Source organism: Microbulbifer variabilis (assembly GCF_020524905.1).
GTDB classification, from domain to species: Bacteria; Pseudomonadota; Gammaproteobacteria; order Pseudomonadales; family Cellvibrionaceae; genus Microbulbifer; species Microbulbifer variabilis_A.
In genome coordinates, this window is sequence record NZ_JAIVKI010000022.1 from 1 (window position 1) to 57671 (window position 57671).

At 52.7% G+C, this 57671-nt stretch carries 57 protein-coding genes (1 of these 57 running past the window's edge); 32 read left to right on the forward strand and 25 right to left on the reverse strand.

Annotation, left to right across the window (positions count from 1 at the left end; genetic code table 11):
- Positions 1-268: 268 nt before the first annotated feature.
- Genes LC073_RS18745 through LC073_RS18760 form a run of 4 tightly spaced genes read right to left on the reverse strand, consistent with a single transcriptional unit; the run spans position 269 to position 4669 of the window.
- Complete coding sequence (locus tag LC073_RS18745) at positions 269-2146, reverse strand: hypothetical protein (RefSeq protein WP_226648833.1); 1878 nt, start codon at positions 2144-2146, stop codon at positions 269-271.
- 58 nt (positions 2147-2204) lie between these two features.
- A complete protein-coding gene (locus tag LC073_RS18750; protein WP_226648834.1) occupies positions 2205-2957 on the reverse strand; it encodes an SDR family NAD(P)-dependent oxidoreductase in 753 nt (250 codons plus the stop codon).
- Entirely contained in the window at positions 2958-4259 is a 1302-nt protein-coding gene (locus tag LC073_RS18755) for an FAD-binding oxidoreductase (protein WP_226648835.1), read from the reverse strand.
- Positions 4256-4669: a GtrA family protein gene (locus LC073_RS18760; RefSeq protein ID WP_226648836.1), complete on the reverse strand. Its 414-nt coding sequence runs from the start codon at positions 4667-4669 to the stop codon at positions 4256-4258. Before LC073_RS18760 ends, LC073_RS18755 begins: the two co-directional genes overlap by 4 nt.
- Before the next feature lie 27 nt (positions 4670-4696).
- Between LC073_RS18760 and LC073_RS18765 the strand changes: the two genes are divergently transcribed.
- From LC073_RS18765 to LC073_RS18780, 4 genes are read left to right on the forward strand one after another with little or no spacing between them, the layout of a single operon-like run.
- On the forward strand, positions 4697-5581 hold the full coding sequence (locus LC073_RS18765) for a decaprenyl-phosphate phosphoribosyltransferase (protein WP_226648837.1): 885 nt from the start codon (positions 4697-4699) through the stop codon (positions 5579-5581).
- Between the two features lie 2 nt (positions 5582-5583).
- On the forward strand, positions 5584-6000 hold the full coding sequence (locus LC073_RS18770) for a divergent PAP2 family protein (RefSeq protein ID WP_226648838.1): 417 nt from the start codon (positions 5584-5586) through the stop codon (positions 5998-6000).
- Positions 6000-6977, forward strand: coding sequence for a lysylphosphatidylglycerol synthase transmembrane domain-containing protein (locus LC073_RS18775; RefSeq protein WP_226648839.1), 978 nt, complete (start codon positions 6000-6002; stop codon positions 6975-6977). The genes LC073_RS18770 and LC073_RS18775 overlap by 1 nt, the downstream gene beginning before the upstream one ends.
- Before the next feature lie 25 nt (positions 6978-7002).
- Positions 7003-7290 carry a hypothetical protein gene (locus LC073_RS18780; protein WP_226648840.1) on the forward strand — a complete coding sequence of 96 codons (288 nt, stop codon included), beginning with the start codon at positions 7003-7005 and terminating at the stop codon, positions 7288-7290.
- A 423-nt stretch (positions 7291-7713) separates the two neighbouring features.
- On the opposite strand, the gene LC073_RS18785 is transcribed toward LC073_RS18780, so the two are convergent.
- A complete protein-coding gene (locus LC073_RS18785) occupies positions 7714-10107 on the reverse strand; it encodes a zinc-dependent metalloprotease (RefSeq protein ID WP_226648842.1) in 2394 nt (797 codons plus the stop codon).
- A 195-nt stretch (positions 10108-10302) separates the two neighbouring features.
- On the opposite strand from LC073_RS18785, the gene LC073_RS18790 reads away from it, so the two are divergent.
- Entirely contained in the window at positions 10303-11073 is a 771-nt protein-coding gene (locus LC073_RS18790; protein WP_226648843.1) for a DUF2884 family protein, read from the forward strand.
- 59 nt (positions 11074-11132) lie between these two features.
- On the opposite strand, the gene LC073_RS18795 is transcribed toward LC073_RS18790, so the two are convergent.
- From LC073_RS18795 to LC073_RS18815, 5 genes are all read right to left on the reverse strand, one after another.
- Complete coding sequence (locus LC073_RS18795) at positions 11133-11987, reverse strand: alpha/beta fold hydrolase (RefSeq protein WP_226648845.1); 855 nt, start codon at positions 11985-11987, stop codon at positions 11133-11135.
- A 155-nt stretch (positions 11988-12142) separates the two neighbouring features.
- Positions 12143-12484 carry a hypothetical protein gene (locus tag LC073_RS18800; RefSeq protein WP_226648846.1) on the reverse strand — a complete coding sequence of 114 codons (342 nt, stop codon included), beginning with the start codon at positions 12482-12484 and terminating at the stop codon, positions 12143-12145.
- Between the two features lie 195 nt (positions 12485-12679).
- The gene (locus LC073_RS18805; protein WP_226648848.1) at positions 12680-13942 is read right to left on the reverse strand and encodes a pyridoxal phosphate-dependent decarboxylase family protein; all 1263 of its coding nucleotides are present in this window, start codon (positions 13940-13942) and stop codon (positions 12680-12682) included.
- Positions 13943-14214: 272 nt separating this feature from the next.
- Positions 14215-14838, reverse strand: coding sequence for a GDSL-type esterase/lipase family protein (locus tag LC073_RS18810; RefSeq protein ID WP_226648850.1), 624 nt, complete (start codon positions 14836-14838; stop codon positions 14215-14217).
- A gap of 173 nt (positions 14839-15011) precedes the next feature.
- Complete coding sequence (locus LC073_RS18815; protein ID WP_226648852.1) at positions 15012-15698, reverse strand: ArsR/SmtB family transcription factor; 687 nt, start codon at positions 15696-15698, stop codon at positions 15012-15014.
- 86 nt (positions 15699-15784) lie between these two features.
- On the opposite strand from LC073_RS18815, the gene LC073_RS18820 reads away from it, so the two are divergent.
- On the forward strand, positions 15785-16117 hold the full coding sequence (locus tag LC073_RS18820) for an NIPSNAP family protein (RefSeq protein WP_226648854.1): 333 nt from the start codon (positions 15785-15787) through the stop codon (positions 16115-16117).
- Positions 16118-16128: 11 nt separating this feature from the next.
- A complete protein-coding gene (locus tag LC073_RS18825; RefSeq protein ID WP_226648855.1) occupies positions 16129-16446 on the forward strand; it encodes an antibiotic biosynthesis monooxygenase family protein in 318 nt (105 codons plus the stop codon).
- 211 nt (positions 16447-16657) lie between these two features.
- On the opposite strand, the gene LC073_RS18830 is transcribed toward LC073_RS18825, so the two are convergent.
- Positions 16658-17035 carry a DUF2237 family protein gene (locus LC073_RS18830; protein ID WP_226648856.1) on the reverse strand — a complete coding sequence of 126 codons (378 nt, stop codon included), beginning with the start codon at positions 17033-17035 and terminating at the stop codon, positions 16658-16660.
- Between the two features lie 2 nt (positions 17036-17037).
- Positions 17038-17655, reverse strand: coding sequence for a DUF2939 domain-containing protein (locus LC073_RS18835; RefSeq protein ID WP_226648857.1), 618 nt, complete (start codon positions 17653-17655; stop codon positions 17038-17040).
- A 169-nt stretch (positions 17656-17824) separates the two neighbouring features.
- Here LC073_RS18835 and LC073_RS18840 point away from each other — a divergent pair, with 169 nt between their 5' ends.
- The 10 genes from LC073_RS18840 to LC073_RS18885 all read left to right on the forward strand — a co-directional run bounded on the left by LC073_RS18840 (position 17825) and on the right by LC073_RS18885 (position 29308).
- On the forward strand, positions 17825-18583 hold the full coding sequence (locus LC073_RS18840; protein ID WP_226648858.1) for a hypothetical protein: 759 nt from the start codon (positions 17825-17827) through the stop codon (positions 18581-18583).
- A gap of 35 nt (positions 18584-18618) precedes the next feature.
- Positions 18619-19302 carry an RDD family protein gene (locus tag LC073_RS18845; RefSeq protein ID WP_226648860.1) on the forward strand — a complete coding sequence of 228 codons (684 nt, stop codon included), beginning with the start codon at positions 18619-18621 and terminating at the stop codon, positions 19300-19302.
- Positions 19303-19308: 6 nt separating this feature from the next.
- Positions 19309-20280 (forward strand): stage II sporulation protein M, encoded by a 972-nt coding sequence (locus LC073_RS18850; protein ID WP_226648861.1) that lies wholly within the window; start codon positions 19309-19311, stop codon positions 20278-20280.
- Entirely contained in the window at positions 20270-21868 is a 1599-nt protein-coding gene (locus tag LC073_RS18855; RefSeq protein ID WP_226648862.1) for a DUF4129 domain-containing protein, read from the forward strand. The genes LC073_RS18850 and LC073_RS18855 overlap by 11 nt, the downstream gene beginning before the upstream one ends.
- On the forward strand, positions 21858-23171 hold the full coding sequence (locus LC073_RS18860) for a DUF4350 domain-containing protein (RefSeq protein WP_226648864.1): 1314 nt from the start codon (positions 21858-21860) through the stop codon (positions 23169-23171). Before LC073_RS18855 ends, LC073_RS18860 begins: the two co-directional genes overlap by 11 nt.
- A complete protein-coding gene (locus LC073_RS18865) occupies positions 23168-24172 on the forward strand; it encodes an AAA family ATPase (protein WP_226648865.1) in 1005 nt (334 codons plus the stop codon). Before LC073_RS18860 ends, LC073_RS18865 begins: the two co-directional genes overlap by 4 nt.
- Positions 24169-25566 carry a DUF58 domain-containing protein gene (locus tag LC073_RS21850; protein WP_226648866.1) on the forward strand — a complete coding sequence of 466 codons (1398 nt, stop codon included), beginning with the start codon at positions 24169-24171 and terminating at the stop codon, positions 25564-25566. The genes LC073_RS18865 and LC073_RS21850 overlap by 4 nt, the downstream gene beginning before the upstream one ends.
- 113 nt (positions 25567-25679) lie before the next feature.
- Positions 25680-26297: a 2OG-Fe(II) oxygenase gene (locus LC073_RS18875; RefSeq protein WP_226648867.1), complete on the forward strand. Its 618-nt coding sequence runs from the start codon at positions 25680-25682 to the stop codon at positions 26295-26297.
- Positions 26298-26480: 183 nt separating this feature from the next.
- Positions 26481-26918 (forward strand): hypothetical protein, encoded by a 438-nt coding sequence (locus LC073_RS18880; RefSeq protein WP_226648868.1) that lies wholly within the window; start codon positions 26481-26483, stop codon positions 26916-26918.
- A gap of 233 nt (positions 26919-27151) precedes the next feature.
- Positions 27152-29308 (forward strand): TonB-dependent copper receptor, encoded by a 2157-nt coding sequence (locus tag LC073_RS18885; RefSeq protein WP_226648869.1) that lies wholly within the window; start codon positions 27152-27154, stop codon positions 29306-29308.
- 148 nt (positions 29309-29456) lie between these two features.
- On the opposite strand, the gene LC073_RS18890 is transcribed toward LC073_RS18885, so the two are convergent.
- From LC073_RS18890 to cysK, 5 genes are all read right to left on the reverse strand, one after another.
- Positions 29457-30095 carry an outer membrane beta-barrel protein gene (locus tag LC073_RS18890; RefSeq protein ID WP_226648870.1) on the reverse strand — a complete coding sequence of 213 codons (639 nt, stop codon included), beginning with the start codon at positions 30093-30095 and terminating at the stop codon, positions 29457-29459.
- 125 nt (positions 30096-30220) lie between these two features.
- Positions 30221-30478, reverse strand: a complete 258-nt coding sequence (locus LC073_RS18895; protein WP_226648871.1) for a type II toxin-antitoxin system HicB family antitoxin — start codon at positions 30476-30478, stop codon at positions 30221-30223.
- A gap of 299 nt (positions 30479-30777) precedes the next feature.
- Complete coding sequence (locus LC073_RS18900) at positions 30778-30969, reverse strand: hypothetical protein (RefSeq protein ID WP_226648872.1); 192 nt, start codon at positions 30967-30969, stop codon at positions 30778-30780.
- A gap of 102 nt (positions 30970-31071) precedes the next feature.
- Positions 31072-31911: a 3'(2'),5'-bisphosphate nucleotidase CysQ gene (gene cysQ, locus LC073_RS18905; RefSeq protein WP_226648873.1), complete on the reverse strand. Its 840-nt coding sequence runs from the start codon at positions 31909-31911 to the stop codon at positions 31072-31074.
- 37 nt (positions 31912-31948) lie between these two features.
- On the reverse strand, positions 31949-32866 hold the full coding sequence (gene cysK, locus LC073_RS18910; RefSeq protein WP_226648874.1) for a cysteine synthase A: 918 nt from the start codon (positions 32864-32866) through the stop codon (positions 31949-31951).
- Between the two features lie 302 nt (positions 32867-33168).
- Between cysK and LC073_RS18915 the strand changes: the two genes are divergently transcribed.
- The 11 genes from LC073_RS18915 to LC073_RS18965 all read left to right on the forward strand — a co-directional run bounded on the left by LC073_RS18915 (position 33169) and on the right by LC073_RS18965 (position 43456).
- Complete coding sequence (locus LC073_RS18915; protein WP_226648875.1) at positions 33169-33843, forward strand: lysoplasmalogenase; 675 nt, start codon at positions 33169-33171, stop codon at positions 33841-33843.
- An 80-nt stretch (positions 33844-33923) separates the two neighbouring features.
- Positions 33924-34592, forward strand: coding sequence for a GMP/IMP nucleotidase (yrfG, locus tag LC073_RS18920; protein ID WP_226648877.1), 669 nt, complete (start codon positions 33924-33926; stop codon positions 34590-34592).
- A 43-nt stretch (positions 34593-34635) separates the two neighbouring features.
- Positions 34636-35013: an RNA-binding S4 domain-containing protein gene (locus LC073_RS18925; protein ID WP_226648879.1), complete on the forward strand. Its 378-nt coding sequence runs from the start codon at positions 34636-34638 to the stop codon at positions 35011-35013.
- 88 nt (positions 35014-35101) lie between these two features.
- Positions 35102-36592, forward strand: a complete 1491-nt coding sequence (locus tag LC073_RS18930; RefSeq protein ID WP_226648880.1) for a S1C family serine protease — start codon at positions 35102-35104, stop codon at positions 36590-36592.
- A 28-nt stretch (positions 36593-36620) separates the two neighbouring features.
- Positions 36621-37058 (forward strand): DUF4124 domain-containing protein, encoded by a 438-nt coding sequence (locus tag LC073_RS18935; protein WP_226648881.1) that lies wholly within the window; start codon positions 36621-36623, stop codon positions 37056-37058.
- 115 nt (positions 37059-37173) lie between these two features.
- Positions 37174-38052, forward strand: coding sequence for an Hsp33 family molecular chaperone HslO (gene hslO / locus LC073_RS18940; protein WP_226648882.1), 879 nt, complete (start codon positions 37174-37176; stop codon positions 38050-38052).
- Between the two features lie 279 nt (positions 38053-38331).
- Entirely contained in the window at positions 38332-39879 is a 1548-nt protein-coding gene (locus LC073_RS18945) for a phosphoenolpyruvate carboxykinase (RefSeq protein ID WP_226648919.1), read from the forward strand.
- A 208-nt stretch (positions 39880-40087) separates the two neighbouring features.
- On the forward strand, positions 40088-40780 hold the full coding sequence (locus LC073_RS18950; RefSeq protein WP_226648884.1) for a hypothetical protein: 693 nt from the start codon (positions 40088-40090) through the stop codon (positions 40778-40780).
- 3 nt (positions 40781-40783) lie between these two features.
- Entirely contained in the window at positions 40784-41494 is a 711-nt protein-coding gene (locus LC073_RS18955) for a D-Ala-D-Ala carboxypeptidase family metallohydrolase (RefSeq protein WP_226648885.1), read from the forward strand.
- A gap of 80 nt (positions 41495-41574) precedes the next feature.
- A complete protein-coding gene (locus tag LC073_RS18960; RefSeq protein WP_226648886.1) occupies positions 41575-42687 on the forward strand; it encodes an AI-2E family transporter in 1113 nt (370 codons plus the stop codon).
- 229 nt (positions 42688-42916) lie between these two features.
- The gene (locus LC073_RS18965; protein WP_226648887.1) at positions 42917-43456 is read left to right on the forward strand and encodes a peroxiredoxin family protein; all 540 of its coding nucleotides are present in this window, start codon (positions 42917-42919) and stop codon (positions 43454-43456) included.
- 9 nt (positions 43457-43465) lie between these two features.
- On the opposite strand, the gene LC073_RS18970 is transcribed toward LC073_RS18965, so the two are convergent.
- The 3 genes from LC073_RS18970 to glnL all read right to left on the reverse strand — a co-directional run bounded on the left by LC073_RS18970 (position 43466) and on the right by glnL (position 46415).
- Entirely contained in the window at positions 43466-43798 is a 333-nt protein-coding gene (locus LC073_RS18970; protein ID WP_226648889.1) for a PAS domain-containing protein, read from the reverse strand.
- Positions 43799-43922: 124 nt separating this feature from the next.
- The gene (gene ntrC / locus LC073_RS18975) at positions 43923-45329 is read right to left on the reverse strand and encodes a nitrogen regulation protein NR(I) (RefSeq protein WP_226648891.1); all 1407 of its coding nucleotides are present in this window, start codon (positions 45327-45329) and stop codon (positions 43923-43925) included.
- Between the two features lie 3 nt (positions 45330-45332).
- A complete protein-coding gene (glnL, locus tag LC073_RS18980; protein WP_226648892.1) occupies positions 45333-46415 on the reverse strand; it encodes a nitrogen regulation protein NR(II) in 1083 nt (360 codons plus the stop codon).
- 94 nt (positions 46416-46509) lie between these two features.
- On the opposite strand from glnL, the gene LC073_RS18985 reads away from it, so the two are divergent.
- A complete protein-coding gene (locus LC073_RS18985; protein WP_226648893.1) occupies positions 46510-46671 on the forward strand; it encodes a hypothetical protein in 162 nt (53 codons plus the stop codon).
- A gap of 97 nt (positions 46672-46768) precedes the next feature.
- Here the strand turns inward: LC073_RS18985 and LC073_RS18990 are convergent, their stop codons facing one another.
- Both LC073_RS18990 and glnA read right to left on the reverse strand, forming a co-directional pair.
- Positions 46769-47419, reverse strand: coding sequence for a DUF4124 domain-containing protein (locus LC073_RS18990; RefSeq protein WP_226648894.1), 651 nt, complete (start codon positions 47417-47419; stop codon positions 46769-46771).
- Positions 47420-47638: 219 nt separating this feature from the next.
- The gene (glnA, locus tag LC073_RS18995) at positions 47639-49045 is read right to left on the reverse strand and encodes a glutamate--ammonia ligase (RefSeq protein ID WP_226648895.1); all 1407 of its coding nucleotides are present in this window, start codon (positions 49043-49045) and stop codon (positions 47639-47641) included.
- Between the two features lie 319 nt (positions 49046-49364).
- Between glnA and thiI the strand changes: the two genes are divergently transcribed.
- From thiI to LC073_RS19010, 3 genes are all read left to right on the forward strand, one after another.
- Positions 49365-50849, forward strand: coding sequence for a tRNA uracil 4-sulfurtransferase ThiI (gene thiI / locus LC073_RS19000; protein ID WP_226648896.1), 1485 nt, complete (start codon positions 49365-49367; stop codon positions 50847-50849).
- A gap of 213 nt (positions 50850-51062) precedes the next feature.
- Positions 51063-52871 carry a translational GTPase TypA gene (gene typA / locus LC073_RS19005; RefSeq protein ID WP_226648897.1) on the forward strand — a complete coding sequence of 603 codons (1809 nt, stop codon included), beginning with the start codon at positions 51063-51065 and terminating at the stop codon, positions 52869-52871.
- Between the two features lie 512 nt (positions 52872-53383).
- Positions 53384-55354: a glycosyl hydrolase family 18 protein gene (locus tag LC073_RS19010; RefSeq protein ID WP_226648898.1), complete on the forward strand. Its 1971-nt coding sequence runs from the start codon at positions 53384-53386 to the stop codon at positions 55352-55354.
- Positions 55355-55729: 375 nt separating this feature from the next.
- On the opposite strand, the gene LC073_RS19015 is transcribed toward LC073_RS19010, so the two are convergent.
- From LC073_RS19015 to LC073_RS19025, 3 genes are all read right to left on the reverse strand, one after another.
- Positions 55730-56122 (reverse strand): DUF1801 domain-containing protein, encoded by a 393-nt coding sequence (locus tag LC073_RS19015; protein ID WP_226648900.1) that lies wholly within the window; start codon positions 56120-56122, stop codon positions 55730-55732.
- A gap of 430 nt (positions 56123-56552) precedes the next feature.
- Positions 56553-57173: a class I SAM-dependent methyltransferase gene (locus tag LC073_RS19020; RefSeq protein WP_226648902.1), complete on the reverse strand. Its 621-nt coding sequence runs from the start codon at positions 57171-57173 to the stop codon at positions 56553-56555.
- 133 nt (positions 57174-57306) lie between these two features.
- On the reverse strand, positions 57307-57671 hold the 3' portion of the coding sequence (locus tag LC073_RS19025; RefSeq protein ID WP_226648904.1) for a macro domain-containing protein. Its footprint extends 154 nt past the window's final position; the window shows 365 of its 519 coding nt (coding positions 155-519); its start codon lies off the right edge, out of view — the gene reads right to left on this strand; the stop codon is at positions 57307-57309.

Below are 57671 nucleotides of genomic sequence, written 5' to 3' on the forward strand. Positions count from 1 at the left end.
ATCCAGCTTTCCAGGGTCGCTGCATCATGAGCGGTAATTGTGAAAACGTCAGGAGTATCCATGGGGCAAGTATACGCGAACTCAAATTACGTAACCTTATTTTCCGCATGGACCACTAGGGCATCTTTTCTATATTCCTCAGAGTATTGTTTACGAGTGTTTTTGGTTGGTTTACTTGGTCTTGTCATAGGGCACCTCTACTGCATAGTTTATCGCTTAAGAGAGTGCCCGTCGTTGGTGGGTAGATTCAGAACGCGGAGAGGTTCACTTAGCGCACCCACTTAACTCGAATGTAGGTTACTTTTAAGTCTACATTTGGTCGCGCCAATGTTCTTATTTCAACCTTCTCCATATTTTGCCCCGAATCCAACGTAAACTGACCAGTAATCATTCCCCTTCTCCCATCTGTGCCGGCAATTAGCCCATTTTTCAAAACCTTTGCCTCTTTAGGGAGAGCGAGTACTACATCCCAATCCCCTACAGACTCTCCTTCTCTAATGGTGCTAGAATATGCAATTTCGAAGGTGTATTGACCGGTTTGCAATCGCTCATAAGGACCAAATGTCACATAACCCGATTGAGCATTATCCTTCTTTTGCATTTCACATTCGGCTACTGTTTCTCCAATTTTTGTGGGTAGTTCGCATGCTTTCCATGTGTAAGTGTTACCTGGGCTGACAAATTTCCTGACACGCATTTTATCTTTTCCATATATAAAGACTAATTTGCTTCCGCAGGTTTTTACTAATTGAGGAGCGCCATTTAAACGTGTTAACGCCTCAGAAGATATCTTGTATGGAGGACTGGCATCCTCTGAAATAATCGCAAAATCATAGGTTTGCTTGAAGTATTTTCTCGACGTAATCCAGTGCATTTCGCTCAAATTATCGAAGTACTGAGCCACACTTAGATCCAATCTACTGAAAGTTTGGAGATACTTAGCATCCCAGTATTGCGATATTCCGTTATAAAGATCCTCTTTTTCGAGAGCGTTGTCTATGCAGGATATCTCTTCAGGATAGTATTCTCCTTTAAACCCGTTCTGCTTAATGAGCTGGTGTGAAGTCCAAGTCATGTACAATATTGCCAACAAGGAAGTTACAACTGCGATGGATACAAAGTTATCCTGCAAGCGGATTTTTAAGAAAATAAATACAACAATAACTGGCCAGGAAAGCACTGGGATAAAATATCTACTTGTAACCGGGAGGTTGGTAATCAGTAAGACTGCGACGAGCGTTGCACAGAGGGATAGGAAAGAAAATATGGCAAGCCAAGATAGCTTGAAATTTTCTACTTCTCCTCTTATGAGTGTAATGAAGGAATGCAGTACAACACCAATATATAGAAAAAAAATAAAACCATATACTGGATTATCCATTATTGTCGACTGGAATAATTCAAAAATATCTTTTAAATTTGAAGATAGCTTGTCGATCCCTATATTTGTGGGGTAGCGGGTTTGGTTTTCCACCACCCACTTGTAGGATATTGAGCCAAGGAAACTGCAAATTGCTACAAGCATTAGTGGAATTTTATTTTTTAATGAAAAATCTCGCTCCGCTATTGACATTAAAACTTGCGTCGCAATAAGTGGAGCAACGAAATGAACCAGGAGCAGATTATCCGACAGCGCCGTAGCATACGTAATAACCGCTATCAATAAAAAAAATAAAACCTTTTTTCTACTTTTATCCTCATCCGTAAATTTAATCCATAAGGCCGATAGTAATATGACCGAAAGAAAGGCCCCATAATGGTAAGCACTGTGAAGGAGAAGAGCAAAAGGTTCTCCAGCGCTTAATGCTAACCATATTAAAATAACCAGAATAGTTGATACCGTAAGGATTGAATTAACGCCGGCGAATATCCTTACAACAAGCCAAACAGCCAAAAATGTCAAAAATATCTGAAGCAATGCAAATACAATTATTTGGCTATAAGGTGTTGGCCCGACCAAATAAGCGAGCAGAAACATCGGATAATCGGGAAAAAAGTATGGTGCCGGAGTAAGGAACCAATCCTTGGTACTCCCGCCATTCGCAAAAATATCTGAAAATAGCGTGGGGAGATATAGCGCATCTGAATTAAAGAGATAGCCTTGAATATGAGAGCTAGACAAATACTGAAAGATTATATTTGCCATGCTTAGTACCAGTAAAACCAAGGCGAATATATTCTTATTTCTCTGAATGTTAGTCATCTTAAATATTTACTTTGTTGAAAACAATCGCTGGTAGATGCCTAATTATCATCATAATCAGCCACCACTTCCCCGGAGCGTAGATGACCGGCTTGCCCGCTTTCACTCCCTCAAAAACCTGTTTTGCCACGTCTTCAACAGGCGCTAACTTGGCACCCTTGCCTTTCAGGTGAGCGGTCATGGGAGTGTCAGTCGGACCAGGCTTTATCAGTACCACTTTGACTCCGGTGCCCGCAAAGCGGTGCTGTAGGCCTTGGGCATAGCGCGTAACTAGCCCTTTGGCTGCGCCGTAGACATAGTTGGATTTTCGTCCCCTATCGCCTGCCACGGAACCGATTAAAGCGATGGTGCCGTAATTGGCTTTTGCCATCAGCTTGGCAAAAGCCTCGGCATAGATCACCGGCGAAATTCCATTGACATCCAGCGCTTTACGACATGTTTCCAGGTCATCTTGACAATCGGCTTGCTCTGGTAGAAAGCCATGCGCGATCAGCACAACATCCACACGGCCTGACTTAACGATGCTCTCTACCGTGGCATTAATAGCTTGCGGATCCAAAAAAACTGCCTGGACGATCCGGATGTCCGATTCGGAGCTACGTACCTTGAGGTCTGAGGCCACACGTTCGATGCGCTGAGCATCGCGTCCCACCAAAGTCAGATCAATCGGCTGTTTCTCAATCCAGAGTCTGGCGTAGTGCTCTGCGATCGCCGAGGTGGCTCCAACAATGACAATTTTCTTCTTGTTGCTCATTCAACTTCCCATCAAGCGGCGTGAAAGACCAGAGCTGATGCCTGGGTCTCGATATTTCATAAATTCGTTTAGGCGTAGATAGCCAGCTTCGAAGAGATCCCTAGGCATTCGCGCATCTTTAGCTGGATAGAGGCGGCCCTTTGCTTCACGCACAATGGCATCCAGGCGTTCGAATAGCTTGTGCGTGCGCTCCCCGTGATTTGGGAAGTCCAGCGCCAAGGTGACACCAGGCTGGGGAAAGCTCAGCATCCCCACAGGCTGGCGGTTACCAAAGGTTTTCAATACGGCGAGGAAGGAACCGTCGCCAGAGCGGGCTATTTCTTTCAGCATGGCCCGAACCGCATCTTGCCCGACTTCACGCGGCACCACACTCTGGTACTGGAAGAAGCCTTTTGGCCCGTACATCCGGTTCCACTCGAGCAGGTTGTCCAAGGGATAGAAAAACGGTTGGTAATGCATGATAGCCGGCCCTGCCTGCCACCTCTTGAGATGGTAATAGGCCATGTTGAAGGGACGAAGGGAGAGTCTATTGACCAGAGATACCGGTGGTACGACGGGGATTGAGAGCTTACGCCCCTCGGGTTCCGGGCGAAACTCGACATTGGTAGAGTTACCGCGCATAAATATACCACGTCCACCGTCTCCAGTGATGCAATCGATCCAGGACACCGTATGCTCCCAATCAGCCTCGGAATCATCCGCAAGCTCGAAAAACTCGCCCAAATTGGCATAGGGAACGGTCTCGGTGTCCAGCCACGGGCTGGCCACGCGCCGCAACTGGATCTCGGCTTGTGTGATCACCCCGGTTAGCCCCATCCCACCCACTGTAGCGGCGAACAAATCGTTACGCTCATTCAGTCCACAATGGATTAACTCGCCATCAGTACGGATGAGTGTGAGACTTTGGACGTGATCGCCAAAAGACCCAAGCACGTGATGGTTCTTGCCATGAACATCGTTAGCAATGGCCCCTCCAACGGTCACCAATTGGGTACCCGGTGTCACAGGCAAAATCCAACCACGGGGAATGGCCAACCGCTGGATATCCCTCAGCAGCACGCCAGCCTCACACACCAATCGGCCAGTGCTTTCGTCGAAATTAATGAAATGGTCGAGCCCAGTCGTGATCCAGAGTGTGCCTTCCGAGTTAAGGCAGACATCACCGTAACTGCGCCCCATACCATGAGCTACGCCGGGTTGAGGCCCGCGACAAACGAGATTCTCAACTTTAGATGGATCGTTTAGAGGGACGACATAATGCGGATCGGCGCTGAGGCGCCCCCACGAGGAAACTGGTTTCATACAACACCGATGCGGAAAACGTAACGCTTATCAAGCTGATACTTAGTCAGGTAACCGATGGCCAGGCCAATAATGCCGCCGAGGTAACGCATTTCCTTGGTCTCAAAGATGTACTGGAAGCTAATTTCGAAGCCCCAGAACACTACAGTCGTAGCCAAGCCCATGACTGTATAGAGGGCGAAGGTCTGAGTGTTGTGGACAATGCTTTGAGTCTGGTAGCGGAAGATGTAGCGTTTGTCGAGGATGTACTTGGTGACAAGCCCAACCCCAGTACCCACCACAACAGAGGCCAGAATGTCGAAGGCGCCGCTATAAGTACGGATGACAAGATCTTGAGCGCCGATGTTTGCTGCCGTTGCGATTAGTGCGAAAATGGCGTAGTTAATCACCAGCTTAGTTGAGTCAAACATTCAAAGACATCACGAGGTACAAAAAAAATGCATGATACCGTAATGGCCCCCTCGCCTCTAGCGCAACTGCTGGGGTTAATCAAGCTGATGCGGCCAAAGCAATGGGTTAAAAACGGCTTTGTTCTGGCGCCACTTGTTTTTTCTGGAGCATTTCTGGACCCTGATGCCGTCAGCCATTCCCTATTGGCTGCAATGCTGTTCTGTGTCGCTTCCTCAGCGACTTATATTATCAACGACACACACGACATCGAGCGTGATCGTCTCCACCCCAAAAAGTCCAAGACTCGTCCTCTGGCAGCTGGGATTGTCTCGATACCTGCAGCCTTGATTTTGCTCGCCAGTCTCTATGCAGTGCTGGTATGGGGCTGGCTCACTGCTCCAAAAGTGGTGACGGTCATAGTGGTCTATTTGGTGCTGAACTTAGCCTACACTTTCGTACTCAAGCACCAACCCGTTGTCGATATCTTCACAATCGCTATTGGTTTTGTTCTGCGTGTCTATGCAGGTGCAATGGCCCTCAATGTGCCCGTGTCCTCATGGATGTTCATCACGACCCTCTGTCTGGCGCTGTATTTGGCCGCTGTCAAGCGGCGCCAAGAGCTCAATCAAAGTGGTACCGAGGGTCGCAAAGTGCTTGAAAGGTATTCTGTCTCCCTGGTGGATCGCTACGCGGAGATGTCTGCTACAGGAGCACTGCTGTTCTACAGCATGTTCGTGATGTCAGCCAAGCCTGAATTAGCCATTACGGTGCCCTTAGTTTTGTTCGGCCTGTTCCGATATTGGTTCGTGGTGGAAGCCCTTGATGGAGGAGAGTCTCCCACGGATGCACTACTCGCTGACTGGCAACTGTTACTTACCGTGGTCCTGTGGGTAGCTACCTGTAGTTGGGCACTTTGGCCGGTACAGGGGTGACCATGGATTTCTCTTACGCCCTGACCCCTTTTCTGACCTGGCTTGTTGCTGGAATTTCGAAATTCATCATCAATAGTATCAAGGCCAGGCAACTCGCCTTCGGCCTGATCGGCTACGGTGGGCTGCCCAGTAACCACAGCGCCATAGTCAGTAGTATGGCTGCGCTTATCGCCTTTAAAGAGGGCATCGGGCATCCCGCCTTCGGTGTCGCCATCACACTGGCATTTATCGTGATGCTGGATGCCAATAGCCTACGTCGGCAGGTAGGTAAACATGCAGTAGTAATCAACAAATTGGCAAATGGGGCCCCTGACCATCAATCACTTCGCGAACGCATGGGCCACACCCGAGTGGAAATTGCCTCCGGTATCGTCGTAGGTATCGCAGTCGCCTCCGTAGTGAATGTGATTTTGGCTTAATGAATGAATCGAGGTCGGCAGATAATCTGACGGTTAAGCAGACTCCTTTGAGGCGCATTCCCGTTCAGTCAATCTCACTAGCCATTGTAGTAACAGTACTACTGTATGCGGGGATGGTGACCCTAGCGGATTGGGGAGTATTCGGTACTGCGGTATCGACACTCCCCAGTGTGCTTTGGGTGCAAATGGTGGCACTCTCCCTTCTGAGCTATCTGCTCCGGTTTGCACGCTGGCATCACTTTACCCTTGCTCTAGGGCACGAGGTTCCGGTTCTCCGTAATCTCGAAATCTATCTGGCGGCGTTTGCACTTACACTCACACCTGGCAAGGCTGGTGAAGCAATACGATCCGTTTATCTCCGCCCCTATGGTGTCAGCTATTCACACAGCATTGGCGTCTTTATTTCGGAACGGCTTCTAGATTTAGTTGCAGTGGGGGCGCTGGCATCGTTGGCAACTTCGATATTCCCAGAGCAGCAGCCTTGGATGCTCACAGCGATCGCCTTCATAATCATCATCGTTCTTTTATTGCGCTCCCGACTGCTTGCCTTGATTGGAAAACGATTGGCGAAAAGCTCTACCGCTGGTCATGCCACAAAGGTGATCGCAACCATTCATTTTCTGCTATCTGAACGCCGTCTCGCCATGGCCACCCCCTTGAGTTTCATGGCTTGGATGGCACAGGGAGTCTCACTTTATTTGCTTGTTCATACACTGGGCTACGAATTACCGGCCAACACGATTATCGCTATCTATTGCCTGAGTATTCTAGCCGGTGCTGTATCGTTTATCCCTGGCGGGCTAGGAGCAACAGAAGCAGCTATCGTGTTGCTTCTGTCAGCGGCAGGAGTTGGCCAAACAGATGCCATAATGGCATCTCTCATCAGCCGGAGTCTTACCCTGTGGCTCGCGGTAGGTATTGGCAGTGTGTCGATGGCCAAAACTGCTTTTGCTAATCAATCCGCTCGTTCGCCGTAAGGGCTAGAAGAGACCTTATTTGGTAATGAATCGCCCACCCTTGATTTTCCACCTTTTCGACATCAAACCTACACCTATCGCTGCGGGTACGATTTGTGATGGGGAGGAGGGTCGCGGGTATTCTCGCGGAGCATCTTGGGACGCAGCAAAGCAGCCTTCAAGTAAGTATCCGATCCTAGGTGTTGGCTGTAGCGCACAAGCAAATCAATATCAGATTTTAATCAAAAAGGTAACACAGGATTTGAATGTAAAAGACTTATTTATGGCTCTTTGGATGCTTTTCATCTCAAAAACTCATCCAACCCAAGACTAGCCATCGCTCAGAGAAGCGAATGATATTGATACTACTAAGGTCAACAGAACACTAGTCGTTTTAAAAAGTGAAAAGCTCTTACTATCCATCAAGTAAAGACTAGGGAAGTCCAAAAAAAATAAACTTATACTCCTAGAGCACACTTCACACAGCAAAGAAATGACTTTTTTCATAAAGATTTTTAAACTCTGGAATAACCAAGTTGTCTTCACTTATATGTTGGCTTATATGAAATTCCAATTCAATCGCAACTTCTTTTGGGCAAAACGTAGTTCCGCATCTATAAGAAAATATCGTGGTACTCACTGGATAAAAAAATCCCAGTTTATTCGCAGTTGATCCTATCTGGGGATTCACCCGGTAATATTCCCGGGTGAATTAATTAAACCCCTAGCCCAAGATTTATCATTGACTAAGCAAGATTTAAATTGGTGAGCCCGGCGGCATCGCTTTGATATCTTCAGCTTTTACTTCCAGTTCACCGCTCATAAATGACTCTATGCGCTTAGCCTGGAAATAATAATGCGCGCTATATCCCTGTGTATCTTCACCAAATAACTTTTTCTGCCCAAGTGCCACTTGGAATTTGGCCAGCTGCAATTGCGCCTTGGCCCTTACAGATTCTGCAGCGGTGCGATCACTGGCAAGCAGCATCAAGTACTGGATATATACATGATTGGCTCGCTGGTGAATCGCCGCCTGCAAGCCGGAATATTGCGTGGCATCTAGAGCTAGGGCTGTGAGCCGCTCTAATACGCTGTCGAATGCAGGAATTTCACTACTGCGCGCGTTCTGCTGATCCATACGCGCTGCACGCTGCGGGTCCAGTAAAATAGACAGGGTATGACCTGCCGCTGCTTCAGCCAGAGCCACCGCATCAAAGGCAACGCCGGTATTGGAGGGGAAGCTCTCCTCGGTGCGTTCATAGCCATAAGACTTAGGGGGAATCAGCTGTAGTACCTGTTCTGGCAAGGCCAGAAATTCTGGTGAAAAGGTCCCCACTAGCGCATTGATGGCTTGCTGTTGACGCTCGGCCGGCACGAGTGTGTAGCTATTCTGCTCAACATCGTTATATAGGTAATCGTAATCCAGCCCGCCGATCAACTTACCCACAGCTTCCGCCTGGTAGCGATGCCCGTAATAAACTGGTACCAGCGTCTCCTCCAGATCGGAAAGGGGTGCAGATTTAGGATTTGCCGCAGAGGAAAATTTCTCCAGAGCGTGGCGACGCAACTCTATCAGACGGCTGAATTCCTCCAGGGGGTCTCCACCGTTATCCCATAAGTGTGAGGTCGCATGAGCATTGTTGATCGCGCGGGAATCCGGGTCAGAGATAAAACGTAGTTTTTGCTCCCCTGCTTCGGCAATGATCCTATCCAGGTAAGACTGTTCCTCCCCGCCATTTCCGTAACCATAGCGGATTGCCAGCTTATCCCAAGCGCCAATACCAGTGGCATATGCCTTGGAATAATCCAGCTCCGTACCCAATAAAGAAACCAGTGGCGCCGGATAATCCATCACCGAAGCGCGCTCTGCTGCACTCGCGGCAAAATTATGGGCAAGGCCCAGTGTATGGCCCACTTCGTGGGCAGCCAGTTGGCGAATACGTGCCAGTGCCATAGTTTGCAGGGCCGCAGTATCAGCGGATTCGTCAGAATAAGGTTGCAGCAATCCCTGAGCGATCAGAATATCCTGACGTACACGCAGGGAACCTAAGGTCACATTACCTTTGAGAATTTCGCCAGTACGGGGATCAAACACAGAGTAGCCATAGGACCAGCCGCGCGTGGAGCGATGCACCCAATTGATTACGTTGTAGCGCACATCAAGGGGATCCACACCTTCCGGCAGAATTTCCACACGGAAGGCATTCTTATAACCGGCAGCGGTAAAAGCCTGGTTCCACCAGCTGGCCCCCTCTACCAGAGCACTGCGTATCGGTTCTGGCACACCTGAATCCACGTAGTAAACAATTGGCTCAACCACTTCATCACTACCCGGTTTTTTCTCTAGGCGGTGCCGGTAGATAAAACGCTGGTCCAGTGGCTGGTCGATTGCCGTGGCGTAATCGCGGAAAGTGAAAGGAAAATAACCGCTGCGGCTGTGGAACACCCGAGGCTGGTACTCTCGATCGGGAAGTTCGATTAAGGAGATATGCTGGCGCAGGGAAACCAAGGTCGGGGTTGGCACCACTTCGCGCAAATATTTACCGGGCTTGCTGCCAGAAAAGGTCAGCTGAGTCTCAAACTCGCTGTTTCTGGGGAAATTCTTAGTGCGTGGCAAAAAGATCGCAGACTTGGACTTATCCACGGAATAACTGCCCTGTTCCGCCTGCTTCAGGCGATCCCCAATGCCATGCTGATCGCTAAGCAAGAAGGGGGTGAAGTCCACCAATGTAGCACCATCATTCTGTGCTAAAACTTCAAATCCCCAAAGTACTGAAGAGGCAAAAGCCTCTTCTACCGCACGGCGCTCTGCTAGGTTTTCAGACTCAGCACGATAGTAAGCGTTTACCTGGTGCAACAGTACCTTGTTACCCACACGCTGGAACTTCACCAAACGGCTCTCACCCACCTGGTTGCGGTCTAAGCCCACGGGGTTAGATCCCAGCCCCTGAGCCAAGCCGGTGAGAAGCAGCAGCTCACGCTCAAACGCATCGATCTGTAACAGTACTCGACCGCTGTCCTCGTCCCAGTAGAAATTGTGATACCCGCTGTATTTACGCATATCCGCCGTGTACTCGGCGATATTCTCGGCCCGAGCCATTGTGCTTAACAGCACCAGGCACAGAGCCATCAAATGTCTGTTGAATGACATTTGCCGTCCCCCATTTTAATTATTAAAAGCAATACCCTGCGGTGCCCTGACCACATCTGGATTGCTGCAAAGGGTAGCACTTAGAGCAATGCCAATCTGTACAAAAAATAGGCTGAAATTTTTTTCTTATTCACTGCATCCATTTGTACCTTCAGTCTCGTCTGAAAGGAAAAGGCACAAAACAGAGATTCAACTATGTGGAAACCACTGGCGATTTCAGCACTGATTGGTTTGGGTGGGGCAGGCCAGGCAGTGGCACACGAGTCCATTCATATCGATACCGACAACTGTGAGTCAACACTCGACTACACGGTGAAAGTGGGGCCCGACTTCTTCGAGGTGCACGAGGATGGGGATAAGCAACAATTGGTGTACTTCCACTCACCGGCACAGCTGCTGGTAAATGAAAGCCCCGTAACTCTGGATGCCCAACAACAACAACTGTTACAGGAATATCGCCAAAAACTGCACACCGCCGGGCGAGACACCCTTTTGGTTACACTGGAAGCCGTAGATATCGCTATGGACGGATTGTCTATCGCTATTAGCGCCCTCGCGGGCCCAGATCACCCGGAGAACCAGGAGCTCAAGCAGTTCTCTGCAGATTTAATTCGGCGTACCGAGGATCGTCTCAATCGCGAGGGGGAAATCTACTATCTCGGCGATACTGAGATTGGCAATTTTATTGACGAGACAATCTCCAAAGAATTTGAGCCTCGTATCGAACGCCTGGCCAAGAATGCCGCGGGTACTATTGCCTGGCACGCTCTCAAGGCCGCGTTCACTGGAGGCCAAAGTATTGAGGAGCGCGCTACCGAACAAGCGGAACAGTTACTGGAGCAGCGCTCAGAGCAGATTGAACAAACCGCCGAGCAACTTTGTGCCTCTCTGCATTCCATCGACCAACTGGAAACCCAAGTCCACCAAGCCGTGCCCGAACTGGGTGACTACGACCTGGTTAAATAATATTAGTGTCAACCAGACCTAACTTAATCCCCCCAAACCTGGCCGCTTTGCGGCCTTTTTTACTGCAGTTGCAGATTTTTAAGGAATTTCTTTGCATCGCGAACACTACCCTTCGCATGCTCCACATGGGTCATATGTCCGATTTTTTCGTAGGCAATCAATTTACTATTCGGTATTTGATGACAAAAATATTCGCCTACCTCTAGGGGAATGATTTGATCCTCTGCTCCCCAGAGAAATAAAATAGGAGTTTGGATATTTTCAAGCCCTAAAAGCGGCTGGAAATTAACTGTGGCATTAGCGACAAGATTAATAGCCGTGCCACGATTTTTCTTATAGCGCGAGAGTAAGTAAATACGCTCCACCATTTTTTCCGGCAGTGCATTTGGATTGTAGAAAAAACGGGCCCTTAACATTTTTCTCAGCAGCCCACGGCTACCCAGGTGAGAAACAAAGCGTCGTCCCCAGTAACTGACTACGAAACGCGCCATTACGGGAGGCATTTTCAACCCCTTGTCACATTGATAACCGCCCGGTGCAATCAGGATTGCGGCCTCAGCAGCATCCGGATGTTCAATCAAGTAGCGCAGTACCGCATTGCCACCAAAAGAGTGGCCTACAAGAACAAACTTCTGCAACTCCATTGTCTCAATAAACCGCGCGATGAAATCTGCCAGATGTTTTGGAGTATAGGTTCCCCCCGGCAAGGGATCTGTCAGTCCGTGGCCAGGGAGATCCACCAATATTAAGTGGTAATCCCTAGCCAAAACTTTTGCCCACTCCCCCCAGCCCCCCAAGGAGTCACCACCACCGTGAAAACACAAAAGTAGTGGACGCCCCTCTCTGCCTACTTCCCGGTAGTTCACCGAGAAACCATCGGCAAAAGCCAGTTGGTTATAAGAAAAACGGGACAATTCATTACGGTTCAGATTTGGGCTAAAAAAAGCAATCCCAGAAAGCCAGATAAAAAGCAGAAGAAGTATGAAAACAAGACAGGATGCCATAATCACAGCAGGGACTCCCTGGCCCATGCTGGTTGCTTGGGCTGACAGTGTGGTCTAACAAACCGCTAACTTCCCGGGGTAAAAGCCAAGCCCTTAAGACTGGTCGAGGCGACAGCAACATAAAAGTGCATCAGCAAAATGATAAAAAGACCACCGACCAGGCTAAGCCAAATCCAGCTGTACCCCAGGCGTCGCATGGACAGAAACCAGGCTCCCATGTTGAATACCTGCAATACCACAGATAAACCCGCCAACAATGCCGCTTCGATGTAAGCCAACCAGGTAAGATTAAACGCAAGAGAGGGAGCTTGAATAATGACAGCTGCCGCCCCCAATAAGGCTGCAGCCAGACCGACATTGCGCACTGAATCAAACGTGATTTCCAGGGCCCGTGGATAATCGCTCATTTGCTCCCTGCGTCCATTTACCCGAATCTGCCCAATATAAAATCCATGAGCCAACCAGAAGAATAGACCGCATTCGGTGATGGAGTTCTTAATCCACTAGATGATAGCCATCATCGAGGAATAGTGAGTCTTGTCACCCCGCAATGTGACAGTGTCAGGGCTTGTTCGCACGAACTATCAGGCTATAGGCCAAATTTATTCCCTGGCTTCAAGCACCTGTTCCATTGCCCTACGGATAGAATCTAGTGACAAAGTAATATCCTCCGCCGTAGTCGCCCAAGATGAGACACTGAGACGTAACGCCACTCTCCCCTGCCACACAGTGGTACCGAACCAGCACACGCCCTCCTCCTGTACAATACGTACAATCTGCTGCAAAGCGGATTCGTCTTCAATGCTGGCTACCACTTGATTCAGCACCACTTCATTGAGGATCTCAAAGCCTAAATTGGCTAACCCCTCGGCAAACTGACCGGCAAAATCGCAGCAGCGCTCCACCAGATTAGCCACGCCTTCACTGCCCATTTCCTGAATCGCCGCCCAAACCTCAACGCCCCGGGCGCGGCGGGAAAATTCAGGAACCATATCCTTCGGTGGCACCTGGACTCCATCCTGTAGATATGGCGCCTGTGTTGTCATAACACAGTGTACTGCCTGGGCCTCGCGACAGATAGCAACACCACAGTCGTAGGGTGTATTCAACCATTTATGCCCATCCACCGCCCAGGAATCTGCCAGCGCCACTCCCTTTGTCAGGTATCGCAGCCTAGGTGAAGCCGCCGCCCACAAGCCAAAAGCGCCATCCACATGTACCCAGGCTCCAGCCGCCTTCGCCCTTGGAATGATTTCTTCAAAAGGGTCAAAATGACCGGAATTCACATTGCCTGCCTGCAAACACACGATGGTGGTTTCATCCAATTCGGGGAAAGAATCCACAAGCACTCGGCCCTGATTGTCGCAGGGAGCTTTCACCAATTGGTCTGTACCAATTCCGAGAATCGACAAGGCTTTATGCACTGTGACATGGGATTCTTCAGATACCACAATTCTCAGTGGCGGCGCACCGGCGAGGCCCTTTTTCGCCAGATCAATATCCAGTTTCTCATATTGACGATTGCGCGCTGCAGCCAAACAAACCATGTTCGCCATAGAGGAACCTGTAGTAAATCCAACACTACTTTTTTCCGGCAATTCCAGCAATTCAAGTAACCACTGAGCGGCAATGCGCTCCAGGTAAATGGCCGAAGGTGCCGATGATTCGAGTACTGCCACCTGGTCCCAGGCCGCATTTAAAATAGAGGCCCCCATTGCCGCCGGAGTAGAACCTCCGACCACCAAACCGAAAAAGCGACCACCGGTACTCGCCACAGTGGCGGGAGATGCGTAATGATGGAGGTCTGCAATCACCTGTTGCGCATCCTGCCCTTTGTGGGGCAAGGAAGAGTTTATTCTTGCCAACTCAGCCAACTCCAAGGATGATGGACTGATTCTTCGTTCGCGTATTTTGGATATATACTCCTCAGCACATCGACTTGCCTCAGATAGAGCCTTCAAAGATTCCAAATTACTGGTGCTATTATTGTTTCCCATCTTTCCGCCTCACACTTCCCTTTATCAAAATTCCTCAACATTCTTAGGCGGTAGTGAAAATTTCGCAACAAAAACTAAAATACCGATCAAATATGAACGATTAATAAGGTCATAAATTATATCCATTCAAAGCAGATAGCCTAAAAATAATTTTCCGAAATATAATCCCAGGTCTGCTCACAAAGTAATTGATGCCCAACAGGGTTTGCATGGAGCCCATCTTCAGAAAGCAGTGGAATAATCTCCAGTGGGCCCCATAAACTTTCAAAATCCAGAACGGGGGTACCCTCACTCAAGGCGACCTCTCTCACCACTTGGCTATAAAGCTGTGCATCTTTTTGAAAAAAATAGCTATCACTATCACGATAGGGCGTTGTTCGCCGCTCATCAAAGGGGATACCCGTCATTACAAAGCTGGGGGCAATCTTACGGGATGCTTGCAGTAGCTCTAATATCGATTGGCGAAAAAAATCCAAAGCTACCGTATTCTCTGACTCTTCCCCACCAATGCGACAAATATCATTAAAACCAGGGTAGAGTCCTATTAAATGCGGCCTTCTCACAGAGAGTTCAGATGATACCCGCTGAGTAAGCGATACAACATTTTCACCAAATATGCCCAGTGCGTAGACAAGATTTTTAGGATTCAGAGGCTCGAAGCGGAAGCGAAATCTTTGAACAAAGCCACCCAACTCTGTATCACCTCGGCCATAGATGGAGCTGGAACCTATAAAGGCTATCTTCTTGGGAGTTCTTCTAGTCATAGGAATAACCTACACGTCAATTTGCATTACCTATTCGCTACAAGTCACCATCAACAAAAAATAAATTTTCAAAAAAATATGAAATACAAACTAAAAGAGCAATTGTTCAAACAGTATAAAATTCTTATTTGAATAGGCGGGCAATATACCCATTCACCATCCGCCAGAAAATTTTAAATTTTAAATGATACCCGATAGGTATGCAGGAATTTCTTAAGCCCAGAGTTTGAGAAGTCGATCACGCGAGAATCCAATCTTTTCCGCGCCCATTTTTTTCTAAACGCATCCTCTAATATCCATTGACCAAGAATGCCAGCAAGATGATTGCGTCTCTCACTCCAGTCTAGACAAGACTTGCACAATGGACGCCGACTATTTCTCAATCCCTCAATATCAACACCTAGATTAGAGAAAAATTCCTTCCCTTTATCGGTCAATTCCGCACTCTGAAACTCTTCGATGATGGCACCTTCTGCCATTAGAGAATCATATAGAGCAACTCCGAGACTCCCAGCCAGATGATCGTAACAAATTCGAGCTTTTCTCAGATCAGGATTTGAAGGGCCAGTATCAATACTTCTTTGTGTCTGCGCACTGCCAATATTGAGCAGTTTCTCCAGTATTTCCGCCACTTCATGATCGCGCAACTGAAAATACTTATGGCGCCCCTGTTTGCGCACCACCAGTAAACCGCCCTCGGTGAGTTTGGATAAATGCGTGCTCGCTGTCTGAGCACTGATATCAGACTCACAGGCCAACTCGGTTGCCGTCAGGGCTTTGCCACCCATCAGTGCCATGAGCATTTTCGAGCGAGTCTTATCACCAATCAGGCCCGCCACCAGGGAGATATCAGGGTCCATAAACACACCAGATAGTTCGTTGTAGATCGAAGCATAAAAACCGTCGAGCCATAGAATGCAACTTATTCCAAACAGAGGCAAAACCTATGACGATCACCTGCTTTATCGAGTATCGTATAAACCCCCATCAATTGGATGAATTCAGAGAGTATGCGGAGAATTGGGGGAAAATTATCCCTGAATGCGGAGGTGAACTCTTAGGCTATTTTCTACCCCATGAAGGCACGAATAACCGTGCCTTTGGCCTGATCAGTTTCGAAAGCCTGGCCAGTTACGAGCAATATAGAACTCATCTTAAAGCCTCCGAACTGGGGGCAGCTAATTTCCGCTTTGCCTTGGCCAAGAAATTTATCAACGAGGAGAAACGTTCATTCCTTCAGCCTGTGCCATGCACTTATCTAGCTGTAAACAAAGAATAAGGAATCTATCGATGATTGCCGTTATTTTTGAAGTAACACCTAGAGAGACAGGCAGAGAATCCTATTTCTCCAGGGCGCAGGAGCTAAAGCGCTGGCTTCAGCAAATTGATGGATTTATTTCCGTGGAAAGATTTCAAAGTCTATCCAGACCCAACACGTTTCTCTCTCTGTCGTTCTGGAGAGATGAGCAAGCAGTGCAGACCTGGAAAAATCAGGTACAACATCGAGAGGCTCAACAGTTGGGCAGAGACAGCTTATTTGAGTATTACCGCATTCGCGTGGCTCAAGTAGTGCGTGATTACAATATCCACCGCGAGAAGAATACTTGATGGGCTAATAACGATGAGACATTTGATCCCTAGAAGCCAAGTAGATTCTTTAATCTCTACTGGTGAAGAGGTAATTTCAATCAACTATTTTGTATTTGCCATAGCGACCAAATAATAGCTTTATTATTCAGGAAAAACCGGTAGCAGAAACTAGCGCCTAAAAATCCACAAAGAGCGCAGTAGCTGAAACCGGTTTTTCTTGCTAGTAAGACTAGTTGAGATCGGTAGCGTATTGACGTAAGAGTTGTAAAGGTACGATTTCCAATGCTTTCACGTGGGTACGCTGTAAAAAAACTCGCGGAGCCCTATCCTGCTGCTGGGCCTCCAACCAGCGAGCGGCGCAAAGACACCAGCGGTCTCCCGGAGCCAGCCCCGGAAAACCGTACTCCTCAATCGGCGTACTCAAGTCGTTACCACGGTTGCGGGAAAAAATTAGAAACTCTTCAGTCACCTCCACACAAACTGTGTGTGAGCCCTGATCCTCCTTGCAGGTATTACAACAGCCATCGCGGAAAAAACCAGTCATTGGCTCCAGGCTGCAGGGAATAAGAGGATCACCAAATACATTTACTGAGTTATCCATTTCCATGTTCAGCCCTCTGCCTCGGTGCCATTGAGCAACTCGATATCCACCAACTGCCAGTGCAAGCCGTTGCGCTGCATAATCAGTCGCAGCTCCGCTCGGTCAGCCTCACCATAGTCCGCGCTCAGATGGTTAATATCGGTAAAGCGCCACTTGAGACGTCTCCAACTGCTCTCAGGCTTTTTTTCAGATTCCTGCTGGGCTTGTGGATAGGGATCTGCATTAGGGGCGGTATACTGACCAAACAGTCTTCGCTCCATCCCCTGCAGATCCTCGCCACCCCGCAGCAAGGCTGCTATCCCTTCCGGGGTGACAAATTGTTGCATCAACGGCCCCATAACAAAATTCGCACCAGCGGTCAGCAGTTCATCGAATTCCTGAGGGATCGAATTACCAATTGAGGAGCGCAGCTCTTCCTGTAGTCGCACTCTTAAATTGTCACGTAATACCGGAAAATCCACATAGCGTTCCAGAGTATCGATACTTTCACGCCTTTGTTCTGGCTCCTGGGCACCCGCCATTTGTGCGGCCCGCTGCAACTGCTCCATCGCATAAAAAGGCAAAGCCACATATCCAGCAACGATTAACGCCAGTACCACAATCCCCGCCCAAAGGGTTTTCTTCATTATTACCTCTCCTTATTACGTCTAGAGGGAATTTTATGCTGAGAAAGATCCATCACCTAATTTGACCCTGTACTGGCGTGGCATTGTTCCTAAATCGTGCCTGTGAGATATTCGCCCTCAAGACTCTGCACATCCAACCAGTTAACTTTTAATAAGGACATCAGACAGGATGAGTGATATTTATCAGGCTCCCCAGGCACAGCTCGCCAAAGGAGAAGAGGGTAGTGACTTTGGCTCCATAGAAAAAGGCATTGCCGGGGATTATTCCTTTGCGATCGGGGATATCATCAGTGAGGCCTGGAAACGCACCAGTGGAAACAAAGGCACTGTGTTGGTCGGTGCATTGCTTTATATGGTGGGTTCAATCGGCATTAGTATTGTGGCAGCCCTCCTTACAGGTGCCGGCGGTCTTGCATCATTTGGGACAGGCAGTGCAGACCAGGCATCTCATTCCATTTTTGCCACGCTGATTTACCAATTGATTACCATTATCGCCGCAGCTCCTTTGGCAGCCGGTATGACAATGATTGGAATCAAAATAGCTCGTGGAGAACAAACTTCTGGCACCGAGGTATTTTCCTACTTCGACAAAATCGTGCCATTAGCCGTTGCTACGATTTTGATGTACCTGCTGGTATTCCTCGGTTCACTACTCTTGGTCATTCCCGGTATTTACCTCTTAATCGCTTACTTGTTGGCAATGCCCCTGATCGCTGACCGTAATCTAGGCCCATGGCAGGCGCTGGAAACATCGCGCAAGGCAATCTCCAAAAACTGGTTCTCTTTCTTTGGGCTGATGATTGTGCTGCTGCTGATCTATATGGCCGGAGGTTTGGCATTACTGATTGGTTTGATTTGGGCGCTACCTCTGTGCAGCATTGCTTACGGAGTTGCCTATCGCAAAATCTTCGGCAGCCCTAATCAATAAGGCTTGTTTTTTATCAATCCAACAGGAGCGGTGGCTTGCTGGATACCACCTATAACGTCGAAACCCCCGAGGGTATCGATCTGCGTGCACGGGTTGCTGGGCCTGTGCCGCGCATCCTCGCCTTTGCCGTGGATGTGTTTTATCGCACACTGATACTGGCCGCTCTCGGTATAGGCTTGGCCTTCGCCAAAACTGCCGGTATGGGGATCTGGCTAGTCTGCTCCTTCCTGCTCGAGTGGTTTTACCCGGTGTTTTTTGAGGTGCTGCGCGGCGGCCAGACACCGGGTAAAAAAGCTTTTGGCCTGATGGTGGTGAACGATAACCTCACCCCCATCTCCTGGGGCGCCTCTATCGTGCGCAACCTTTTGCGCTTCGCCGATTTCCTACCTTTCGCTTACGCCACCGGCATAATTGCCATGACACTGGGGCGCAACTTCCAGCGCTTGGGCGACTTGGCCGCGGGCACTCTTGTAGTCTATCGCGATACGGAAAAGGTGCCCATGGCTCTGCCGGATGCAGCACCGCTTCCACCGCCGCGCGACTTCAAACAGCAAGACCAGCTTGCGCTGATCAGCCTGCTGGAACGCCACGAGGATTTGAGCGAGGCGCGCCAACAGGAGCTCGCCAACTTGCTCGAACCTATCACCGCCAAGAGAGACAGTGCCGCGCTGGAGTACCTGCGCTCAGTGGGCAGTTGGTTGCTGGGTGGCAGGGGCTAGGAATTCATGAGACAGAGAGATTTCGAAAATCGCCACCGCGACAGCTGGGCGCAGCTGGAAGCCTGGTTGAAAAACGACCACCACAGCGCCGAAGTGGCCGCATTGGACTTGCCCGCCGCCTACCGGGAACTGTGTCAGCAATTGGCGGTGGCTAAAGAACGCCAGTACACCAACCGTTTGATCGACCATCTCAACCAGCTGGTTACTGCTGCCCACCACCGGGTTTACCGCCAGCAGACCTTGCGTCGCAAGGGGTGGCTGCACTATCTACTGGCCGGATTCCCCCAGGCCGTGCGCGCCAATGGCCGGGTTGTGGCCCTGGCTACTGCACTGTTTTTATTGCCCGCCCTGGTGATGGGCATTGGCACCTATAACAACGACGCCCTGATTTACGCGATGATGTCGCCGGGAGACGTGCTCTCGCTGGAATCCATGTACGACCCTGGCAACCGGGTATTGGGACGCGAGCGCGGCTCGGACACCGATCTGGCCATGTTCGGCTTCTACATCAAGAACAATATCGGTATCGCCTTCCGCACTTTTGCCGGCGGCATACTGTTTGGCCTCGGCTCTATTTTTTTTCTGCTTTTCAATGGCCTCTACCTGGGTGCGGTGTTTGGACATATCACTCGGGTGGGGTTTGTCTCCACGTTTTACCCCTTTGTCATCGGCCACGGCGCTTTTGAACTGACGGCCATCGTACTGGCCGGTGCCGCCGGGCTACTTCTGGGCCGCTCCCTTGTCGATCCGGGACAGCACCGGCGCTCGGTGGCTTTGCGCCTGGCCAGTGTCGAGGCCATGAAAATTATGTACGGCACTTTCCTGATGCTGGTGATCGCCGCCTTCCTCGAAGCCTTCTGGTCCTCCAGCGCTGCCACGCCCATAGCAATCAAACTCGGCTTCGGCGCTCTTCTATGGCTGCTGGTATTCGCCTATTTCGCCCTGGCTGGGCGCGGGGAGTCCCGCCATGCAAATTAAAAACCTGGCGGTGCGCGCGCGCCTGCGCTCGCCCTGGGAATCCATCGACCTGGGTATCGCTCTTGCACGCAAGCACTGGCTGCCGATGTTTCTGGTTTGGCTGCTTCCGGCGGCACTGCTGCTGGGCGCCCTTGCCTGGGTTTTCCCCGGCCACCCCGGATGGTCGATGTTCGCAATCTGGTGGTTAAAACCCGTGTTCGATCGCCTGCCGCTGTTTATGATCAGCCGCGCCCTATTCGGCACACCGGTATCCGCACTGGCGGCACTGAAGGAATTTTTCAAACACAACCGCACCGACTGGCTCGCCTGGATTACCATTCGCCGTCTAAGCGCCACCCGCTCCTTCGATATGCCCGTGACCGTACTGGAGCAATCGAAAGGCAGTGCCCGCAGTGCGCGACTCAGCGTGCTGCACCGCAAACACTCCGGGGCCGCCACTTGGCTGACCCTAACCGGTATCCACCTGGAGAGCTTCCTCCTGATTGCCGCCTTTATCCTGATTTATCTGTTTATTCCCGAGCAGGTTGCGGCAAATATCGATTGGGCTCCGCTGCTTCGCGGTGAAACTCTGGCACTGGAGTGGGTTTCCAACGTTCTCTGCGTACTGATCATGGCCGCAGTGGCGCCGTTTTATATCGTCAGTGGCTTCTGCCTGTATATCGGCCGGCGTATTGAATTGGAGGGCTGGGATATCGAAATCCAGTTCCGCGACTTGGCCGAGCGCCACCAACGCAGCCTGCAGGCAAGCAAATCCGCTGCCGGCCGATCTTCCCCCCTGGCCTCGGTATTACTGTTGTGCGCGCTCGCCTGCACGACTCTGGCACCGGCACCTCAGGCCCAAGCGGAATCCCTGGAAAACCCCCAGCAGGCGCAACAGCGTATCGACGAAGTGCTCGCCGGCGAGGACTTCCACAATATTGAGCAGGTAAGCGGCTGGCGCCTTAAAGACCTCGGCGAGGAAGAGCAGGAAAAAATACCCGAGTGGCTTATCGAGCTGTTCGAGTGGCTGTTCAAGTGGTTCACGGGAGACCCTCCTGAAAACGAAGACTCCTCAGAGATCAATTGGGGGGCGCTGATCGCCAAACCCATCGAACTATTACTGTGGATTGCTGTAATCGCGGGCTTGATTTACCTGGGCTGGCGCCACCGTGAAGCCATTCTCAGCAGCCTGCGCTGGCAGCACACTCCCAAGAAGAAAGTGGAGGTGCCAGAGACCCTGTTTGGCCTCGATGTACGTCAGTCGAGTCTGCCCGACGACGTGTGCGCAGAGGTGCTGCGCCTGTGGCAGGCCGGCGAACAACGCACCGGCCTCGGCCTTTTGTACCGCGCCACCCTGTCTCACCTGATTGAGGACTTCCATTTCCACTTTGGCGATCATCTCACCGAGAGTGAATGCGCCCAATTGGTAAGCCGGCGTCATAGGACCGCAGACGATACACTGCGCCCGGTAAGCGCCCCGCTCAGCCAGTTTGTACAACAACTCACTGGCAGCTGGCAGCAACTGGCCTATGCCCACCGCCCCCCCGCAGACCCACAGGTAAGCGAGTTGTGCCAGCAGTGGCAGGAGGTATTTGGTAATGACCACTAAACGCCTGTTGATCGGGATCGCCTTACTGCTGTGTGCCGGCTTGGTATGGCTGTTCCTCACATTTTTTGAACGCTATACAGAAGAAAAGGATCGCGGCTGGGGGGCGGAGGCGAGGCGCAATCCATTCCTAGCGGCCGAGCGCTACCTGGCTCAGATGGGGCTGGAACCACGCCAGGCTGAAAATATCTCTGTGCTGAATGGGCTGTCTCCGGACGCTACCTTGTTTATCGCCAACTCCAGCCAGGCCTATAACCCCCAGCGGGTCGAAGAGCTGCTGCAATGGGTAGAAAGTGGAGGACACGCCATAGTAGTGGCACGTACAGAAGGGTTCGATTTCGAGAAGGGGCGCAGTGACGAGCGCGACTGGCTACTGGAAAGCCTGGGCGTATCAATAGTGGAAGGCCACGAGGAGTATCGCTTTGAAAACCCCCTGCAGCCACTGTTGGGGGAGGACGCCGAACTGAGCCCGGAGCAAAGCCCCGGTGAGGCCTTGCGCGAATACAATCGCAAAATCGACGAGGCAAAGGCCGAAGGACAGACCGAGACTAAAAAGGAAAAGCCCCGCAATCCGGACGTTGAACCGGAAGACTTGATCACTCTGCCCACCTCTGGTGGCGCCGAACTCCAATTACATTTCAACGCCCGCCATCTGCTCTATCACGAGGGCATCGATAACAGCAGCGCAGAGGGTGCGCCGGAATTCTTCGCCAAAGTATGGCGCGAAGATGAAGCGGTGCCTTTCATGCAATTTGAGCGAGGCCGAGGGGTGATAACGCTGTTGACCGACAGCACTCTTTGGCAATCCAACCGCATCGGTCACTTCGATCACGCCTATTTCCTGCAATTATTGGCCGGTAGCGGAGATTTCGTCTTCCTCACCCGACCACGCTTCGACTCGCTGGGATTTCTCGCCCGCAAATACACTGCCGAATTTTTTATCTCCGGTCTGTTCGCCCTGCTGGGCTGGTTGATATTGCGTGCGCGCCGCTTCGGCCCATTACAGCCATCGCCGGAGATAGCGCGGCGCTCCCTGTTAGAGCATATCTCCGCCTGCGGCCACTACTACTGGCGAGACGATCAGTGCCAGCGTCTACTCCGCGGGCAGCGCGAGGAGCTGTTGCGCCGCCTGGGAGCGACGGACGCCAGCTCGTCTGCGCGTCAGACTTTGAGCAAGAGACTCAGCGCCACAACCAATCTCAGCGAACACAGCATCATCGCCAGCCTGTGGGGCAAACCGGCGACCAGCGAAGAATCCTTTACCGAACAAATGCGCACCCTGCAGCGAATTGAGGCAGTCCTATGAGCGATACTACCCTGAATCCAGAACCCCAAACCCACTGCGAAGCACCGGACTGGCAGGCCGCGGCCGCTCAGCTGCAGCTACTGCGCAACAATATCAACCGCCTGTTGATCGGTCAGGAGCAGGTCGTCGAGCAGGTGCTGGTGGCTCTGCTGGCCTCCGGCCATGTGCTGCTGGAAGGCGTACCCGGCCTCGGCAAGACCCTGCTGGTGCGCACCCTAGCCAGCTGTTTTGGCGGCCACTTTCGCCGCATCCAATTCACCCCGGACCTGATGCCGGCGGATGTTACCGGCCACGCCATGTACAACATGGGCGAGAGCCGCTTCGAAGTGCGACGTGGACCGGTATTCACCAATTTATTGTTGGCGGATGAAATTAACCGTGCCCCGGCCAAGACCCAAGCGGCCCTGCTTGAGGTGATGCAGGAGAAGCAGGTCACTATCGATGGCAAGGCCTTTGCCGTACCCAGCCCCTTTATGGTGCTGGCCACCCAGAACCCTATCGAGCAAGAGGGCACTTACCCGCTGCCGGAGGCGGAACTGGACCGTTTCCTACTCAAAGTTCTGATCGACTACCCCAGCCTAGAAGCCGAACTGCAATTGGCGGCCGCTGCCAGCAGCGGCCGTATAGAGAAACACCTGGGGGAGAAAACTGCCAGTGAGATTACCGTGGAGCAGTTGCAGCAACTGCAGGCGCTGGTACCCCAGGTAGCTCTGGACCAGCAAGTATTGGACTACGCCGTGCGCCTGGTGCGCGCCACCCGTGAAGCCAATCAGTTGCGCAGTCCTGCAGGACCCCGCGCCAGTATCGGCCTGTTGCAGGCAGCACGTGCCAGCGCCCTGCTTCAGGGCCGTGAATTTGTGCTGCCCGACGATATCAAGGCAATGGCCATCCCGGTCATGCGCCACCGCGTGAGCCTATCCCCGGATATGGAAATCGATGGTGAGACCACCGACAGTGCACTAGCAATGATCATCGACAGTGTCGAGGCGCCGCGACTGTGACAGAGAGTGCCGCCGCGATAGAGGTTCGGTACGCAAAACCTCAGCTTGGAGAGCCCGGCCCCAGCGGCCGCCTGGTTAAACTGCTCGGCTATTGGTGCCTAACCGCGCTGGCAGTGAGTGCGGCACGTATCTGGCTGCCCCAATCTGCGGACCTGCTGCAGTCCCTCTGGTGGACAGGCGGAGGACTACTGCTCGGCGCAGCCCTGCTGGATTTCCTCACCGGGCGCAGGGTCCTGGGCCTGGAAGGCGAACGCAAACTGCCCGGTAATTTAGCCCTGGGCGTGCGCAACAGTGCGCAATTGATGTTGTGCAACCAAGGCCAGCGCACCCTCAAACTATTGGTGTGTGACAGCGTACCGCAACAACTGGGTAATAGCGGGTTACCGCGCCAGGCGCTACTGGAGCCAGATCAGGAAGTTACCATTGAGTACACCCTGGTGCCGCACCGCCGTGGCAGTGCCGAATTCGGGCTCATCGAAGTGCTCGCCGACTCCCCTTGGGGCCTTTGGCAAACCCGGGTATGGCTCGGTCGCGAACAGTCGGTAAAGGTCTATCCCAATTTTCTCGGTATCTCCTCGCTGCAGGCGCTCTCTACCGAGCAGACCCTGCGCCATCTCGGCCTGCACCAACAGCAGCGCCGCGGCGAGGGCATGGACTTCCGCCAGCTGCGCGAATACCGCCAAGGCGACAGCCAGCGTCAGGTGGATTGGCGCGCCAGTTCCCGTCTGCGCAAACTCATCAGCCGCGAATACCAGGACGAGCGCGACCAGGAAATTATTTATATGCTCGACTGCGGCCGTCGCATGCGCGCCAAAGATGGCGAGTTGAGCCACTTTGATCACGCCCTTAACGGCCTGCTGCTATCCGCCTATGTGGCGATCAAGCAGGGCGATGCTGTGGGCCTGCAGGCCTTTGCCGCCGCACAGGACAGCTCCGGCGGGCAGCTGCCGCCGGTGAAAGGGGAGAGTGCGATCAACCTGTTGCTGAACAATGTCTACGACCTGCACTCGGGCACCGGCAGCGCAGACTACAGCGGCGCCGCCCAGCAACTACTGGCAACCCATAAGCGCCGCGCACTGGTGATCCTAATTACCAACCTGCGCGACGAGGACAGCAGCGAACTGCTCACCGCCGTGCGACTACTCACCCGCAATCATCTGGTGATGGTGGCGAGTCTGCGCGAGACCGCCGTGGACCGCGTGGCACAAAAGCCTATTGGAGATTTTTCCGAGGCAGTCGAGAGCGCTGCCGCGCGGGATTTTTTGCGCCGACGTGCGCGCCTATTGCAACAATTGCAGGCCTGTAATGTACTAGTGGTGGATTCCCGTCCAGGGCTTTTGCACCAGGCACTGGTGCAAGCTTATTGGCAGCTCAAGCGCAGCGGCAAAATCTGACCGGCTGTAAGACCGGGGGAATTCAAATAAGTGGATGTAAGAAGTAAAAAAAGAGTGATGTTAACGATGTTCTAATAAAAATAATCCCACTTTATAGGGAGCTAAAATTGACCATGTCCCAAGTCACTATCGAGCGGCTCAACAGTGCCGAAGTAAAGCCTTCCCCCTTCCCCCATTTCTACTTAGAGCACTCCCTGGCCTCCGACGAGGCCAGCGCCCTGATCGCAGACTTCCCCCCTCTACATAAAGGCGGCAGCTTCAATATCAAGGATGTTAAAACCTCGGAGCGCCTGCGCAGTTTTGTCGAGCAATTTGGCAGTGCAGAAGTACGGCGCATTCTCGGTGAAAAATTTGCTGTAGACCTGTCAGATAAACCGATGATGGCCACTTTGCGCGGATACTCCCGAGCCAAGGATGGGCGAATCCACACGGACTCCAAAACCAAACTCATTACTGTACTGATCTATCTGAACAACGACTGGTCGGCGCCCACTGGACGCCTGCGTATCTTGCGCAGTGGCGACAACATGGACGACTACAGTGATGAACTACTCCCCGGCCCCAGTTCTCTGGTTGCCTTTAAGGTGACCGATAATTGCTGGCATGGTTACCCCAGCTTTGTCGGTAAACGACAAGCGATCCAAATCAATTTTCTAAGCGGCGACAAAGCCAAGAAAAAACACCAATTTTTTCATGGTATCAGCGCGCGATTAAAATCTCTCTTGCGATAAAAATATCGGTTAATATTTTTATTCGATAGCAATTGCATAAAATAATTGCACTGTAAATAGTAAAAAGCAGTTTCTAAAAATTCGTTATTGGCAGTGGCACTTTTTACAGCCAACGGGTAATCTGTTGCCACTTGCCTTCGGGGATTTATAAAGTCCACCCCGGTAACTTCAAGAACGCTATATATGAGTCGCGTGCGCACCCGTAAAAACCGCCCACACCTGCCCCAGTGGCTGGCACTGCTGCTTTTATTGGTTTTTCTCAGTACCCGCGGCTTGGTTCCCGCAGGGTTTATGCCCACCGCTTTTTTTGCGGGTAGTCCCTACGGTCTTTGTCACGGCGACAGCCGCAGCGCCCTGTTATTAAATGCCCTGGCCAACCAAGCCCAGGATCATCACAACCATGATGATAATCACGATGCACACAACCACGATGCACTGACCGCGCATTCCTTTGCCGACAATCACTGTAATTTTTCCGCCGCTGCCAGTCTTGCCCATACACCAACATTAGATCTGTATTTCACCATCGAGGGAAATATTCTCCCCCCTCGCAGCAGCGGCATTGACCCCGCTCTTCCTTTACACTACAGCCGCCCCCTTATCCGCGCTCCCCCCGTTTAAAACCACGGTTTTCCTTATTTTTCACAGCTAAATATTCGAGGCCAGTTTCTGTGCTTCGCTGTACTACCTTTGCCCGCATTCTTGCCGCTTAGGGCGCTGCAGCAGCCATAGAACCACCTCTCGATAACTGGAATTCCCGCTACCCAGTCAGCGGGGACAAACCCGTGCGCGCTTTTTTTACCGCGCTCTCCATGGCCGTGCCCGACCTTCGGCCCAGAAACGGATAAGTCAGAATGCGAAAAGTTAAATCCCAAAAGAAAAAGCCATTGCACACCCCACTGAGCCTGGCAATTATTGCCGGCTGCACCTTTCCCGCAGCCTTAATGGCCAGCGAGGTCAATGAAAAAAAAGAGAGTGAAATGGAGCAGATGGTGGTCACCGGAGTAAAAACCGAGCTGCCACTGAACCTGCTGACAGACCCGAAAATGCCTCGTCAGCCTCTGCCTGCCAACGACGGAGCCGACTACCTAAAAACCATTCCCGGATTTTCCGTGGTACGAAAAGGCGGCACCAGTGGCGATCCTCTGTTGCGGGGCATGGGTGGTTCACGCCTGGGCATGATGCTGGATGGGGAATCCATTATGGGTGGCTGTCCGAGTCGCATGGACCCACCCACCGCTTATATTTTCCCGGAAAGCCTCGATGAAATTGAGGTAATTAAAGGCCCCCAGAGCGTTGTATATGGACCCGGTAATTCCGCCGGGGTTGTACTTTTCAACCAGCTGCAGGAACGCCCCAGTGAACCCGAGTGGGACATGCATGCGAGCCTGCTTGGCGGCAGTGCCCATCGAAAAGACGGATTCTTTGACCTGGCTTATAAAACCCCGGAACTTTCCCTGCGCGGTTCGGCGACCTCTGCCTCCGCAGACGATTATGAAGATGGTGACGGCAATCGGGTGCACTCCAACTACGAACGCTGGAGTGGAAAGGTAAATCTAGCCTGGACCCCTGACGATGACAACCGCCTGGAATTCGAAACTGCTTTTAGCGATGCCGAAGCAGCCTATGCCGACCGCGGCGTGGATGGCAGTAAATTTGCGCGTGAGAGCTACAAAGCCAAATACCGGCGCAGTAATATCGGCGATCTGTTAAATGCCATCGAAGTACAGGTGTATTACAACACGATCGACCACGTTATGGATAATTACAGCCTGCGTGAACCCACGGAGATGACAGCTAACCCCAGCGCGATGAACTTGGACAGTGAAACACTGGGAGGCAAAGTAAGCCTGCAACTTACCCCTGCAGAGAATATCGAACTGACCACGGGCCTGGATACGCGGGAAAACCGCCATCGGGGTCGCATGAGCATGAACCAGTCGATGACAGATTATCGCTCACTGAGGTTGGACGCAGATGCGGAATTTTCCCAGCTGGGTATTTTCTCCGAGGCCAGCTGGCAGTTTGTCCCCAACCAACGATGGATCGCCGGCGCCAGGCTGGACGATTGGGAAGTGAAAGATCTGCGCGAGACCATCTCGGTCTCCATGATGGCCAAAGTAGATAACCCGACCGCCGGTGAAAGCCGCTCCGAGCGGCTACCCAGCGGTTTTATGCGCTACGAGTTAGCCCTACCGAGCGCTCCCAATAATTCCGCCACCCTTTATGCCGGACTCGGATACAGCGAGCGCTTCCCCGATTACTGGGAGCTATTCTCCCGCGAAGCGGCGGACTCCTACAGCGCGCTCAATATAGAGTCGGAAAAAACCAGTCAACTAGATATTGGCACTATCTATCGCACCGAAAAGTTGTCCGCCAGTATTTCCGCTTTTGCCAGTGATATCCGCGACTATCTATTAGTGCAGAATGATTACCAGAAGGCGGCGTTGATATCAGGTATGGACACCATGTCATCCATGGATAGTGTAATGGATATGGGTGGATCCGCTGATAGCCGTACTGTTGCGGTAATACGCAATATCCAGGCACGCACCTGGGGATTGGAGTTGGATGCCAGCTATCAACTAAGCGAAAACTGGCGTACAGAATTCACCGTCACTTCAGTGCGCGGAGCCAACGACACAGACCATACCACCCTGGCCCAGCTGCCTCCGCTAGAGACACGCCTGGGGCTGCATTATGAGCAGGCTCAGTGGTCGGCGGGCATTCTGTGGCGGGCCATTGCCAGCCAGGATCGCGTCGATGTCGGCAAGGGTAATATTATCGGACAGGACTTCGGCCCCACGAATTCTGCCGATGTACTGTCGATTAATGCCGGCTGGCGCCCAAACCAACGGTTGTTGTTAACCGCTGGTATCGACAACCTGTTAGATGAGACCTATGCCGAACATATCAGCCGTGCGGGGGCAGAAATCCCCAACTTTCCGCAGCTGGATAGGGTCAATGAACCCGGTAGGACCTTTTGGCTGAAAACCATTTACCGCATTTAGATTGCACTGATTCTCTTCCTACCTTGAGAAACAGACCGGGAAATATTAAGCGGGAAATGTCATTGCATTTGCCGCTTAATATAAAAATATATTTTTCTCTGGTAATGCCGCCAACAGGTAACAAGACGCGAACAGATTACCAACTGCATTAAAAGCGATAGGAAAAGTTAAGACTCAAAGTGCGTAGGTGCCCCAGGTTCACCCGATAAACAGAGTTAATATCGTTGTAGTTGTATTCGATAGAGGTATCAAAGTCCTGGTTCCACATGAACCGATAACCTAGCCCTAAGTTCCAGAAAGAATCGCTGCCACTGGCATCTATCACATGGTAATAATGGCCATCGTAATACCAGTCTTTTCCCTTCTCATAAATATCATACTGATGCCACTTGTCTTTATGGTGATACCAATAGCCATATTTACGCACATCATTCAGATCAACATCGGCATAATTCCATCCCGCCATCCAGTAGAGGCATTGAACATAGCAATTTAAGGTAAAATCCACCTTAAAATTCAGCCCCACCTGGTTGATTCGTACATGGTTATCATTGAAGCGGGAAAATTGTAAATTTACCTGCCAAACACCACCCGCGGGTGTCACTCCCACACTGACATAGCCAAAAAAATCCCGTTGGTCGTTGAGCTGCAGCTCTCCAGAACCCAATCCCAACGTAGTAATAAGCCGATATTCACCCGACTCAATACCATCGAAAGGATTATTCCACTCTACTGCAGCGACTGTTGACGACAATAGCAGAGTCAGGATACATAGCACTGTCTTCATTACATCCATCCTTGTTGCTCAACACCTATTAATTCACCAAACCTATCTAACTTAACAGCGCTATCAGGGTTATTTGGTAGAGAAAATAGGTCGTGCACAATTCCAATTTGTGCAGTAAGACAACTCTATACGCTCTCGACATCAATAATGGCCCAGATGCCACCGGCAAAAGCTGGGTTATCACGCAAATCATCCACTTCCTGAGGTTGGGGTATTGGCTTTCCGGCTATACGTAAATCCTCCAGGCGCTGAAATATAGTCTCCGCCATTTTTTGCAGAGCGCCATCCAGGGTTTCGGCATAGCAATGACAATGCGGCAGGTCCGGTGCTATGGCACCAAAGCCGGCGTATTCAATGTTGTGAAGCACAACCGGATAGCGCATTGGAAAATTCTCTTATACATTAGCTTTCCAAAGCGTAGACGGGTTTCAATATTGCGAAGGAAATATGGCAAGGAAAATCAATTATTTCCTCGATGGAATTAATCCTGCGCAAAGATTCTTACCAGCCAGATAAGTGTTTAAAGTGAAAACAATTAATACTTGGATTAATTGTTAGGATTTAAATCGCAATACATTTCGGGGTATTGCAGGTTTGCCTGAAATATGTGCGGAAAGAAATGGATAAAATACGACTGCTTTTGAAATATATAAAACTCTTTCTTGTGAGATTGACAGGAAAATTAGCGTGGCATTCTTCCGAGTAGTGCCCGGCGGGAAAAGATCATGCCATTGAGAGTACGCAGTAAGAACTGTTGATTTTCCGAATCGGCATCTGCCAGGGCATCCTTTTGCCGCTGTAACCAGGTAATTTCCTGCTCCAACTCTCTACGCAGACAGCGGATTTCATTGGGATCGAGTGCTTTGCTGCTCACCTGGAGAGGCATGGTCCGGCCTTTTATGCTGGTAATAAAGTGGTGCTGGTGATCAAAGGCGAGAATAGTTTGCGCCCCCACCAAAGCGGGGGCGAGGCAAGCTTAGTTCACTGGAGACTCTGCAATGAGCAAATCCTGCCAGTCATAAGATGCATCACCGATCACATAGAAAAATGGATTCAGTAATGAGTCTTTACGGTTGTAGCGCAAGAGCTTGAATGAATCGTCGACCACAGTGCCACCGGCAGCCTCAACCACCGCCTGGGCCGCCGCTGTATCCCATTCACAAGTGGGCGCGAGCCGTGGGTAGAGGTCAGCGGCCCCTTCAGCCACCAGACACAACTTGAGAGAGCTACCCATATTTTTACAGGCCACCGCACCAAGCCTGGATTCGATACGCTCTACCAATTGATCTACGGCACCGGCTCCATGACTGCGGCTGGCAACCAGTTCCACCGCTTCGCCTGCCTCCAAACGCGGCTTCAGTGGGCGCACACGAATTTCTGTGTCACCGGACGCGGTGCGTTTAAAGGCGCCATCGCTCTTGCCGCCGGCATAGGTGATATCCAGTACTGGCACATGCACCACCCCCAGCACAGGCTCACCATTCTCAATAAGGGCCACATTTACAGTGAACTCGCCGGTGCGGCGGATAAATTCCTTGGTGCCATCCAGCGGATCCACAATCCAGTAGCGCTGCCATTGGCTGCGCTCGGCAAATGACGGCATTTCCTGTTCTTCAGATAATACCGGCACCCCCTCAATCAACCGTGCCAGAGCCGGAGCCAAAATTTTGTGGGCCGCCAGGTCAGCAGCGGTCACTGGCGAGTCGTCCGCTTTAGTATCCACCTCCAGCTCAGCGCTGCTATGGTAAACCTCCAGGATTGCTTCGCCGGCGTTTTTGCAGATAGCAATCACCTGCTCCAATAATGCCTTATTCATTAAAACTCCCTTATTTTAAGCTGATGAGTATAAGACCTCAGGATGGGAAAAGGTCTTTCACAGACAGATAGCGCTCACCGCTGTCATAGCTGAAAATCAGCACGCGGCTGCCTGGGGCGAACTCACCCTCACGTTTTTTTAGCGCAGCCAAACTGGCACCTGAGGAGATCCCCACGAAAATTCCCTCCCGTTGGGCACATTGGCGCGTCATATCGAAGCTATCCTCTCCGCTCACCAAAATAGTGCCGTCGAGCATCTTGGTATTGAGTACTTCCGGAATAAATCCGGCGCCAATTCCCTGCAAGCGGTGCAGCCCTTTATCACCACCACTGATCACTGGAGATTTTTCCGGTTCAACGGCAAAAACCTGCAGGTTGGGGAAGGACTCTTTTAACACCTCACCACAGCCGGTGATATGGCCTCCAGTGCCGACACCGGTAATCAAATAATCGAGTCCCTCAGGAAAATCTGCGAGGATTTCTTTGGCGGTGGTCTCGCGATGCACCTGGACATTGGCGCGGTTGCAGAACTGTTGTGGCATCCAGCTATTTTCATGCTGCTTCAGCAGCTCCTCAGCCTTGGCGATTGCCCCGCCCATGCCTTGCTCTTTGGGTGTAAGCACTAACTCGGCACCCATGGCTTTCATCACTTGGCGGCGCTCCATCGACATGGATTCCGGCATAGTGAGAATCAGGCGATAGCCCTTCACCACCGCTACCATGGCCAGACCAATGCCGGTGTTACCAGAGGTCGGCTCGATAATGACACCACCAGGCTGCAAAGCGCCGCGGCGCTCCGCATCTTCGATCATCGATAGGGCAATACGGTCTTTGATACTGCTGCCGGGATTAAAGCGCTCCACCTTCATCCACACCTCGATATCGGGGCGGAACAGGTGATTGATTCGCACATGGGGGGTATTGCCGATGGTTTCCAGAATATTGGCTGCCTTCATCGATGAAGCTCTCCGTTATTGATTCTCCCGGCAGACAGCAGCCTGCCGAAAAATTAATTTCCTGTGCGCAGATAGTAACCCAGATGTGCGCCCCCCAAGAGATCAGGGTAAAAATCCCAACGCAGTAAAGCTGGTGAGCTGCCTGGGAAACAACAACCAGGCTTCTTTTTCGTCATTCGAAAAATATGCGCCCAGAATAGTGAATCCACTGAAATTCGGTTGGTGGCAGCATGTCTTTGTGCCACATTGACCGACTGGCCTCTCTTTCGGCTAACCACAAAATCAATAATAAAGGCGCTGTTATGAATCCCAATATGAACACCAATGCTCCCAATGCAGCTCACACAAGCCAATTCCTACCTGGTGCATTTTTTCTCTTTTCGGCTCTTTTTATGCTACTCGACGGTTTGGCTATTCAAGGGCTGTGGATGGCCTCGCTGAAAGCACTGCCAATCGCCATACTCGCCCTGATGGCGATGCGCCATCTAGAGGGGCTCAGCCGCAACCTGACATTGGCGGCCCTGGCTTTTTCTGCACTCGGCGATGTGCTGCTGGAAATGACATTTGCCCAGCAGTTTATTTTCGGCCTGGGCGCCTTTCTATTGGCACAACTCCTTTACGCGGCTAATTTCCTACGCTGTGCCGACTTCCGCAGCCGCCGCAGTTTATTACGTATCCTACCGGTGATTCTGGCTGCGGTGGGCCTGGCCCGCTGGATTCTTCCCGCAGCGGGTGAGCTGGCGCCAGCGGTGCTTTTATATCTGCTGGCCATTGTCGCCATGGCACTTGGCGCCGGGGCTCACCGAGGCAATTCCGGACTGCTATTCGCCGGTGCCCTCACTTTCATGCTGTCCGACACGTTGATTGCTGTTAACAAGTTTATTGCGCCGTTACCCTTGGCTGATACAGCGATTATGTGCACCTATTACGGCGCTCAGATTATCATCCTGTACGGCATACGCCGCGCCCAGGCATAATGCCAACCTTCATACTGGGGATATGTTGGGAGAACTACACTTTGGCTTCCCTCCCCAACACTGAGAGGTAGACAGGCCCCATGCTCGACTGGCGAAGTATCGACACCGTACTGCTGGATATGGACGGCACCCTGCTGGATTTGCACTACGACAACCACTTCTGGCTCGACCACCTGCCCAAACGCTACGCCGAAGTGCACGGCCTCGATCCCGAGCTGGCCCAGGTCGAACTGCAACGTGAAATCGATGCGCGCCGCGGCACCCTGGAGTGGTACTGCCTGGATTTTTGGGCGGAAACCCTGAGGCTGGACATCCTCGCGATACTGCGCGAGATTGAGGAACGCATCGCCCTGCGCCCCCATACTGAGGCCTTCCTGCAAGGGCTGCGGCAACTGCGCAAGCCAACTTACCTGGTCACTAATGCGCACCGCCACGGGCTCGATCACAAGCTGCAAATCACCGGTCTTGAGCACTGGTTTGACGACATCATCTCTTCCCATGATTATGGACACGCCAAAGAGAGTGAGTGCTTTTGGCATGCCCTGCGCGAGGAGGTAGCTTTTGACCCCCAGCGCACCCTGTTTGTGGACGACAACCAGAGTGTACTGGCCGCAGCACAGAACTACGGCATCGCCCACCTGCTATGTATCCGTCAGCCGGATAGCCGTGGGCCCAAGCGGGAGATCAGCGATTTCCCGGCGATTCACCACTTCGATGAAATTATGTCGCTGCAACGCGACAAGGATTAGCCCGAAAACCCGGGCCCTATCCCGTATAGATCAACAGGATTCGATGGATAAAGTACGTATCGACAAGTGGCTCTGGGCCGCACGCTTCTTCAAGACCCGCAGCATAGCCAAACAGGCCATCGAAGGTGGCAAGGTGCATGCCGATGGACATAGGGTCAAAGCCAGTAAGGATCTCACCGTTGGCGCGCTCTTAAGTATTCGCCAGGGCTGGGACCTGATTGAAGTGGAGATTATCGCCCTCTCTGACCAGCGCCGCGGCGCCGATGTTGCCCGTACCCTCTACCGCGAGACCGAGGACAGCATTGCCCGGCGAGAAAAGGAGCGCAATGAGCGCCAGGCGGCCAATGCCGGGATTCAGCGTGAGCGTCCCAATAAGAAACAGCGCCGCCAGATTCACCGCTTCCTGCGGGAACAGGAGTAGCGGCAAATGACAAAAGTGGTGAAATTTCCGCCATTTTTATCTACAGCTGCTAAACTGCCCCCACTTAACCCGATAGAAAACAGCCACGATGAAACGACTGATCGCCATCTCCCTGCTGCTTCTGCTCGGAGTGCAGACGGCCCTCGCCGATAGCCGTGAACACGAGCAGCTCAAGCGTTCAATTATCAAGATTTACACAACCGCCGCCGCCCCTGACTACTTCAACCCCTGGGCATTGCTGAACCCCCAGCAATTGTCCGGCTCCGGTGCGGTAATCAGCAATAAACAGATTCTCACCAATGCCCATGTGGTGGCCAATGGCAGCTTTATTCAGGTACAACGCCATGGCGATGCCAAGAAATTCCGCGCCCGCGTCAAGTTTATCTCTCACGACGCGGATCTGGCCCTGCTCACAGTGGATGACGATAGCTTCTTCAATGACACCCGCCCCCTAACACTGGGCAAACTGCCAGACCTACAGGAAGAGGTCACCGTGTACGGTTACCCCATCGGCGGCAAGTCCCTGTCAATTACCCGCGGCGTACTTTCCAGGGTGGAACATCAGTACTATGCCCACGCCGAGAGCTTCCTGATGGCCGGCCAAATCGACGCGGCCATCAACCCCGGCAATAGCGGCGGCCCGGTGATTTCCGGCGGACGCATCGTCGGTGTGGCCATGCAGACCAACCAGAGTGCCGAAAACCTCGGTTATTTCGTTCCTCCCAGCGTAATTTCCCATGTGCTCGAGGACTCTGAAGACGGGGAGCACCAGGGATTCCCCGAGCTGGGCGTGGTCACCCAGAGCCTGGAGAGCCCTTCCATGAAGAAGGCGGCCGGTCTCGAAGAAGACCAGGACGGCGCCATGATCGTCAAGGTCTTCAGCGACTCCCCCGCCGCTGAGATTTTCCAGCCCGGCGACGTACTGCTCGAAGTGGATGGCTTTGAGGTTGCCGCCGATCGCACCGTAGAGTGGCGTGAAAATCAGCGCACCAATTACCACTACGCTGTAGACCGCCACCATGTCGGCGACAAGCTGCCGGTCCGTTTCTCCCGCAAAGGCGAAGAGCAGACTGCGCAAGTGGCCTTAGCGGCCGCACCGCCCTCCCGAGCCCTGGTGGTGGGCGAACAGTTCGACCGACAGCCGCGCTATTACATCTACGGTGGCGTAGTCTTCGTGCCCCTGAACATGAATCTGATCAAGCGCTGGGGCAACAACTGGCACTCCAAAGCGCCCATTGATTATCTCTATGCCCGCAACCAATGGGGCGAAGAGACTCGTCGCGAACTGGTGGTCGCCCTCAAGGTGCTGCCCGCCAACGTTAATCTGGGTTACCACGACTGGAAAAACTGGATTATCGATTCAGTGAATGGCCACAGCGTTGCAGACTTCGATGAGTTTGCCCAACTGATGGAAACCAACCAAGAACACTTTGTGGAGCTGCGCGACCGTTCCGGTTACCGCATGGTACTGGATCACGCCGAAGCCCAGGAGCAGGAGCCGCTGATTCTGCAGACCTACCATATACCCCAGCGCCACTCACAGGGGCTGTTCAGCAGACTGGCTAATAAAGAGGAGTAAGGCCCGCAGTATGGGCTAGGGAGAAGCCGTGAAACAATTGAGAGGAATCTTATTCGGCAGCCTGATGGTGGCTGCCAATGCCGGTGCCGGTGAGCTCTACCGCTGGGTCGACGCCGACGGTCGTGTGCACTTCAGCGATCGCCCACCTGCAGAGGCCAAGGCCCAGGATATCTCCGGGCAATTGGGCCCGATCAATTCCGCCGAGGCCACGAGGAAACGGCCAAGCCTGATCACCTCCGAGGCCAACACCGCCGAGCGGGAGTATCAGCAGCGCCAGCAACAACAAGAGCAGGCCCGACAGCAGAAGCAACAGCGTATTTGTACCAAGGCGCGCCAGCGCCTGCGCTCGATTAACGGCCGCGTGGCCTTTATCGACAAGAGTGGCAGAGAGGTTCGCTATTCCGAGCGCGAACGCCAGCAGATGGCTGAACAGCTCAAACGGGAAATCTCCAGCCACTGCGGATAACTCTCCTCCCCAACCTTCAAATCGGTTGCCGGCGTTACAATTACCCGTGCCGGCTACCATTTAGACATATCCACCTCTAAAATCCCGCGGTTTCTAATACCGAGGCACTCGATCTATGTCCGATCAGCTGGAACGCTTTATCTTTTCCCAACACGATGTTCGCGGGCAGATGGTGACCCTCACCGACGCCTATCACGAAGTGCTGAAGCACAATCCACTGCCTGCTCCGGTAGCGCGCCTGCTGGGAGAGTTTCTCGCTGCTGCCTGCCTGCTTTCCACCACCCTGAAATTCGAGGGCATATTGAGCCTGCAGGCCCGCGGTGAGGGCGATGTGCCAATGATTATGGCCGAGTGTACCCACCACAGCGACCTGCGCGGCATAGCCCGTATCGCCGAAGGCGCACAGATCAGCGATGACGCCAGTCTGATGGAAATGATCGGCGCCCGCGGTGTTATCGCCATCACCCTGGAACCTAAGCGCGGGGAGCGCTACCAAGGTGTGGTGCCTCTGGAGAAGGACAACCTGGCCGGGTGCCTGGAGGATTACTTTGCCCAGTCGGAACAACTGGAGACACGCTTCTGGCTGGAGTGTGATGGCAGCAACGTGGGCGGCATTATGCTTCAGGTATTACCCGGCAATAATGCCGCCAGTGCCGAGGAGAACCGCGATGCCTGGGAAACCGCCCTGCACTTGGCAAACACCGTAACTGCCCAAGAGCTGTTCGATGTACCCCACGATGAGCTGATTCACCGTCTTTTCCACCAGCTGAAACCGGCCACCCTGGGCACCGACAGTATCCGCTTCAAGTGCAGTTGCTCGCGGGAGCGCAGCGCGCGCGCCCTGGTTTCCCTCGGCGCCGAGGACGTATACCGTTTGTTGGAAGAGCAGAATGGTGAAATTGTCACCGATTGCCAATTTTGCAATGCTCAATACCGCTTTGATCGGGAGCAGGTCGAATCCCTGCTCAATGCCCCACCCCACACCCTGCACTAGGGAAATTGTCGCCGGTGGGGAGTTATTTCCACCACTGGCAGACTCCACTTTTCTGCACAAAAATTCACAAAATCTATAGGGTAAAAATACTACATAGATTTCAAGAATTAAAAATACTCTAATTTGGGCTGACAGCGCTGTCAAAGTGCAAAAAGTGACCGTATTTGCTACCCGCTTATTTTGAATTTTGCCATAATGCGCCCCCCTAATTTTGCCTGGCTGTCTAATACTTGGGCGGCCCTATTTTTTTACTATCCAACATTCACGGGTAATCGACGAATGGCACAGATCGACGACACCGCGCTGGTTTATAAGAACCTTTCACCAGCACAATTGGTAGAGCAGGCTCTTACGCGCGGCGAGGGCAAACTTTCCGACACCGGCGCGCTGGTCACTGAAACTGGTGCCCGCACCGGCCGCTCCCCGGCGGACCGCTTCGTTGTGGAAGAACCCTCCACCGCCGACAGCATCGCCTGGGGCAATGTGAATCGCCCCTTCCCGCAGGACAAGTTCGACGCTCTGTGGGACCGAGTAGAGGCGTTTGTCGCCGGCGCCGACAGCTTTGTACAGCAGCTGCACGTTGGCCAGGACGAAGATCACTACCTGCCGGTTGTTGTAACCACCCAGACCGCTTGGCACAACCTGTTCGGCCGCAACATGTTTATCCGCGCCGAGAAGTACAACCCCAAAGGCAAGGAAGAGTGGCGCATCCTGCACGCACCCAACTTTGTCTGCGAGCCTGAGCGCGACGGCACCAACTCCGATGGCTGCGTTATCATCAACTTCGGTCAGCGCCGTGTGCTTCTGGCAGGTATGCGCTACGCCGGTGAGATGAAAAAGGCAATGTTCTCCGTGCAGAACTTCCTGTTGCCGGAAAAAGACGTTATGCCCATGCACTGTGCCGCCAACGTTGGCGAAGACGGCGATACCTGCCTGTTCTTCGGCCTGTCCGGCACCGGTAAGACCACCCTGTCCGCAGACCCTGAGCGCTACCTGATCGGTGACGACGAGCACGGCTGGACCAAGGGTGCGGTATTCAATATGGAAGGTGGCTGCTACGCCAAGACCATCGACCTGAGCCAAAAGAATGAACCGGTAATCTGGGACGCTATCCGTTTCGGCGCTATCGTCGAGAACGTAGTGACCAACGAAAACGGCACCGCCGACTACTGTGACACAAGCCTCACCGAGAACGGCCGCTGCTCCTACCCCCTGGAGCACGTAGAAATGCGCCAGCTGGAGAATCGCGCCGGCGAGCCGAAGAACGTCATCTTCCTCACCTGCGATGTGTCCGGTGTACTGCCCCCCGTATCCATCCTCTCCAAAGAGGCTGCGGCTTACCACTTCCTGTCCGGTTACACCGCCCGTGTCGGCTCTACCGAGCTGGGTGCAGAGGCCGGAATTCACCCGACCTTCTCCACCTGTTTCGGCGCTCCGTTCATGCCGCGCGCCCCGCGCGAGTACGCGGATCTGCTGATGAAGCGTATTCAGGACTTCGGCTCCAAGGTATACCTGGTAAACACCGGCTGGACCGGCGGCTCTGGCGACAACGGCAAGCGCTTCCCGATCCCGGTTACCCGCGCCGTGGTAGCCGCTATCCAGAGCGGTGCTCTGGAAGGCACAGCCACCGAGCACCTGGAAACCCTGAACCTGGATATTCCCCTTGAAGTACCGGGCGTTGACAAGGCTTACCTGAACCCGCGCGAAGCCTGGGAAGACAAGGCAGCCTACGACGACCAAGCCGGCAAACTGGCCAAGCTGTTCGCCGAAAACATTGAAAAATTCAATGTTAGCGATGAGGTGAAAAACGCCGGTCCCAAGGCCTGATCCCTTTGAAATAGCCTTCTTTAGAGGCGTAAGAAAGCCCCGCCACCGCAAGGTGTCGGGGCTTTTTTTGTTCGCCTTTCTAATAAGCGGTAGGTAAGCAGTATGTCGATTTTTGCGGCTATAGTGTTTAAAGAGGCGCCGGCGGAATAAACCTCTGCGCGCAGAATTACACGTCTCAGGCCAAATTTCGGAGCTGTAGTCGCACATCATGTCTGAAAGCAATTCGTTTACTCGCTTCAGGACACTCTACCCCCACCAGCCACCCGGCCGGCGAACCAACTATGTAGTGGTGGCCAGCCTGACCCTGCTGCTCGCTGCCGTACTTGCGGCCCTATGGTTGTGGCTTTGGATTAAGTCACAAGAGAAACCCTATATAGAGACCCGCGGCTACCGCATCGCCAGTGAGGAGAGCTTCGAGAGTTTTTTACGCAACAGTGACAACCGTGCACGAGTGCAGGCTCTCACTGACTACCTGCAGAGCCAAGGAATTGGCGAAGTCACAGCGGTTAGTGATTTATTGCGCCAAGGCAGCGAATGGATGGAGCTCGAGAAGCCCCCATTCTCTCTACCCCCGCAAGGCCAATGGCCCAACATAGTCGCCACCCTAAAGCTGCTGCAAGAGCAGATAGTACCCCTGATCGGTCCAGTGGCGGTGGTCACCGGGTTCCGCAATGACAGCTATAACCGCGAGCTGGAACACACCGATAAATCCCGCCATCGGGCGTTTTGCGCCCTAGACCTAATTCCAACATCCCATATCAGCCACGGCGAGCTCGTGGAAGAGCTGCAAGCCCTGCACGCGCGCCTGGGACCGGAAAGCAATTTCGGCCTGGGTCTCGGTGAGGGCCTGCTCTTCCATATCGATACCTGTGGCTATCGCTCATGGCAACTGGTGGATTGAAGCATGGCTATACAAGACAACAGTAATCGTCAATCTGGCCTCTCTCGAGTCCAGCGACGCTGGCTACTCCTATTCGGCGGGCTGCTGCTCATCGCCATTATTATTGCGTTGTTATTTACCTCGGAGAAAACCCGCGATCTGGGCGAGCGAATCCTCAGCCCCATCGAACTCCTGCCACTACCGGGAACCCCCGAGATTTATGATATCCAGGGCTACCCTGCGGCTTCAGAGCGGGTGTTTAGCCGCTTTCTCAAGCAGGAGGAAAACCAGGCTCTATTTGCCAAGCTGAAGAATTACCTGCGAATCAATCGGGTCGAGCATGTGGTAGCCCCCTTTGAGCTCCTTCGCCAAGGAAGCGACTGGCGGGATCTGGATGAACCTGCCTTCGCTATTCCACCGGTGGAAAACTGGGGGTTGATGATTTACACCCTGCGGGTATTGCAGCGGGAAATAGTACCGCGCATCGGCCCCGTTACCGTAGTCTCCGGCTGGCGTACCACCAGCTACAACAGCAAGGCCGGCGGCTCCAAAGGGAGTAAGCATTTGCGCTTTTGCGGACTCGATATAGTGCCGCAGAAAAAATTCACCCGCGAACAGTTAGTCCCGGTACTGAGAGATATCCACAAACACAAAGGCAAGGAATGGAATATGGGGCTCGGAATTTATAAAGGTATTCGCTTTCATGTAGACACCTGTGGTTACAGGCGCTGGTAAATCCCCCCTGCTTCTGCTTAGATAGATCGCAAATTAGGCGCCCGATACCACAGGGCTTTGCAGAAGTAGAGGGAGTTCCAGTGCAGGAAAAACTAGAAAGGCGCTCATTTATTCTTTCACTGATTTTGGTGTCAGTGGCTTTTGTGGTGCTGATTAAGCCCTTCTTTACACCAATTTTTTGGGCTTGTGCTATCGCTCTGATTTTTTATCCCGTATATCGGCTATTAATGCAGCGCTTTCCCAACTCCCCCAACTCCATGGCACTGCTGACCCTTTTTATGTGTATCGTCTTACTGGTGATACCGGTTCTGGTGGTAACAACCTCCTTTATCAACGAGGCGGCATCGCTCTATCAGAAGGTGCAAGAGGGACAGATCGATGTATCTAAATCTCTTGAACAGGTACGCAGCGCCTTTCCACGCGTGAACGATTTTCTTGAAGGCATCGGTGTAGATATTGAGGAAGCTAAGCAGCGTCTACTCGGTGGAGTGATGAATGCCGGTAGTTTTATCGCTAAAAACGCCATAGAAGTTGGGCAGAACACTGTCAATTTCTTTGTCATGCTCGGCCTGATGCTCTATCTCACTTTCTTTTTAATTCGCGATGGTGAGAGGCTGGTTAATTTAATTATTCACGCACTGCCACTTGGTGATGAGCGTGAGCATTTGCTGCTGGCCAAGTTTGCCGAAGTCACCCGTGCCACCATTAAAGGCAACCTGGTTGTCGCAATTACCCAGGGTAGCCTGGGCGGCATTATTTTCTGGGTACTCGATCTGCCCGCGCCTCTTTTGTGGGGTGTATTGATGACCCTATTATCTCTATTGCCCGCTGTTGGTGCGGCACTTATCTGGTTTCCTGCGGCGATCTATCTGTACGGCGTTGGTGAGCCAGTTAAGGCCACCATTCTCCTGGCCTACGGGTTTACCGTAATCAGCCTGGTAGACAACCTGTTACGTCCCATTTTAGTGGGACGGGACACCAAATTACCGGATTACCTGGTGCTGTTTTCCACTGTGGGCGGCCTAATACTGTTTGGCATCAGTGGCTTCGCCATGGGCCCCCTGCTAGCCGCACTGTTCCTCGCTTTCTGGGAAATTTTTATGCGAGAGTTTGTCCACCCGGAAGATATGCTGATGCCCCCCAAGCCCGAAAGCAATGACATGTTGATGCAGCCAAAGAAAGATTCTGACTAACTTGGGATTACTTTCTTTTTAAGCTATTTGACTGCGCTGTCGAAACCTCGGTTCGGATTTCCAGCGCATTCAAACACTATTTTAACTGGCTCATGGCTTGGGCACTGACCAGTCACACTCGGTAAAGATGGAAAATGCGGCGAGCCTTGGCCGAACAGGCATCATATACTAATGTGAAGCACACATTGGCAATAGCTCAGACGCCACTTTTGCCAGAGCGGATGTCCCTATGAAATATTGGTTTACCCTGATTATCGCCACCATGCTCAGCTTGCCGCTGATGGCGTTGGAAGTCGGGCAAAAAGCACCCGACTTCACCTTGCAGGGCACAGATGGGAAGAGTCACGCGCTGAGAGACTATGTGGGCAAAACTGCGGTAGTTATTGCCTGGTACCCCAGGGCCTTCACCAAAAACTGTACAATAGAGTGCAGATCACTAGCTAAGAATGGTCACAAAATCCGTGCCTTTAACGTCACCTACTTTATGGCCAGTACCGATAAGCTCGACGAAAACATCCGATTCTCAAAATACAATTCCGCCGACTTTCCTCTACTTAGCGATCCCACAGGAGAGGTTGCGAAAGCATACGGCGTACTCATTCCCATTATTAAACTCGCCCGACGCGTCACTATTTATATTGGCAAAGGTGGGACTATTCTAAAAATAGATAAAGATATTAACCCTGCCACCAGCGCAGAGGATATCGCCAGTAACCTGGCCAAACTTGGCGTGGAGAAAATAGAAAACGCAGAGAGAGTAGAACAGTAATCGGCTATTTTAGTCACTAATAAAGGAAATCCCGAAGCAGCACTGCTGCCCTTCAAAATCATCGAGCCACTTACAAACACTCAAGTGGGCCCTGCCCTCAGTGGATTTATCCACAAACTCATGGGAATAGATTGGCTCACCTGAAGCAAACACCCTTAAGTCATCTTCCCGCAACTCCACAGCGTTATCCGACCAAGGTAGCTGTGCATCGGTTTTACCCTCCACTTCCTCACCGGCTAATTCACAAATTTTGCGATTTCCCCAGAGGTATTTTCCCTGTCGGTCCTTCACCCAAAATAAGAATGGCACTTTTTCAACAACTGCAAGCTCTTCAACCTTCATCAAAATTCTCCTTTATGCATTCAATAATAAAAACAACAATTTCACGCTCATGAGAATTTTAGGTGTTGAAAAGAATATTTCCTTTTTTGGCCTATCTCTTTTTTTGAAAATTTAAAACCTGCAGTCACTCCCCATTCATACCCAGCTCCTTCAACTTCCTCGTCAGGGTATTGCGTCCCCAGCCAAGAAGATCCGCAGCATCGCGTTTGCGTCCGGCGGTGTGCTTTAAAGCGATTTCTATTAATGCTTTTTCGAAGGCGGGTACGGCTTCACTGAGAATCTCCTTGCGTCCGGCACTAAGCGCCTGATCGGCCCAGATGCGCAGGGCTTTTTGCCAGTCCAACGGTGCTTCGGTTTCATTGCTCTGCTGGTGCAGTTCCTGCGGCAGGTCTTCGATATGCACTTCGCGGCCTGAGGCCATCACAGTAATCCAGCGGCAGGTATTCTCCAGCTGGCGTACATTGCCGGGCCAGTCGAGGCCGGAGAGATATTCCTCCGCATCTTTACTCAGAATTTTCGGCTCTACACCGAGGTCAGCGGCGGCGGCATTAAAGAAGTGTCGCACCAGCCGTGGAATATCTTCACGCCTGTCCGCCAAACGGGGAATGTGAATTCGAATCACATTCAGGCGGTGGAATAAATCCTCGCGGAATTTATGCTCGCGCACCAACTCTTCCAGGTTCTGGTGGGTGGCGGCAATGATACGTACGTCCACTTTTACTGGGGTATGTCCGCCAACACGATAAAATTCCCCATCTGCGAGAACGCGTAGCAGTCGGGTCTGAGTCTCCGCCGGCATATCGCCGATTTCATCTAAAAATAAAGTGCCGCTATTGGCCTGTTCGAAGCGACCGGCCCGTTGGGCGCTGGCTCCGGTAAAGGCGCCCTTCTCGTGCCCAAACAGTTCGGACTCCATCAGGTCTTTGGGAATGGCGGCCATATTGAGGGCTATAAATGGCTTGTCACGGCGCGGACTGTGATTGTGCAGGGCCTGGGCCACCAACTCCTTACCGGTACCCGATTCACCATTGATCAGCACGGTGATATTGGAATGGGACAGGCGCCCAATAGCGCGAAACACTTCCTGCATGGCGGGTGCTTCGCCGATAATTTCTTTGTTACTGGTGCCATTATCCGGCTCAGCCCGCTCTTCCTGGAGCTGCTCTTTGGCGTGCGCCAATGCGCGCCGGGTTACCGCTACAGCCTCATCGATATCGAAAGGTTTGGGTAAGTATTCGAAAGCCCCACCTTGGTAAGCGGCAACCGCACTTTCGAGATCGGAGTGCGCAGTCATAATAATGATCGGCAGGCCCGGGCGCTCCGCTTGGAATCTCTCCAACAATTTAAACCCATCGGAGCCGGGCATGCGAATATCGCTAATCACTACATCCGGTGAGTCGCTGTAAAAGTCATCCAGGGCACGATCACCACTCTCGTAGCATTGGGTCTCAATCCCCTCTCTCGATAATGCCCGCTCCAGTACCCAGCGGATTGATCGGTCGTCGTCAATAATCCAAACGCGATTGCCCATTCTCTAGGTTCCTGTATTGGCTGATTCGGTAACAAGTGGCAGGTAAATCTGGAAGACGCTACGACCCGGTCGGCTGTCGCATTTAATTAAGCCACGATGTTGGTTGATGATGTTTTGGGAGATAGAAAGCCCCAGTCCCGAACCCTCGGCGCGCCCGGAAATCATCGGGAAAAAAATACGCTCGCGAATTTCCTCGGGAATCCCCGGGCCGTTGTCTTCAATTTCAATGCGACAAACCAGCGGACAGTGGCGTCGACCGATGGTGAACTGGCGTTGCACTCGGGTGCGCAACACGATTTCCCCATTGGCGAGGCCGATGCTCTCATCGATAGCCTGCATGGCATTGCGGGCGATATTCAACAAAGCCTGGATCAACTGCTCTGGGTCCGCCGGTACATCGGGAATTGAGGGGTCATAATCCCGGCGAATTTGCAACTCCCCCCCGCACTCGGCCTCGACCAGTTGTGCCACCCGCTCGAGTATCTCGTGTACATTGCTGGGCACCAGTTGTACCGGCTGGCGGGGTCCCAGCAGGCGATCCACCAAATTCCGTAGGCGATCTACCTCTTCAATAATGATCTGGGTGTACTCTTCCAGCGAGGCATCGGGCAGTTCACGCTGCAGTAGCTGTGCGGCGCCACGAATCCCACCGAGGGGATTTTTCACCTCGTGGGCCATGCCCCGCACCAGATTGCGTGCGGTCTCTTGAGTGCTGAGCAAGGCATCTTCGCGGGCGATGCGCAGGAGGCGATCCATCGGCTGTACCTCCACCAACAACAACCCCAGCTCCGGCACGGGGCTGACGGAGTAATCCACGGTACGCATTTTCAGGTTATGCAGACGCCAGCGGGCGCGGCGCACGGTAAATCGCTCACCACTGTGAAGAGCGTTGTGCAGCGCCTTTTCTGCGGCGGCGGATTCCCGCACCACCTCCCCCAGAGGCATACCCTCGACTCTTGCATTGGAGGCGGCCAGTAGATCCTCGGCGGCATTGTTGAGGTAGCAAAGCGATAACCGGTCATCCAGTACCAATACCGCTGAAGTAAGACTGTCTAATAGCTGTCGCAGCTGGAGATCATTGAGCATTCAATCGTTTCCGCTTTTTAACGGGGCCAGGGCACTCTCCTGCGCCCGGCGCGATAAACCCTTGTGTTCTAGCCAGTGCAAAAAGCAAACCAAAATGGCGCACAGGATTATCTGGGAGCACGCCCTGAGCCCGCAGGGCCCTCCCCAGACTTTAAGAATGCACGACAATGAAACTCATCAAGCCGCCACAGGCACCGGCAATATTGTTGTGGAGAAAGCATGTGCGCACCATATTAGTGCGCAGAGCAAAATTTAACCAGATCGATTGTGGGGAGAAGACGCCACCGCAAAAAAGTTTATTTGCGGTGGCGGCATACAAGGGGCCGTTTAAATGGAGTGGCTTAGGCAGTGAATCAGGGAGTGGGCTGAGCCTGGGGGATACCCGGCCCCACCGGAGCTTTGGGAGCCTGCGGTGCGCGCGGTGCCGGGTTGTCCGGCAGCTTACCGCCCGGGCGTTTCACATAGAGAGTAATCACCTGGGATTGGGCCAGTACCTGGCCGTTGCCATCGGTGAGCACCGCCTGCACGGTGTGTGTGCCCCGCTCCAGCAGAGAGATATCCAAACCCGCTCCCGAGGAGCTACCACTCCAGGGCTTGCCATCCACCACCGCAAAAAAACTCGCCCCCTCAGGATACACCGGCTGTACATCCACCTGTAGCGGAATAAAACGCTGTCCTGGCGGGACAGTGGCGCCATTCAGAGGACTCACTATCTGGATAGAAACCGGGCCAGAGTAACCATCCTTATCCTTGTCAGTTTGATCTTTTGGCGACATCTTGCGGGTTGGCAGGGCGCGTGGTAAAGCGATGGGCTGGACGTTGATCGGGGCCAACTCCACCTTTTGCGCCTGCCCATTGGGGGGCGGTGTATCACTGAAAGTCACCTGGCCATCGGGGCCGACAACCTTGTAAATGGTACTAGAGGTAGTTCCGCCATCGGTGCCGGCAAGGGCCACCAGGGGAACGGCAAGCATAAATGCCTGCAACAGTTTTAAATATCCCATAACTCAATCAGCCGCGAAGCGGTACTCCATGTGCTTGCCTATTGAACAGGCTCCGATCTGCAGAGAGGTGGGCTTTCTAATCCACGGAGCGCTGTATCGGCCATAGACGGCGAAAGTAACCACCTCAAGACAGTTTACCCCCCAATAAAAAAGCCCGCACCAGGGAGGGGCGGGCTTTTCGAGAACGGCTCAGCGGCATCGGCGTGATGCCGCCCGCCATTACACGGAGTAGTACATATCGAACTCGACCGGGTGAGTGGTCATGTTCAAACGCTCAACCTCGGCACGCTTGAGTTCGATGTAAGCATCGATGGCGTCGTCGGTGAATACACCGCCCTCGGTGAGGAAGGCACGGTCCTGATCCAGCGCATCCAGGGCACCTTCCAGGCTGGAGGCAACGGTCGGGTACTCGGCCAGCTCTTCCGGCGGCAGGTCGTACAAGTCCTTGTCGGCGGCGTCGCCGGGGTGGATCTTGTTCTTGACGCCGTCGAGGCCCGCCATCAGCAGTGCTGCGAACGCCAGGTAGGGGTTGGCGGTCGGGTCCGGGAAGCGGGTTTCGATGCGCTTGCCCTTCGGCGAAGTCACGTACGGAATGCGGATGGAAGCGGAACGGTTGCGCGCAGAGTAGGCCAGGATAACCGGCGCTTCGAAGCCGGGCACCAGACGCTTATAGGAGTTGGTGGATGCGTTACAGATCGCATTCAGGGCGCGCGCGTGCTTGATGATACCGCCGATGTAGTAAAGGGCGGTTTCGGACAGACCCGCATAGACGTCGCCAGCAAACTGGTTGACGCCGTCCTTGGTGAAGGACTGGTGTACGTGCATACCGGAGCCGTTATCGCCCACCAGCGGCTTGGGCATAAAGGTCGCGGTCTTTCCGTAGGCGTGGGCCACATTGTGCACAGCGTACTTGAGGATCTGTACTTCGTCAGCCTTCTTGGTCAGGGTGTTGGCGGCAACGCCAATCTCACACTGGCCGGCAGTGCCCACTTCGTGGTGGTGTACTTCAACGCGCAGACCCATCTGCTCCATGGCGGAACACATAGCGGCGCGCACGTCGTGCAGGGAGTCCACCGGAGGCACCGGGAAGTAACCGCCTTTAACACCCGGGCGGTGACCAATATTGCCCTCGGCAAAGCTGTGACCGGAAGACCAGGCCGCCTCTTCGGAGTTGATCTTGTAGAAGGCGCCACCCATTTCGGCACCCCAGGTGATGTCGTCGAATACGAAGAACTCGGGCTCGGGGCCGAACAGCGCGGTGTCACCCAGGCCGGTGGACTTCAGGTATTCCTCGGCGCGCAGTGCGATGGAACGCGGGTCGCGCTCATAGCCCTGACCGGTGATTGGGTCGACGATGTTACAGCGAATAATAACGGTGCTCTCGTCGGTGAAGGGATCGAGGAAAGCGGTCTCATCATCCGGCATCAGAATCATGTCGGACTCGTTGATGCCTTTCCAGCCAGCGATAGAGGAGCCGTCAAACATCTTGCCCTCTTCGAAGAACTCGTCGTTAACCTCCGACACGGGGATGGATACGTGCTGTTCTTTACCCTTGGTGTCGGTGAAGCGCAGGTCTATCCACTTTGCCTCACTCTCTTTAATCAAACCGAGCGTTTTCGCTGACATTGCTGTCCTCCAGGTCTTGAAAAGTATTTGGTCGCTATGCCTTTGCTGCCGGCATTCGCTCTTTACCTGGCGTGAAATAAAGCAAAGAGTGTGCCAAATTAGGGCAGTGGCGTCGCGGCGGCGACTGGTGCCGGTGCGGGCCCCAGCACTGGGCCGACTGGGGCAGGATAGATGTATTGGGGCCGACCAGCCATAACTAAATGCACCAACTTGGCACATTTGCTCTCCCGCTCGCGCAGAAACAGTGCACGACCAACTTGGCTCCGGCTAGTTTATAATGCCGCACCTTCTATCAACATGCGGTACCCCACGGATTCCCATGCACTTTGTCGTCAAGTTTTTCCCCGAGATCACCATCAAGAGCAACCCGGTGCGCAAGCGTATGTCGCGCCAGCTCAAGGACAACCTACAGCGCCTGCTGCGCCAGCTGGACGACCGTATCCAGGTGCGCAAAGACTGGGAAAAGATCGATGTGATCGCCCCGGACGCTGTGGCCCACCTTGGCAGCCGTATCGAAGAGGTGCTTTCTCACACTCCCGGCATCGCCAACTTTTCCCGCGTGCGGCAGTTTCCTCTAGGCGACCTGCACGATATGTACGAGAAAACCCTTTCGGTGTGGGGCCCCGCCCTCAAGGACAAGACCTTCTGCGTGCGGGTAAAACGCACCGGCAACCACGACTTTAAGTCCTTGGATGTGGAGCAATACGTGGGCGGTGGCCTCAACAAGAATACCGAGGCGGCCGGGGTAAAACTGAAAAACCCGGATATCACGGTAAAACTGGAAATCCGCCACGACAAGCTCAACGTGGTCGAGGAACAGCACCCCGGCCTCGGCGGCTTTCCCCTGGGCACCCAGGACCCGGTGCTGTCACTGGTCTCCGGTGGTTTCGATTCCACTGTGGCCAGCTACCTGACCATGAAGCGCGGAATCCGCACCCACTTCCTTTTCTTCAACTTGGGTGGGCGCCAGCACGAGTTGGGCGTTAAGGAAGTCGCCTACTACCTGTGGAACAAATACGGCGCTTCCCACCGGGTGCGCTTCGTCACTGTACCCTTCGATGAGGTGGTGGCGGAAATCCTCGAGCGCGTCGACGACTCGCATATGGGCGTGATCCTAAAGCGTATGATGCTGCGCGCCGCAGAAGTTATCGCGAAAGAGCTGGAAGTGGACGCGGTGGTGACCGGTGAGGCCATCGCCCAGGTTTCCAGCCAGACCCTGAAAAACCTGTCGGTGATCGACAGCGTCACCGATACCCTGGTGCTGCGCCCGCTGATCACCAGCGATAAGACCGATATCATCCGCACCTCACGGGAGATCGGCACCGAGGAGTTCGCCGCAAATATGCCCGAATACTGCGGTGTGATTTCGGTGAAGCCCACCACTCGCGCCAAGATTGAGAAAGTGGAGTCCGAGGAGAACCGCTTCGACTTCACCATCCTCGACCGCGCCATCGGCAACCGCTCGATTCAGAATATCGACGAGGTGATCGAAGAGGTGGACGGCGAAGCGCCGGAAGTGGAAATCCGCGAGGAGGCCGGCAACGCAGTGGTAATCGATATCCGCCACCCGGACGAGGAGGAGATGGACCCTCTGGAGCTGGAAGGCACCGAGGTGCAGACCATCCCCTTCTATCGCCTGAATAACAATTTCGCCAAACTGGATCAGGAGCGCGAGTACCTGCTCTACTGTGCCCGCGGCGTAATGAGCCGCTTGCACGCCTCACACCTGCTGGACGAGGGCTTCCGCAATGTGGGCGTACTGCGCCCGCAGATCCCACACCGGCCCGAAGGCATCAAGAAGTAATTATCTGGCGCGGGCGACAGCTTCGCCCGCGCCCTCCTCCCCGGCCTCTTTCCAGAGCCACTAGTCTGAACGCGACCGGTGATTTTTTACCCAAAATCACTCCCATTTGTCATGCGGCCCCCCTATAATCGCCGCCTTTGGCCGGAATGCTGCTGTAGAAACCCCGCAGGCCCCCGCCCCGATTTACCAAGATTTAACGCCCAGAGGCCCCCAGTGATAGAGAATCTGCGCAATATTGCGATTATTGCCCACGTAGACCACGGCAAAACCACCCTGGTGGACAAGCTGCTGTCCCAGTCCGGCACACTCGACCGCCGCGACGAAGGCGCCGAGCGGGTCATGGACTCCAACGACCAGGAGAGAGAGCGCGGCATTACCATCCTCGCCAAGAACACCGCTATTCGCTGGAACGACTACCGTATCAACATCGTCGACACCCCTGGGCACGCCGACTTTGGCGGTGAGGTAGAGCGCGTACTGTCCATGGTCGACTCCGTATTACTGCTGGTAGACGCGGTGGACGGCCCCATGCCGCAGACCCGTTTCGTAACCCAGAAAGCCTTCGAGCAGGGCCTCAACCCCATCGTGGTCATCAACAAGATCGACCGCCCCGGCGCTCGCCCCGACTGGGTAATGGACCAGGTATTCGACCTGTTTGACAGCCTCGGCGCCACCGATGAGCAGCTGGACTTCCCGGTTGTCTACGCCTCCGCCCTGAATGGCATCGCCGGTCTCGACGACACCGATCTGGCCGACGATATGACCCCGCTGTTCCAAATGATCGTGGACAAGGTTGAGCCGCCCAAGGTCGACCCCAAAGGCGCTTTCCAGATGCAGATTTCCGCCCTGGATTACTCCAGCTATGTGGGCGTTATCGGCGTTGGCCGCATTACCCGCGGTACTCTGAACCCCAACCAACAGGTGGTAGTGCTGGACCGCGATGGCAAATCCCGCAAAGCCAAGGTTCTGCAGGTGATGGGTTACCTGGGCCTGGAGCGTACCGAAGTGGAGCAGGCCAGCGCCGGCGATATCGTCTGTATCACCGGTGTGGGCGAACTGAATATCTCCGATACCCTGTGCGACCCGGACACCCCGGAAGCCCTGCCCGCCCTGAGCGTTGATGAGCCCACCGTGAGTATGACTTTCCAGGTCAACGACTCTCCCTTTGCCGGTCAGGACGGCAAGTTCGTTACCTCCCGCAATATCAAGGAGCGCCTGGAACAGGAGCTGATCCACAACGTGGCCCTGCGTGTGGAACAGGGCGATTCCCCGGACAAATTCCGCGTTTCCGGCCGCGGCGAATTGCACCTGTCGGTATTGATCGAGAGCATGCGCCGCGAAGGCTTCGAGCTGGGTGTATCCCGTCCGGAAGTGGTGCAGAAAGAGGTGGATGGCGAAATCCATGAACCCTATGAAGAAGTGGTAATCGACGTTGAAGACCAGCACCAGGGCCCGATTATGGAAGAGCTGGGTCTGCGCAAGGCCGAGCTGACCAATATGGAGCCGGATGGCAAGGGCCGCGTGCGCCTGACCTTTATCGTGCCCTCCCGCGGCATGATCGGTTTCCGCAACCAGTTCCTGACCCTGACCAGCGGCTCAGGCATTATGACCAGCATCTTCGACCACTACGGCCCGGTAAAACAGGGTGAGGTGGCCAAGCGCATCAACGGCGTACTGGTATCCATGGTAAAGGGCAAGACTCTGGCCTATGCATTGTTCGCCCTGCAGGACCGCGGACGCCTGTTCCTCGGCCACGGCGAAGATATTTATGAAGGCCAGGTTATCGGCATCCACTCCCGCGGCAACGACCTGGTGGTAAACCCCACCAAGGGCAAGCAGCTCACTAATATCCGTGCCGCCGGTACTGACGAGGCCCTGACTCTCACTCCGCCCATCCGTCACACCCTGGAGCAGGCGCTGGAGTTTATTGAAGAGGATGAGCTGGTTGAGGTAACTCCCAGCCATATCCGCATACGCAAAAAAATCCTGCAGGAAAATATGCGTAAGCGCACGAAGAAATAATTGATATTTTCTTCAGTTTGAAAAGGGCCCTATAGGGCCCTTTTTTGTTTTTACATTTGGCGTCAGGTCGCACTTAAAATCTAAGCGACCTCGAAAAATTCTTTATGCGGGTAGCCGGCATTTATTGCCAATTATTGAATGCAGGCACTGAGAGCTCTGTCTCGAAAAATGCCTCAGGATACAACCCCGGCCAACACCATTTTTATTTTTTTTGCCTATATCATAAAAATTAATTCTTAAATAAATCCAAGAATTCGACCATCACTACCAAGTATTCGCTGCATAAACTCCAATATGGCAGAAACGGATTTTATCCTGCAAAAAGCAGTTTACATTTTTATTCTTTCACTTTTCTTGCACAATTTACTGGGGAAAACCGTCTATTTACCGCGGTTTTCTCAGTTTCATGCGGAACTTTTACCTCCCCAATTTTTTCCAATTTCCTCAACGATAAAGTTCAGTTCTATAACACTAAGTTTCATCATAATTAAGGCCCATGGGAGGTCACTGCAATGTTTTCTTTCCTGCAATCTCAGGATCGAACAGGGATGTTAGTGGGGTGCCGCAATGAGCGCGGATTTGGATTAAAAAAAGTAGCAACGCTTGCCGCGGCCCTCGTGTTGAGTGCAAATGTCAGCGCTCAGGAGACCAAACGTGTTTCGGCCTATTGGGCCGACTGGGAGTATTGGGCCGACTCCTCCTTCACCCACGATAACGTGGATTTTTCCAAACTGACCCATGTGCAATACGCCTTTGCCTGGAATGACGTAGAGGGCACCATCTACTTCACCGATCCCTATGTCTTTTATGGACTGGGGGCTCAATCTTTCTCCGGCGGCGCCGGCAATGGCCCGGTCAAGTGCTCACCGCCGTTCTGGCATCCCTACAGTCAGTACGACTCGAGCAAGCAGGACGCGGTCTGTCAGGGCTGGAACGATCACGAATCGGGCTTTGTAAAGTCGGTACACGATGATGGTGCCAAGGCGATTCTCTCTGTGGGCGGTTGGACCCTCTCGCATAAAGTTTCTGAGATGATGGAAAGTGCCAGCGCTCGTGCGGCCTTTATCGAAAATGCGGTAACGCTAATAACCGACTGGGATTTCGATGGGCTCGACCTCGACTTCGAATACCCGGGCTATGCGCCCAATGGCGGCCGTTCGATCGACAAAGACAACTTCACCACACTGCTCAAGGAATTGCGTGAACGTTTCGATGAAGTCGAAGCCGAGACCGGCAAGCGCCTGGAACTGACCGCCGCCGTCGCTTGCGGCCCGTCGATTGCACAAGAGGGCTACGATTTTGCCGAGGTCGGCGCAACACTCGACTACGTCAACCTGATGACCTATGACTTCGGTGGCGACTGGGACTCAGTAGCTCAGCATACCTCTCCACTGTACCCCTATGCCGGCCAGGTTAACGAAGGCTTCGACGCGGACAGCTGCCGCAACATGTGGATGACTGAAGGCAATATTCCCTCCGAGAAAATCATCCTGGGTATGTCCCACTATGGTCGTAGCGTGGCCGGTGCCACCGCGATCGGTGAAGCCGCATCGGGACAAGATGTCGCTCACTGGGGTTCCGACACCGAAACACGCTACTACCAAATCGTCGAAAAGATGCAGAGTGATTCATCATTCCAGACTGCATACGACCCGGAAGCGGTAACCCACTATGGGTGGTTCCCGGATGGCGGCTTCATTTCCTTCGAGGACACCACCTCAATCGCCGAGCGTTCCCGTTACGTTGTCGATCAAGACCTGGGCGGTGTAATGATCTGGCAGCTCCGGGGCGGCATGCTGCGCGAGAATAACCAATACCAATATCCACTTCTGGATGCGGCGCTAGAGGTCTTCGGACAAGGCGGATCAAGCTCTGGAGATGATGGCAACGGAGACACTGGCAACACGGGTGACACTGGAAATACCGGCGACAACGGAAATACTGGTGATACCGGGGACACCGGAGATTCGGGTGACACTGGCGATAGCGGCAACACTGGAAATACCGGAGAAACCGGCGATAGCGGCAGCAGCGGAAATACTGCCTGCGAAGCGTTTGAGCAGCCCTATGCTGGCGATCCAGGCTATGCAATCGGTGATGTTGTTGTCTTCGAAGGTGTCGCCTACGAATCCACCCATGAGCCAAACTGGTGGTCTCCGAGTGCGGCGCCATCGTTGTGGAGTGAAACCACCTGTCAAACAAGCGGCGACGGCTCTGGCAACGACTCCGATACAGGGTCTGACGATAGCACCGACACCGGCTCCGATAATGGCTCTGATGACAGCTCGGATGACAACACCAATGGCGACGAAGGTTCGGCAGCCTCCTGCCCCGAGTTCCAACAGCCCTACGCGGGTGACGCCGGCTATGAAGTTGGTGATCGGGTAACTTTTGAAGGCCAGGTGTACGTCTCTACCTTTGGACCCAACTGGTGGTCCCCGACTGCAGCACCCCAGTATTGGGAAGCGAGTTCCTGTCAATAACCTGGACACGCTTACACTTGTGAAATTCTTAAGGAAAATATGCGTAAGCGAGTAGTTGGAATTTTTCCTGGACATCTATAAAAGGGCCTTAGAGGGCCCTTTTTTATTTTTTGGCGACGAAACATTATGTAGAAAATTAAATCGCTAACGAGAGTCCCTACCCATAAACAAGCACCAGCAAATACTCATCGGTGAATCGGTTCCCCACAAGTAACACCTAAAGAATCAGCTCCCAGCCCATGAAATCCACTCAGAGTCACTAAATTTTTTAGTGTAATGCCGTTTCTCGATTTAAAAAATTTTCGTATGCCATACGCTAGGATATTGAAGACAACTTATACCCCGGAATTTATTGATGTTAAGATCCGATGTGTCTTACTCTGCACTCATCCATTGCCTAATAAGCTCTTTGAATTTATCTGTGTGAGATTCTATTTTCGCTGCATCTTGGAAATGAATGACACCACGATCGGCCGCTTTCCAATCCACCAAACCTGTCTCATCGGTAAATTTAAATCCTTCGATAGGCTTTGATTTTGCGCCCCGGTGAAGCACAACTTGAAGGACATTTTTAGGCTGTAATTTGAATGTTACTCTATCGTCATCACCGCCGATCAGGCGAAAGCTTGGCGCATTCCACTTAATACCTTCCAAGACCTTACCTACAGACAGTACTATTTTACGAAGTCGTTCAATATCGGATTTGCGTGGATGATCACATTGGGCCATCCACTCGTTGACGGTCATGGTGCTTATATTCTTGGACATACGCCCTCCAGGGTTACTTGGTTAGCCGCACCAACAGTTTGAATGCTTTCGTTTTATGTGCTCCTAAATTAGACGTTTTTAGATATCTACGCATAGGTCACAGCGATCAATGAAGCTTTACCAAAATCCGGCGGAACACACAAAAAGTATTTCTCCCAGTCTAGGTCCAAAAGAACTCGCGAAGGAAGGTTGCCACACCTTGGAACTCTTTTTAACGAAGCCCGTATTCGCGGGCCTAGGTAAAGATAGCGACAGAATTAAGATTGACGCTCATGAAATACCGTTCATCATCAAGCCCTGTTTCATTCTAAACTCTGCTTTCATCTTCAATAATTATTATTCTGAAAAGATAGGTTCAAATACCTTTTTACCGAATGTGTCAACTCTTCACAGTTTTCCTTGTACACTCGACCTAGACCAAATCTATAGCTTAAAGAAATTTCACCGCCAACCTACCAAACCGACTACAAGGTATAATTTCAGCTCCTGGAATCAAACTGGCAAGACGAGATTCTGAGTAATGATCGGACCTCACCCCTTTGTCCGTAAGAATTGATTTTTCAGTGACTTTTTTTATACCAAAACCAATTTTTTGATAAAATTCTATGCGCTCTTCTATGGAATTGTCGGAAAAAACACTGACGATGATTCTACCCTCGGCCACACAAGCTTTTTGCATATTCGCTAATACCCTGCCTGGAGGATAAATATTCCCCATGGTGTTATACATTGAAATAGCAACGTCATATTTATTTTCTGGAATATATTTTTTTGCGTCAGCAACGATAAAATTTAGGATATTACTTTTATTAAGCTTTCTCGCACTCTCGATGTGTTCAAGATCAATATCGATACCAAACCCCTTTTTCAACCGGGGCTCTAGCATTCTGAGATGACGGCCATTACCGCAACCAAAGTCGATTAACGCAGAACCTCTGGGTACAAGCTCTTGTAAAAGGCGGTTTTCTTCATTGAGATACTCACCAAGATTTGAGTATTTGTATACCTTATCGATCAAATCACCGATATCGTACGGAACACCGACTGCCATAGCTCACTATTTCACTCCAAAATACTTGATTCTGTCCTGATAAAGCACACGGGATAGCTGCAGAGAAATAGGAAATATAGAATCTAAAGTCAGCACTGAAACACCAATTCTTATGCTTTGAGCAATGGTACTTTCACGCCGCAAAAAAACGTTTTTCGACCTTTTTCCACTCCCCTAACGCGGCGGGGGAATGCAGACAGACAATGATTTGTTCAAACTGCGTCACCCGCTTCTTCAGTACCTCTAGAGCCTGATGCGCGGCGATAGTATGGGGAAAACGGTTGGTACCCGCACCCAGAGCAGGGAAAAGAATACGTTTCAGACCTCGCTCTGCCGCCAGACGCAACACACTTTCATAGCATCGCCGCAGCTGACCGATCGCCTGGGCACCCCATTGGTCACCACTACTCCATTGGGGCGTAACGGTGTGCAATAAGTAATCCACCGGCAAATGAAAAGCCTGCGTGAGACGCGCCTCCCCCACCGCGCACTCCGGTT

What these genes read in the sequence shown, in the direction of transcription:
- thiI (WP_226648896.1), top strand. Translation starts at nt 49,365, where the DNA reads ATGCACTTTGTCGTCAAGTTTTTCCCCGAGATCACCATCAAGAGCAAC.
- LC073_RS18830 (WP_226648856.1), bottom strand. Translation starts at nt 17,035, where the DNA reads ATGGAAATGGATAACTCAGTAAATGTATTTGGTGATCCTCTTATTCCC.
- LC073_RS18750 (WP_226648834.1), bottom strand. Translation starts at nt 2,957, where the DNA reads ATGAGCAACAAGAAGAAAATTGTCATTGTTGGAGCCACCTCGGCGATC.
- LC073_RS18800 (WP_226648846.1), bottom strand. Translation starts at nt 12,484, where the DNA reads ATGAGCGATTATCCACGGGCCCTGGAAATCACGTTTGATTCAGTGCGC.
- LC073_RS18955 (WP_226648885.1), top strand. Translation starts at nt 40,784, where the DNA reads ATGGCTATACAAGACAACAGTAATCGTCAATCTGGCCTCTCTCGAGTC.
- LC073_RS18855 (WP_226648862.1), top strand. Translation starts at nt 20,270, where the DNA reads ATGCAAATTAAAAACCTGGCGGTGCGCGCGCGCCTGCGCTCGCCCTGG.
- LC073_RS18965 (WP_226648887.1), top strand. Translation starts at nt 42,917, where the DNA reads ATGAAATATTGGTTTACCCTGATTATCGCCACCATGCTCAGCTTGCCG.
- LC073_RS18835 (WP_226648857.1), bottom strand. Translation starts at nt 17,655, where the DNA reads ATGAAGAAAACCCTTTGGGCGGGGATTGTGGTACTGGCGTTAATCGTT.
- LC073_RS18945 (WP_226648919.1), top strand. Translation starts at nt 38,332, where the DNA reads ATGGCACAGATCGACGACACCGCGCTGGTTTATAAGAACCTTTCACCA.
- LC073_RS18930 (WP_226648880.1), top strand. Translation starts at nt 35,102, where the DNA reads ATGAAACGACTGATCGCCATCTCCCTGCTGCTTCTGCTCGGAGTGCAG.
- LC073_RS18765 (WP_226648837.1), top strand. Translation starts at nt 4,697, where the DNA reads ATGCATGATACCGTAATGGCCCCCTCGCCTCTAGCGCAACTGCTGGGG.
- LC073_RS18815 (WP_226648852.1), bottom strand. Translation starts at nt 15,698, where the DNA reads ATGGACCCTGATATCTCCCTGGTGGCGGGCCTGATTGGTGATAAGACT.
- LC073_RS18790 (WP_226648843.1), top strand. Translation starts at nt 10,303, where the DNA reads ATGTGGAAACCACTGGCGATTTCAGCACTGATTGGTTTGGGTGGGGCA.
- LC073_RS18865 (WP_226648865.1), top strand. Translation starts at nt 23,168, where the DNA reads ATGAGCGATACTACCCTGAATCCAGAACCCCAAACCCACTGCGAAGCA.
- LC073_RS18875 (WP_226648867.1), top strand. Translation starts at nt 25,680, where the DNA reads ATGTCCCAAGTCACTATCGAGCGGCTCAACAGTGCCGAAGTAAAGCCT.
- ntrC (WP_226648891.1), bottom strand. Translation starts at nt 45,329, where the DNA reads ATGGGCAATCGCGTTTGGATTATTGACGACGACCGATCAATCCGCTGG.
- LC073_RS18780 (WP_226648840.1), top strand. Translation starts at nt 7,003, where the DNA reads ATGAATCGCCCACCCTTGATTTTCCACCTTTTCGACATCAAACCTACA.
- LC073_RS18775 (WP_226648839.1), top strand. Translation starts at nt 6,000, where the DNA reads ATGAATGAATCGAGGTCGGCAGATAATCTGACGGTTAAGCAGACTCCT.
- cysK (WP_226648874.1), bottom strand. Translation starts at nt 32,866, where the DNA reads ATGAAGGCAGCCAATATTCTGGAAACCATCGGCAATACCCCCCATGTG.
- hslO (WP_226648882.1), top strand. Translation starts at nt 37,174, where the DNA reads ATGTCCGATCAGCTGGAACGCTTTATCTTTTCCCAACACGATGTTCGC.
- LC073_RS19010 (WP_226648898.1), top strand. Translation starts at nt 53,384, where the DNA reads ATGTTTTCTTTCCTGCAATCTCAGGATCGAACAGGGATGTTAGTGGGG.
- LC073_RS18840 (WP_226648858.1), top strand. Translation starts at nt 17,825, where the DNA reads ATGAGTGATATTTATCAGGCTCCCCAGGCACAGCTCGCCAAAGGAGAA.
- glnA (WP_226648895.1), bottom strand. Translation starts at nt 49,045, where the DNA reads ATGTCAGCGAAAACGCTCGGTTTGATTAAAGAGAGTGAGGCAAAGTGG.
- LC073_RS18760 (WP_226648836.1), bottom strand. Translation starts at nt 4,669, where the DNA reads ATGTTTGACTCAACTAAGCTGGTGATTAACTACGCCATTTTCGCACTA.
- glnL (WP_226648892.1), bottom strand. Translation starts at nt 46,415, where the DNA reads ATGCTCAATGATCTCCAGCTGCGACAGCTATTAGACAGTCTTACTTCA.
- LC073_RS18880 (WP_226648868.1), top strand. Translation starts at nt 26,481, where the DNA reads ATGAGTCGCGTGCGCACCCGTAAAAACCGCCCACACCTGCCCCAGTGG.
- LC073_RS19020 (WP_226648902.1), bottom strand. Translation starts at nt 57,173, where the DNA reads ATGGCAGTCGGTGTTCCGTACGATATCGGTGATTTGATCGATAAGGTA.
- LC073_RS18810 (WP_226648850.1), bottom strand. Translation starts at nt 14,838, where the DNA reads ATGACTAGAAGAACTCCCAAGAAGATAGCCTTTATAGGTTCCAGCTCC.
- LC073_RS18860 (WP_226648864.1), top strand. Translation starts at nt 21,858, where the DNA reads ATGACCACTAAACGCCTGTTGATCGGGATCGCCTTACTGCTGTGTGCC.
- LC073_RS18890 (WP_226648870.1), bottom strand. Translation starts at nt 30,095, where the DNA reads ATGAAGACAGTGCTATGTATCCTGACTCTGCTATTGTCGTCAACAGTC.
- LC073_RS18925 (WP_226648879.1), top strand. Translation starts at nt 34,636, where the DNA reads ATGGATAAAGTACGTATCGACAAGTGGCTCTGGGCCGCACGCTTCTTC.
- LC073_RS18990 (WP_226648894.1), bottom strand. Translation starts at nt 47,419, where the DNA reads ATGGGATATTTAAAACTGTTGCAGGCATTTATGCTTGCCGTTCCCCTG.
- LC073_RS18850 (WP_226648861.1), top strand. Translation starts at nt 19,309, where the DNA reads ATGAGACAGAGAGATTTCGAAAATCGCCACCGCGACAGCTGGGCGCAG.
- LC073_RS18915 (WP_226648875.1), top strand. Translation starts at nt 33,169, where the DNA reads ATGAATCCCAATATGAACACCAATGCTCCCAATGCAGCTCACACAAGC.
- LC073_RS18825 (WP_226648855.1), top strand. Translation starts at nt 16,129, where the DNA reads ATGATTGCCGTTATTTTTGAAGTAACACCTAGAGAGACAGGCAGAGAA.
- LC073_RS18755 (WP_226648835.1), bottom strand. Translation starts at nt 4,259, where the DNA reads ATGAAACCAGTTTCCTCGTGGGGGCGCCTCAGCGCCGATCCGCATTAT.
- LC073_RS18745 (WP_226648833.1), bottom strand. Translation starts at nt 2,146, where the DNA reads ATGGCAAATATAATCTTTCAGTATTTGTCTAGCTCTCATATTCAAGGC.
- LC073_RS18950 (WP_226648884.1), top strand. Translation starts at nt 40,088, where the DNA reads ATGTCTGAAAGCAATTCGTTTACTCGCTTCAGGACACTCTACCCCCAC.
- cysQ (WP_226648873.1), bottom strand. Translation starts at nt 31,911, where the DNA reads ATGAATAAGGCATTATTGGAGCAGGTGATTGCTATCTGCAAAAACGCC.
- LC073_RS18785 (WP_226648842.1), bottom strand. Translation starts at nt 10,107, where the DNA reads ATGTCATTCAACAGACATTTGATGGCTCTGTGCCTGGTGCTGTTAAGC.
- LC073_RS19015 (WP_226648900.1), bottom strand. Translation starts at nt 56,122, where the DNA reads ATGTCCAAGAATATAAGCACCATGACCGTCAACGAGTGGATGGCCCAA.
- LC073_RS18985 (WP_226648893.1), top strand. Translation starts at nt 46,510, where the DNA reads ATGGCGCACAGGATTATCTGGGAGCACGCCCTGAGCCCGCAGGGCCCT.
- LC073_RS18770 (WP_226648838.1), top strand. Translation starts at nt 5,584, where the DNA reads ATGGATTTCTCTTACGCCCTGACCCCTTTTCTGACCTGGCTTGTTGCT.
- LC073_RS18820 (WP_226648854.1), top strand. Translation starts at nt 15,785, where the DNA reads ATGACGATCACCTGCTTTATCGAGTATCGTATAAACCCCCATCAATTG.
- LC073_RS18885 (WP_226648869.1), top strand. Translation starts at nt 27,152, where the DNA reads ATGCGAAAAGTTAAATCCCAAAAGAAAAAGCCATTGCACACCCCACTG.
- LC073_RS18970 (WP_226648889.1), bottom strand. Translation starts at nt 43,798, where the DNA reads ATGAAGGTTGAAGAGCTTGCAGTTGTTGAAAAAGTGCCATTCTTATTT.
- LC073_RS18895 (WP_226648871.1), bottom strand. Translation starts at nt 30,478, where the DNA reads ATGCGCTATCCGGTTGTGCTTCACAACATTGAATACGCCGGCTTTGGT.
- yrfG (WP_226648877.1), top strand. Translation starts at nt 33,924, where the DNA reads ATGCTCGACTGGCGAAGTATCGACACCGTACTGCTGGATATGGACGGC.